General features: G+C 59.7%; 54 protein-coding genes (2 of these 54 cut by a window edge). 40 read left to right on the top strand and 14 right to left on the bottom strand.

The window, feature by feature from the left end:
• The 4 genes from ASD32_RS12150 to hflX all read left to right on the top strand — a co-directional run.
• Nucleotides 1-438: the 3' portion of a sigma-54 dependent transcriptional regulator gene (locus ASD32_RS12150; protein WP_060638306.1), read on the top strand. It extends 927 nt beyond the left edge of the window; only the last 438 of its 1,365 coding nucleotides appear in the window; the start codon falls outside the window, past its left edge; it ends in the stop codon at nt 436-438.
• Nucleotides 439-473: 35 nt separating this feature from the next.
• Nucleotides 474-1,337, top strand: coding sequence for a D-amino-acid transaminase (locus tag ASD32_RS12145; RefSeq protein ID WP_060638305.1), 864 nt, complete (start codon nt 474-476; stop codon nt 1,335-1,337).
• A gap of 112 nt (nt 1,338-1,449) precedes the next feature.
• A complete protein-coding gene (gene hfq, locus ASD32_RS12140) occupies nt 1,450-1,692 on the top strand; it encodes an RNA chaperone Hfq (protein WP_018325164.1) in 243 nt (80 codons plus the stop codon).
• Nucleotides 1,693-1,698: 6 nt separating this feature from the next.
• On the top strand, nt 1,699-3,096 hold the full coding sequence (gene hflX / locus ASD32_RS12135) for a GTPase HflX (RefSeq protein ID WP_082546753.1): 1,398 nt from the start codon (nt 1,699-1,701) through the stop codon (nt 3,094-3,096).
• A 234-nt stretch (nt 3,097-3,330) separates the two neighbouring features.
• Here the strand turns inward: hflX and mazG are convergent, their stop codons facing one another.
• Together mazG and ASD32_RS12125 are read right to left on the bottom strand one after the other, a co-directional pair.
• The gene (gene mazG / locus ASD32_RS12130; protein WP_060638303.1) at nt 3,331-4,164 is read right to left on the bottom strand and encodes a nucleoside triphosphate pyrophosphohydrolase; all 834 of its coding nucleotides are present in this window, start codon (nt 4,162-4,164) and stop codon (nt 3,331-3,333) included.
• Nucleotides 4,165-4,169: 5 nt separating this feature from the next.
• A complete protein-coding gene (locus tag ASD32_RS12125) occupies nt 4,170-4,793 on the bottom strand; it encodes a nucleoside deaminase (RefSeq protein ID WP_060638302.1) in 624 nt (207 codons plus the stop codon).
• A gap of 209 nt (nt 4,794-5,002) precedes the next feature.
• Between ASD32_RS12125 and cysG the strand changes: the two genes are divergently transcribed.
• From cysG to ASD32_RS12100, 5 genes are all read left to right on the top strand, one after another.
• Nucleotides 5,003-6,457, top strand: a complete 1,455-nt coding sequence (gene cysG, locus ASD32_RS12120; RefSeq protein ID WP_060638301.1) for a siroheme synthase CysG — start codon at nt 5,003-5,005, stop codon at nt 6,455-6,457.
• Nucleotide 6,458: 1 nt separating this feature from the next.
• The gene (locus ASD32_RS12115) at nt 6,459-6,773 is read left to right on the top strand and encodes a DUF2849 domain-containing protein (RefSeq protein ID WP_060638300.1); all 315 of its coding nucleotides are present in this window, start codon (nt 6,459-6,461) and stop codon (nt 6,771-6,773) included.
• Between the two features lie 14 nt (nt 6,774-6,787).
• On the top strand, nt 6,788-8,461 hold the full coding sequence (locus tag ASD32_RS12110) for a nitrite/sulfite reductase (RefSeq protein WP_060638299.1): 1,674 nt from the start codon (nt 6,788-6,790) through the stop codon (nt 8,459-8,461).
• Nucleotides 8,462-8,471: 10 nt separating this feature from the next.
• Nucleotides 8,472-8,969, top strand: a complete 498-nt coding sequence (locus tag ASD32_RS12105; RefSeq protein WP_060638404.1) for a DUF934 domain-containing protein — start codon at nt 8,472-8,474, stop codon at nt 8,967-8,969.
• A 138-nt stretch (nt 8,970-9,107) separates the two neighbouring features.
• Nucleotides 9,108-9,920 carry a ferredoxin--NADP reductase gene (locus ASD32_RS12100; RefSeq protein ID WP_060638298.1) on the top strand — a complete coding sequence of 271 codons (813 nt, stop codon included), beginning with the start codon at nt 9,108-9,110 and terminating at the stop codon, nt 9,918-9,920.
• Nucleotides 9,921-10,350: 430 nt separating this feature from the next.
• Here ASD32_RS12100 and ASD32_RS12090 read toward each other — a convergent pair whose 3' ends face one another.
• A complete protein-coding gene (locus tag ASD32_RS12090) occupies nt 10,351-11,847 on the bottom strand; it encodes a M10 family metallopeptidase (protein WP_060638296.1) in 1,497 nt (498 codons plus the stop codon).
• Nucleotides 11,848-12,098: 251 nt separating this feature from the next.
• Between ASD32_RS12090 and ASD32_RS30250 the strand changes: the two genes are divergently transcribed.
• From ASD32_RS30250 to ASD32_RS12065, 6 genes are all read left to right on the top strand, one after another.
• A complete protein-coding gene (locus ASD32_RS30250; RefSeq protein WP_200953594.1) occupies nt 12,099-12,260 on the top strand; it encodes a hypothetical protein in 162 nt (53 codons plus the stop codon).
• Nucleotides 12,261-12,379: 119 nt separating this feature from the next.
• A complete protein-coding gene (locus ASD32_RS12085; RefSeq protein WP_060638295.1) occupies nt 12,380-13,639 on the top strand; it encodes a ferric reductase-like transmembrane domain-containing protein in 1,260 nt (419 codons plus the stop codon).
• A gap of 42 nt (nt 13,640-13,681) precedes the next feature.
• The gene (locus tag ASD32_RS12080) at nt 13,682-16,936 is read left to right on the top strand and encodes a c-type cytochrome (protein ID WP_060638294.1); all 3,255 of its coding nucleotides are present in this window, start codon (nt 13,682-13,684) and stop codon (nt 16,934-16,936) included.
• An 84-nt stretch (nt 16,937-17,020) separates the two neighbouring features.
• Complete coding sequence (locus ASD32_RS12075) at nt 17,021-17,920, top strand: OmpA family protein (RefSeq protein WP_162252663.1); 900 nt, start codon at nt 17,021-17,023, stop codon at nt 17,918-17,920.
• Nucleotides 17,921-19,459: a caspase family protein gene (locus ASD32_RS12070; RefSeq protein WP_060638292.1), complete on the top strand. Its 1,539-nt coding sequence runs from the start codon at nt 17,921-17,923 to the stop codon at nt 19,457-19,459.
• Complete coding sequence (locus tag ASD32_RS12065; protein ID WP_060638291.1) at nt 19,459-21,015, top strand: caspase family protein; 1,557 nt, start codon at nt 19,459-19,461, stop codon at nt 21,013-21,015. The genes ASD32_RS12070 and ASD32_RS12065 overlap by 1 nt, the downstream gene beginning before the upstream one ends.
• 280 nt (nt 21,016-21,295) lie before the next feature.
• Here ASD32_RS12065 and ASD32_RS12060 read toward each other — a convergent pair whose 3' ends face one another.
• The 4 genes from ASD32_RS12060 to ASD32_RS12045 all read right to left on the bottom strand — a co-directional run bounded on the left by ASD32_RS12060 (nt 21,296) and on the right by ASD32_RS12045 (nt 25,569).
• Entirely contained in the window at nt 21,296-22,072 is a 777-nt protein-coding gene (locus tag ASD32_RS12060) for an amino acid ABC transporter ATP-binding protein (protein WP_060638290.1), read from the bottom strand.
• An 18-nt stretch (nt 22,073-22,090) separates the two neighbouring features.
• Entirely contained in the window at nt 22,091-23,248 is a 1,158-nt protein-coding gene (locus ASD32_RS12055) for an amino acid ABC transporter permease (RefSeq protein WP_060638289.1), read from the bottom strand.
• 4 nt (nt 23,249-23,252) lie between these two features.
• The gene (locus ASD32_RS12050; RefSeq protein ID WP_060638288.1) at nt 23,253-24,446 is read right to left on the bottom strand and encodes an amino acid ABC transporter permease; all 1,194 of its coding nucleotides are present in this window, start codon (nt 24,444-24,446) and stop codon (nt 23,253-23,255) included.
• 97 nt (nt 24,447-24,543) lie between these two features.
• The gene (locus ASD32_RS12045) at nt 24,544-25,569 is read right to left on the bottom strand and encodes an amino acid ABC transporter substrate-binding protein (protein WP_060638287.1); all 1,026 of its coding nucleotides are present in this window, start codon (nt 25,567-25,569) and stop codon (nt 24,544-24,546) included.
• 344 nt (nt 25,570-25,913) lie between these two features.
• Here ASD32_RS12045 and ASD32_RS12040 point away from each other — a divergent pair, with 344 nt between their 5' ends.
• Nucleotides 25,914-27,104, top strand: coding sequence for a cystathionine beta-lyase (locus ASD32_RS12040; protein ID WP_060638286.1), 1,191 nt, complete (start codon nt 25,914-25,916; stop codon nt 27,102-27,104).
• Between the two features lie 3 nt (nt 27,105-27,107).
• On the opposite strand, the gene ASD32_RS12035 is transcribed toward ASD32_RS12040, so the two are convergent.
• Both ASD32_RS12035 and ASD32_RS12030 read right to left on the bottom strand, forming a co-directional pair.
• A complete protein-coding gene (locus ASD32_RS12035) occupies nt 27,108-28,253 on the bottom strand; it encodes an FAD-dependent monooxygenase (protein ID WP_060638285.1) in 1,146 nt (381 codons plus the stop codon).
• 18 nt (nt 28,254-28,271) lie between these two features.
• Nucleotides 28,272-28,517 carry a zinc-finger domain-containing protein gene (locus ASD32_RS12030; RefSeq protein ID WP_060638403.1) on the bottom strand — a complete coding sequence of 82 codons (246 nt, stop codon included), beginning with the start codon at nt 28,515-28,517 and terminating at the stop codon, nt 28,272-28,274.
• A gap of 165 nt (nt 28,518-28,682) precedes the next feature.
• Here ASD32_RS12030 and ASD32_RS12025 point away from each other — a divergent pair, with 165 nt between their 5' ends.
• The 9 genes from ASD32_RS12025 to ASD32_RS11985 all read left to right on the top strand — a co-directional run bounded on the left by ASD32_RS12025 (nt 28,683) and on the right by ASD32_RS11985 (nt 36,591).
• Nucleotides 28,683-29,468: an alpha/beta hydrolase gene (locus ASD32_RS12025; RefSeq protein ID WP_060638284.1), complete on the top strand. Its 786-nt coding sequence runs from the start codon at nt 28,683-28,685 to the stop codon at nt 29,466-29,468.
• A gap of 102 nt (nt 29,469-29,570) precedes the next feature.
• Nucleotides 29,571-30,398, top strand: a complete 828-nt coding sequence (gene cysE / locus ASD32_RS12020) for a serine O-acetyltransferase (RefSeq protein WP_060638283.1) — start codon at nt 29,571-29,573, stop codon at nt 30,396-30,398.
• A gap of 96 nt (nt 30,399-30,494) precedes the next feature.
• Nucleotides 30,495-30,698: a DUF3126 family protein gene (locus ASD32_RS12015; protein WP_060638282.1), complete on the top strand. Its 204-nt coding sequence runs from the start codon at nt 30,495-30,497 to the stop codon at nt 30,696-30,698.
• A 232-nt stretch (nt 30,699-30,930) separates the two neighbouring features.
• Nucleotides 30,931-31,284: a phasin family protein gene (locus ASD32_RS12010; RefSeq protein WP_060638281.1), complete on the top strand. Its 354-nt coding sequence runs from the start codon at nt 30,931-30,933 to the stop codon at nt 31,282-31,284.
• Between the two features lie 249 nt (nt 31,285-31,533).
• Complete coding sequence (gene clpS / locus ASD32_RS12005) at nt 31,534-31,887, top strand: ATP-dependent Clp protease adapter ClpS (RefSeq protein ID WP_060638280.1); 354 nt, start codon at nt 31,534-31,536, stop codon at nt 31,885-31,887.
• A gap of 9 nt (nt 31,888-31,896) precedes the next feature.
• Nucleotides 31,897-34,419: an ATP-dependent Clp protease ATP-binding subunit ClpA gene (gene clpA, locus ASD32_RS12000; RefSeq protein ID WP_060638279.1), complete on the top strand. Its 2,523-nt coding sequence runs from the start codon at nt 31,897-31,899 to the stop codon at nt 34,417-34,419.
• Nucleotides 34,420-34,499: 80 nt separating this feature from the next.
• A complete protein-coding gene (locus ASD32_RS11995; protein WP_060638278.1) occupies nt 34,500-35,237 on the top strand; it encodes an AzlC family ABC transporter permease in 738 nt (245 codons plus the stop codon).
• Complete coding sequence (locus ASD32_RS11990; protein ID WP_060638277.1) at nt 35,234-35,578, top strand: AzlD domain-containing protein; 345 nt, start codon at nt 35,234-35,236, stop codon at nt 35,576-35,578. Before ASD32_RS11995 ends, ASD32_RS11990 begins: the two co-directional genes overlap by 4 nt.
• Before the next feature lie 83 nt (nt 35,579-35,661).
• Nucleotides 35,662-36,591 (top strand): phosphatase PAP2 family protein, encoded by a 930-nt coding sequence (locus tag ASD32_RS11985; RefSeq protein ID WP_060638276.1) that lies wholly within the window; start codon nt 35,662-35,664, stop codon nt 36,589-36,591.
• Nucleotides 36,592-36,599: 8 nt separating this feature from the next.
• Here ASD32_RS11985 and ASD32_RS11980 read toward each other — a convergent pair whose 3' ends face one another.
• Genes ASD32_RS11980 through ASD32_RS11965 form a run of 4 tightly spaced genes read right to left on the bottom strand, consistent with a single transcriptional unit; the run spans nt 36,600 to nt 39,461 of the window.
• Nucleotides 36,600-37,025, bottom strand: a complete 426-nt coding sequence (locus tag ASD32_RS11980) for an HIT family protein (RefSeq protein ID WP_060638275.1) — start codon at nt 37,023-37,025, stop codon at nt 36,600-36,602.
• Between the two features lie 31 nt (nt 37,026-37,056).
• Nucleotides 37,057-38,250 carry a GNAT family N-acetyltransferase gene (locus ASD32_RS11975; protein WP_060638274.1) on the bottom strand — a complete coding sequence of 398 codons (1,194 nt, stop codon included), beginning with the start codon at nt 38,248-38,250 and terminating at the stop codon, nt 37,057-37,059.
• A 3-nt stretch (nt 38,251-38,253) separates the two neighbouring features.
• On the bottom strand, nt 38,254-38,979 hold the full coding sequence (locus tag ASD32_RS11970) for a glycerophosphodiester phosphodiesterase (protein ID WP_060638273.1): 726 nt from the start codon (nt 38,977-38,979) through the stop codon (nt 38,254-38,256).
• Between the two features lie 14 nt (nt 38,980-38,993).
• A complete protein-coding gene (locus ASD32_RS11965) occupies nt 38,994-39,461 on the bottom strand; it encodes a RidA family protein (RefSeq protein WP_060638272.1) in 468 nt (155 codons plus the stop codon).
• 154 nt (nt 39,462-39,615) lie between these two features.
• Between ASD32_RS11965 and ASD32_RS11960 the strand changes: the two genes are divergently transcribed.
• The 14 genes from ASD32_RS11960 (at nt 39,616) to lpxB (ending at nt 53,920) form a co-directional block, all read left to right on the top strand.
• On the top strand, nt 39,616-40,443 hold the full coding sequence (locus ASD32_RS11960; protein WP_060638271.1) for a cell envelope integrity EipB family protein: 828 nt from the start codon (nt 39,616-39,618) through the stop codon (nt 40,441-40,443).
• Between the two features lie 193 nt (nt 40,444-40,636).
• A complete protein-coding gene (gene rpsB / locus ASD32_RS11955) occupies nt 40,637-41,404 on the top strand; it encodes a 30S ribosomal protein S2 (RefSeq protein WP_037100951.1) in 768 nt (255 codons plus the stop codon).
• Nucleotides 41,405-41,659: 255 nt separating this feature from the next.
• A complete protein-coding gene (gene tsf / locus ASD32_RS11950; protein ID WP_060638402.1) occupies nt 41,660-42,586 on the top strand; it encodes a translation elongation factor Ts in 927 nt (308 codons plus the stop codon).
• 189 nt (nt 42,587-42,775) lie between these two features.
• Nucleotides 42,776-43,498 (top strand): UMP kinase, encoded by a 723-nt coding sequence (gene pyrH, locus ASD32_RS11945; protein WP_060638270.1) that lies wholly within the window; start codon nt 42,776-42,778, stop codon nt 43,496-43,498.
• 50 nt (nt 43,499-43,548) lie between these two features.
• Complete coding sequence (frr, locus tag ASD32_RS11940) at nt 43,549-44,109, top strand: ribosome recycling factor (RefSeq protein ID WP_060638269.1); 561 nt, start codon at nt 43,549-43,551, stop codon at nt 44,107-44,109.
• Nucleotides 44,110-44,146: 37 nt separating this feature from the next.
• Nucleotides 44,147-44,890, top strand: a complete 744-nt coding sequence (locus tag ASD32_RS11935) for an isoprenyl transferase (protein WP_060638268.1) — start codon at nt 44,147-44,149, stop codon at nt 44,888-44,890.
• Nucleotides 44,890-45,723, top strand: coding sequence for a phosphatidate cytidylyltransferase (locus tag ASD32_RS11930; protein ID WP_060638267.1), 834 nt, complete (start codon nt 44,890-44,892; stop codon nt 45,721-45,723). Before ASD32_RS11935 ends, ASD32_RS11930 begins: the two co-directional genes overlap by 1 nt.
• 30 nt (nt 45,724-45,753) lie before the next feature.
• The gene (rseP, locus tag ASD32_RS11925) at nt 45,754-46,887 is read left to right on the top strand and encodes an RIP metalloprotease RseP (protein WP_060638266.1); all 1,134 of its coding nucleotides are present in this window, start codon (nt 45,754-45,756) and stop codon (nt 46,885-46,887) included.
• A 248-nt stretch (nt 46,888-47,135) separates the two neighbouring features.
• Nucleotides 47,136-49,469: an outer membrane protein assembly factor BamA gene (gene bamA / locus ASD32_RS11920; RefSeq protein WP_060638265.1), complete on the top strand. Its 2,334-nt coding sequence runs from the start codon at nt 47,136-47,138 to the stop codon at nt 49,467-49,469.
• A 49-nt stretch (nt 49,470-49,518) separates the two neighbouring features.
• Complete coding sequence (gene lpxD / locus ASD32_RS11915) at nt 49,519-50,586, top strand: UDP-3-O-(3-hydroxymyristoyl)glucosamine N-acyltransferase (protein WP_060638264.1); 1,068 nt, start codon at nt 49,519-49,521, stop codon at nt 50,584-50,586.
• On the top strand, nt 50,579-51,046 hold the full coding sequence (gene fabZ / locus ASD32_RS11910) for a 3-hydroxyacyl-ACP dehydratase FabZ (protein ID WP_060638263.1): 468 nt from the start codon (nt 50,579-50,581) through the stop codon (nt 51,044-51,046). The genes lpxD and fabZ overlap by 8 nt, the downstream gene beginning before the upstream one ends.
• Nucleotides 51,043-51,861, top strand: coding sequence for an acyl-ACP--UDP-N-acetylglucosamine O-acyltransferase (gene lpxA / locus ASD32_RS11905; protein WP_060638262.1), 819 nt, complete (start codon nt 51,043-51,045; stop codon nt 51,859-51,861). Before fabZ ends, lpxA begins: the two co-directional genes overlap by 4 nt.
• Before the next feature lie 5 nt (nt 51,862-51,866).
• The gene (lpxI, locus tag ASD32_RS11900) at nt 51,867-52,748 is read left to right on the top strand and encodes a UDP-2,3-diacylglucosamine diphosphatase LpxI (protein ID WP_060638261.1); all 882 of its coding nucleotides are present in this window, start codon (nt 51,867-51,869) and stop codon (nt 52,746-52,748) included.
• Nucleotides 52,745-53,920, top strand: a complete 1,176-nt coding sequence (gene lpxB, locus ASD32_RS11895; protein WP_060638260.1) for a lipid-A-disaccharide synthase — start codon at nt 52,745-52,747, stop codon at nt 53,918-53,920. Before lpxI ends, lpxB begins: the two co-directional genes overlap by 4 nt.
• 29 nt (nt 53,921-53,949) lie before the next feature.
• Here lpxB and gltA read toward each other — a convergent pair whose 3' ends face one another.
• Nucleotides 53,950-55,239 carry a citrate synthase gene (gene gltA, locus ASD32_RS11890; RefSeq protein ID WP_060638259.1) on the bottom strand — a complete coding sequence of 430 codons (1,290 nt, stop codon included), beginning with the start codon at nt 55,237-55,239 and terminating at the stop codon, nt 53,950-53,952.
• A 312-nt stretch (nt 55,240-55,551) separates the two neighbouring features.
• On the opposite strand from gltA, the gene ASD32_RS11885 reads away from it, so the two are divergent.
• Nucleotides 55,552-57,671, top strand: partial view of a ComEC/Rec2 family competence protein gene (locus tag ASD32_RS11885; protein ID WP_244490157.1) — the 5' portion only. Its footprint extends 388 nt past the window's final position; 2,120 of the gene's 2,508 nt are visible here — the first part of the coding sequence; the start codon lies at nt 55,552-55,554; its stop codon lies off the right edge, out of view.

Genomic DNA, 57,671 nt, shown 5'->3' with positions numbered 1-57,671 from the left:
TTGGCGGAACGGCGCGAGGACATTCCGTTTCTGGTCGATATGTTCATGCGCCAGATCAGCGAGCAGGCCGGTATCCGCACCCGCAAGATCGGTGATGACGCGCTCGCCGTGCTGCAATCGCATGACTGGCCGGGCAATATCCGGCAGTTGCGCAACAATATCGAACGCTTGATGATCCTGGCCCGCAGCGACGGTCCGGATACCGCGATATCAGCCGATATGCTGCCAAGCGAAGTGGGCGACAGCCTGCCGAAGATTTCAGCCCAGGGCGATCACCACATCATGACGCTGCCCTTGCGCGAAGCGCGCGAAATGTTCGAGCGGGATTATCTGATTGCGCAGATCAACCGTTTCGGCGGCAATATTTCGCGCACGGCAGAGTTTGTCGGCATGGAGCGCTCGGCGCTGCACCGAAAACTGAAGTCGCTCGGCGTCTGAAATTCAGGGTTCCATCGTTCCAGGACAGGTCATCCATGTCGCGCATTGCCTATGTCAACGGCGCCTATCAGCGCCACTCCGAAGCCGCCGTTCATATCGAGGATCGCGGCTTCCAGTTCGCCGACGGCGTCTATGAGGTCTGCGAGATCCGCCATGGCTTCATTATCGACCTGACACGGCATCTCGACCGGCTGGACCGCTCGCTGAGCGAGCTGCGCATGGCCTGCCCGATGACGCGGGCAGCACTCATTCACGTCATTCGCGAGGTGGCCCGCCGCAACCGGGTGAAGAACGGCCTGTTCTATCTGCAGGTGACGCGCGGTGCCGCGCGCCGCGATCATGTCTTTCCCGCTGCCGATACGCCTTCGACCATTGTGGTGACAGCCAAGCGGACCGATGCTTCGGTAATTGCCAAGAAGAACGCGGCCGGCATCAGCACGATTACTGTTCCTGAAAACCGCTGGGACCGCGTCGATATCAAGTCGGTGGGATTGCTGCCGAATGTGCTGGCAAGGCAGGCCGCCAAGGAGGAGGGCGCCCAGGAGGCGATCTTTGTCGATGCTGATGGAACGGTGAAAGAGGGCGCGGCAACCAATGTCTGGATCGTCGACAAGGCCGGCCGGCTGCGGACCCGCCACGCCGATCACGGCATCCTGCGCGGTATCACCCGCACGACCCTGAAGGACGTTACCGGGACGCTCGGCCTTGAGATCGTCGAGCAGGCTTTTTCGCTCGAAGAGATGCTGGAAGCGCGCGAGGTTTTCATCACCGCCGCCACGAGTATCTGTTTTCCGGTCGTTGCGGTTAACGGTAAAACCATCGCCAACGGTCATCCCGGCAGCGTGTCACAGAAAATTCGTGAAGCCTTTTTCGACATTGCGGAAAAGACCGCGATTTGATACCAAATCCGGGGGGACGCTTTAAAGACAGGTTTTTTCCAGCGTTCGGGGCTATTCAGATTGTATAATCAACCGGTTAAATCGAACCGGAAAATAAGAAAGAAGCGGCGCTATGGCGGAACGTTCTCAGAACTTGCAGGATCTGTTTCTCAACACAGTCCGCAAGCAGAAGATATCTCTGACAATTTTTCTTATCAATGGTGTGAAACTGACGGGCGTTGTCACGTCTTTTGACAATTTCTGTGTGCTTTTGCGGCGTGACGGGCATTCCCAGCTCGTATACAAGCACGCCATCTCGACAATCATGCCGGGCCAGCCGATGCAGATGTTCGAGAGCGAAGAATCCGCATCCTGACGGGATATAAAACACATTACCAAACGTGATACCAAATCGGCGTCGATCATCCCGGAGCTTGAAAAGCTTCGTGATGACATGCGCGCCGTTGTCATCGTCCCAGTCCTGAAAAAGACGGGCAGACAGAACGCTGAGATCATTGCCGCGACCTCGACACGCAGCGACGAAAGCCGGCTTGAGGAAACGATCGGCCTGGCGCTTGCCATCGATCTGGAGGTCGTGCACGGCGCCATCGTGCCCATTGCCCAGCCCAAGCCCGGAACGTTGCTCGGCAGCGGCAAGATCGAGGAAATCGGCCATCTCTTGAGCGAGCACAATGCCGGTCTCGTCATCATCGATCATCCGCTGACGCCGGTTCAGCAGCGCAATCTCGAAAAAGAATGGAACTGCAAGGTCATCGACCGGACCGGTCTCATCCTGGAAATCTTCGGCCGCCGTGCGTCCACCAAGGAAGGCACGCTGCAGGTCGAGCTTGCGCATCTGAACTACCAGAAGGGCCGCCTGGTTCGCAGCTGGACCCACCTGGAGCGCCAGCGCGGTGGCGCGGGCTTCATGGGTGGTCCGGGTGAAACCCAGATCGAGGCCGACCGCCGGCTTTTGCAGGAAAAGATCGTCAAGCTCGAAAAGGAGCTGGAGCAGGTGCGCCGCACCCGCCAGCTTCATCGCGCCAAGCGCAAGAAGGTGCCGCATCCGATCGTCGCCCTCGTCGGTTATACCAATGCCGGCAAATCGACTTTGTTCAACCGCATCACCGGTGCGGGCGTTCTCGCCGAAGACATGCTGTTTGCAACGCTTGATCCGACGCTGCGCCGGATGAAACTGCCGCATGGCCGCATGGTGATGCTGTCCGACACCGTCGGTTTCATCTCTGACCTGCCGACCCATCTGGTCGCCGCCTTCCGCGCGACGCTGGAAGAGGTGCTGGAAGCCGACCTGATCCTGCACGTGCGCGATCTCGCCGACCCCGACAACCAGGTTCAATCGCAGGACGTGCTGCGCATCCTCACCGATCTCGGCATTGACGAGAAGGCGCGCTCCGAGCGCATCATCGAAGTCTGGAACAAGGTCGATCTGCTGGATGCCGACGCGCATGAAAGCCTCGTCCAGAAAGCCGAACACAGCGAAAACACCGTCGCCGTTTCGGCCGTGACGGGCGAGGGTGTCGATCACCTGCTGGACGAGATCAACAAGCGCCTGTCCGGCGTCTTGATGGAATGCAACGTCGTGCTGCCGGCCAGCAAGCTGCAGCTGCTCTCCTGGGTCTACGAACACACGTTGGTCGATGGCCGCGAGGACCTGGAAGACGGCTCCGTCAGCCTCGATCTGCGCATGACGCCAAGCGAGGCGGAAGAGCTTGAACGGCGGCTCGGCAATGGCCCGAAGGCTGCGGCGCAGGACTGGTAGCGTATTACCGGACTGGTGGCCTATTACCGGAATCGGGGCTAACACCCCCCTCTGTCGGCGACGCCGACATCTCCCCCTCAAGGGGGGAGATTGACCGCATCGACTGTGCCTCTCCAATATTAGGCGGCTAGGAAAAAGAAGAATCTCCCCCCTTGAGGGGGAGATGTCACGCAGTGACAGAGGGGGGTGAAGCCTCCCCGATCTCAGAATCGACGGCTGGCTCACGCGGGCCAGTTACCTCAACTGCCGCTCGATCGCCTTGGCTGCCTGCCACAGTTCCTCCATCCGCTCCAGCGTTGCCGCCTCCAGCGTTTCCCCCTGAGCTTCCAGTTCCGTCTCGATATGCGCGAAACGGCGGCGGAACTTTGTGTTGGTGCCGCGCAGCGCCATTTCGGGATCAGCGCCCACATGGCGGCCGATGTTGACGACGGCGAAGATCAGATCGCCGAGTTCGTCTGCCACCTTTGCCTTGTCGTTCAAAGCGAGCGCCTCGCGCAGTTCGGCAATCTCCTCTTCGATCTTGTCGAGGATCGGCTCAGGCGAGGACCAGTCGAAACCGACCTTGGCCGCCCGTTCCTGCAGTTTCAAAGCCTCGACCAGCGCCGGGAAACTGCGCTGGACGGAGCCGAGATGACCTGTGTTGACATCCTCAGGCAGGCCGCGCTTTGCCCGCCGCTTGCGGCGTTCGGCCTTTTCCGCCTGCTTGATCTCGTCCCATTGCAGTTTCACGGCCTGCGGCGTATCCGCGTCAGACCGCGCAAACACATGCGGGTGGCGCCGGATCATTTTTCGGGTGATCGCTTCGACCACGTCGCCAAAGGCAAAATCGCCGGCTTCCTGCGCCATGCGGGCGTGGAAAACCACCTGCAGAAGCAGGTCGCCGAGCTCGTCGCAGAGATCGTCCATATCGGCGCGCTCGATCGCGTCGGCAACCTCGTAGGCTTCTTCCAGCGTATACGGTTTGATCGTCTCGAAGGTCTGGACGATATCCCATGGGCAGCCGGTGTCGGGCTGACGCAGGGCTTCCATGATTTCCAGCAGGCGGGCGATATCCTTGGAGGGGTGCATCGGGCTCAATTCAATGGAATGGCGTTGGCGTCCTTGCCGGACTGATAATCATCCGACAACGACTGGTACTTGGCGCGAATGCGCCGGTCCTGTTCCCGTAGCGCGGCCTTGCCGGCCTCGTCCGATGTCGCCACGAGATCGGCGATCGAAGAGGAGCGCCAGAAGGCGTTGGTCTTGGCATAGCCGCCAGGATCGAGCCGGAAAACCTCTTTCAGGATTTTCAGGTCGTGCGGGATCGAAAACGCGTCGCGTGAATCCTCGTGGCTGAACAGGTAGTAGAAATTGTCAAAGCCCGCCCAGGTGATCGCCGAGAGGCACATCGAGCAGGGTTCGTGGGTAGAGAGGAAGATGAGGTCCTTGGTGTCAGGCTTTTCGGCGCGCTCGTAAAAGCGTTTCAGCGTATGCACTTCGCCATGCCAGAGCGGGTTTTCCGTCTCGTTGTTGGTTTCCGCGATGATGAGCGACAGGTCCGATTTGCGCAGGATCGCCGCACCGAAAACCTTGTTGCCGGCAGCGACACCCTTTTCCGTCAGGGGCAGGACGTCTGTCTCGATGACGCTCAGCAGGCGTTCTGCAAGTTTGGAATTGTTCGTCAAACCATTGGCTCCATACAATAGGATTACTGGCATTTAGCGGATTTGAAGTGGTATAGGCAATGCTCGGAAACACGATCCTGCCGTTGCCGAAGGCCTTGTCCTCGGAGAGATTTGCTCAAATTATGCTGGAGTCGAGCAAAAGAATATCCGCCTGCAAAGGCATCGGAATTTCTGTTTCTTCAATTTTCAAGGTATAAAGGGGATATTCCCCATAACCTGTAACAGGATCAGATTCCCACACGATGACCGAACAACTGACCGTCTTTCCGGCCTTCTTCCGCGTTGCGCAGAAATGCGTGGCGGTTTTCGGCAATGGTGACGAGGCATTTGCCAAGGTTCGGCTGTTGCTCAACACGCAAGCCCGGATCGTCGCCTATGCGGATGCGCCGGAAGACGACTTCGCCGCGTTCCTGTCCGTGAATTCGATCGACCATGTCGCAACGCCTTTCGAGGCAGGCCAGGTCGACGGCGCAACGCTGGTCTTTGCCGCAACCGGCGACGCGGCACACGACCGCCTGATCGTCGCTGCGGCGCGGGCGCAGAAAATTCCGGCCAATGCGGTGGATCAGCCGGAATTCTGCGATTTCCTGACGCCGGCATTGGTCAATCGCGCGCCCGTCGCCGTCGCAATCGGCACCGAGGGCGCAGGGCCGGTGCTCGCCCAGATGATCCGCGCGCAGATCGATCAGCTGCTTTCCCCCTCCCTTGGCGCGCTCGCTTCGCTGGCGCAGGCCTATCGCGATGCCGCCGACCGTGTTCTGCCGCGCGGCGTTTCCCGCCGTGTGTTCTGGCGCCGGTTCTTTTCCGGCCCGGTCGCAGATCAGGTGTCGCTTGGAAATATCGCCGAAGCGCGCCGGGAAGCATCCCGGCTGCTGCAGTCGGTCGATCGGGTTCCCGGCCATGTCTGGCTGGTGGGTGCGGGTCCGGGGGCGGAAGACCTTTTGACGTTGCGGGCCCAGCGCGTCATGATGGAAGCCGATGTGATCGTCTATGATGCGCTGGTGCCGCAGGCGATCGTCGATATGGGCCGCCGCGACGCTGAGCGCCTGCCGGTTGGCAAGCGCAAGGGCTGCCATTCGAAATCGCAGGATGAGATCAACCAGCTGCTGGTGCGCCTCGGTCAGGACGGCAAGCGTGTCGTGCGGCTGAAGTCGGGCGATCCGCTGGTCTATGGCCGCGCCGGCGAAGAGATGGCGGCTTTGCGCGAAGCCGGGATCACCTACGAGATCGTTCCCGGCATTACCTCGGCTTTTGCGGCCGCTGCCGATTTCGAGTTGCCGCTGACGCTGCGCGGTGTCGCCTCGTCGCTGATCTTTACCACCGGCCATGATCTCACCGGTGACGTCCTGCCCGACTGGGCCCGTCTTGCCATTTCCGGTGCGACCATTGCCGTCTATATGGGCCGCACGGTGGCAGCCTCCGTTGCGGCGCGGCTGATCGAAGCCGGTTTGCCGGCGGAAACCACGGTCGCCGTGATCGAAAACGCCAGCCGCGCCGGGCGCAAGCTTCTGCACGGCACGTTGAAGGATCTGCCGGACCTGCAATATCGCGACGAGCTGGATGGTCCGGTCATGGTGATCATCGGCGATGCGGTGGCCGGCGCGAATTTCGAACGGTCGCAGCCGCTGGTCACGCGCAAGACGAACGGTTCGGCCGCAGACGTGCAGCACAAACAGACTGATGAAGTGAGGAACTGACATGGCCGACAAGGTATTGACCGCAAACCGCCTGTCCGACGGCATTTCCGTCTGGCTCGATGCCTCCGGCAACTGGGTGGAATCGCTGCAGGATGCGTTTATCGCCCGCCATGCTGAGGCGGTCACCGCTCTGGAAGCGACTGGAAAGGCTGCCTTTGCCGATAACAAGGTGGTTGACGTGAATGTCATTGATATTGAAGAAGTAGCAGGCGTGCTCAGGCCTTTGCGGATGCGCGAGCGTGTTCGCGCCGAAGGCCCGACGATCGACTATGCGCCGGGATACAAGGGCCTGACCGGCCCCGTTCAGGTGGCTTAAGGAAAAGAAGACCGATGTACCGTTACGACGAATTCGACCATGCCTTTGTTGCCGACCGTGTTGCCCAGTTTCGCGATCAGGTCACGCGCCGTCTTTCCGGCGCGCTTGCCGAGGATGCCTTCAAGCCTCTCCGGCTGATGAACGGCGTCTATCTGCAGCTGCACGCCTATATGCTGCGGGTCGCCATTCCCTATGGCACGCTGAACAGCGACCAGATGCGCATGCTGGCCCATATCGCCCGCAAATATGATCGCGGTTACGGCCATTTCACCACGCGCCAGAACATCCAGTACAATTGGCCGAAACTCTCTGACACGCCGGATATCCTGGCGGAGCTTGCCTCGGTCGAGATGCACGCGATCCAGACGTCGGGCAACTGTATCCGCAACGTCACCGCCGATCATTTTGCCGGTGCCGCTGCCGACGAAGTCGCCGACCCGCGCCCTTACGCCGAAATCCTGCGCCAGTGGTCGTCGGTTCATCCGGAGTTTTCCTTCCTGCCGCGCAAGTTCAAGATCGCCGTTACCGGCGCCGAGCGCGACCGCGCCGCCATTCAGGTGCACGATATCGGCCTGCACCTGAAGAAGAACGACAAGGGCGAGATCGGCTTTGCCGTCTATGTCGGCGGCGGGCAGGGCCGCACGCCGATGATCGCCAAGAAAATCCGCGATTTCCTGCCGGAAGAGGATCTGTTGTCCTATACGACAGCGATCATGCGGGTGTACAATCTGCACGGCCGCCGCGACAACAAGTACAAGGCGCGCATCAAGATCCTCGTGCACGAAACCGGCGTGGAGAACCTGACAGGCCAGGTCGAGCAGGAGTTCCTGCAGCTGAAGAACACGGAGCTGAAGCTGCCGGATGCAGATATCCAGGCGATCACCAGCTATTTCGCACCTCCGCCGCTGACCGACCGTCCCGAAGGCTGGGCCAATCTGGCCGGCTGGAAGAAGGCCGATCCGGACTTTGCCCGCTGGGTGCAGCAGAATGTACAGCCGCACAAGCACCCTGACTATGGCATGGTGACGGTGTCGCTGAAGCCGATCGGCGGCATTCCAGGCGATGCCAGCGACAGCCAGATGGATGCGATTGCCGATTTGGCGCAGGAATACGCCTTTGATGAAATCCGCATCAGCCATGAGCAGAATATCATCCTGCCGCATGTGGCGCTGGCCGATCTGGAAGCGCTCTACCGTGGTCTCGTTGCGATTGGTCTGGCGACGGCCAATGCCGGTCTGATCACGGATATCATTGCCTGTCCCGGCTTGGACTATTGCGCGCTTGCCAATGCGCGCTCCATCCCGCTGTCGCAGGAAATCTCCACCCGCTTCGGTGACCCGGACCGGCAGGCCGAGATTGGCGAGCTGAAGATCAAGATCTCCGGCTGCATCAATGCCTGCGGCCATCACCATGTCGGCCATATCGGCCTGCTGGGCGTGGAAAAGAAGGGTGCCGAACTCTACCAGATCACGCTTGGCGGTTCCGGCGACGAGAATACCTCGATCGGCGAGATCATCGGCCGCGGCTTTGAGCCTGAAAAGGTCACCGACGCGATCGAGACGATCGTCAATACCTATCTGTCCTTGCGAACGGATCCGTCGGAAATCTTCCTTGCGGCCTATCGCCGGGTCGGGCCGCAGCCGTTCAAGGATGCGCTCTATGGCGGCAATGCGCAGGAAGCGGCCTGAGGACAAGCATATGACACAGATCTGGAAAGAAACCGGTTTCGTCACGGATGACCCCTGGGTCGTCGAAACCGAGGAAACCAAGGCCGGCTCCAACGAGAAGGCCATTTTGGGGATCGACGCCTTTGTTGAAAAGGCACAGGCCGGCGAGAGCGGGCTTGGTGTGTTGGTCAACCCCGCCGACGATGTGACGCGGCTGCAGCCGTTTCTGGAGCAAGTGTCGTTGATTGCGGTGGCTTTTCCCGCGTTCAACGATGGCCGCGCCTTCAGCCACGCGTCGCTGCTGCGCGTGCGTCTCGGTTACGGCAAGGAAATCCGCGCCGTCGGCGACGTGCTGATCGACCAGGTGCCGCTGATGCTGCGCTGTGGCATCGATAGCTTTGCCGTCAGCAACGAAACGGCGCTCAAGCGTCTGTCGGAAGGGCGTTTGCCGGGGATCGACAATCACTACCAGCCGACGGCCAGACCTTCGGCCGATGCGAAATCCTACAGCTGGCGGCGGGTTTCCTGACGGCTGCGACACACTGAAACACGCATCAATCTGAAAAAGGCGCTATAATTGGAACGGATTTGCTTCCAAATCGGCGCCTTTTGGAATATCCGCTGATACCTGAAAGCGTTACTCATCATTACAGGACCTGACCCCGAAATGAATGCTCCTGCCAAGATCGAAGAATTTGCCGCAACCGTGCCCGCCGGCGTGTTCGCTGAAACGGTGACGAAGGTCACGCATTATACGGACCGGCTGTTCAGCTTCCGCATGACGCGTCCGACGGAATTCCGGTTCCGCTCGGGTGAATTCGCCATGATCGGCCTGATGGTCGAGGGCAAGCCGGTCTACCGCGCCTATTCGATCGCGAGCCCCGCCTGGGACGAGGAGCTGGAATTCTTCTCGATCAAGGTGCAGGACGGTCCGCTGACCTCGCATCTGCAGAGCATCAAGCCCGGCGATCAGGTGCTGATGCGCAAGAAGCCGACGGGCACCCTGGTGCTCGACGCGCTGACGTCTGGCAAGCGCCTCTACATGTTTTCGACCGGAACCGGCATCGCGCCGTTTGCGAGCCTGATCCGTGATCCCGAAACCTTCGAGAAGTTCGAGGAAGTCATCCTCACCCACACGACCCGCGACGTGGCCGAACTGAAATACGGCTTCGACCTGCTCGAAGAAATCCGCAACCACGAATTCCTGGCCGAACTGGTCGGCGACAAGCTGCGGCATTATGCGACGGTGACCCGCGAGGATTATCCGTTCAAGGGCCGCATCACCAACCTGATGCGTGACGGCAAGATGTTCTCGGACCTTGGCCTGCCGGCCTTCGACCCATTAACCGATCGCGGCATGATCTGCGGCTCGACGGAGATGCTGAAGGAAACCAAGGAAATTCTGGAGGCCGCCGGCTTGAACGAAGGCTCCAACAACAAGCCGGGCGAATTCGTCATCGAACGCGCATTCGTCGGCTGAGGCCGAATTTCTGGGAATGAGTACGAGGAAGGTGGCCTGCGGGCCGCCTTTTTTGTTTGGCTGCATGCGGGCGGGTAAGGGCGGTGTGGCGCCTTGCCCAGATAATCCGTGAAGGTTTGCCTTTGGGATCGGCGTTCAAAAGACAAGGCAGGATACTTTGATCCCGCCCAGACTGCTGAAAAATCTGGAATAAGATTGTCCGGTAAGAGCCATACCCCACTCTCCGTCATTCTCGCCCTTGTGGCGGGAATCCAGCGACCCGACGTCCGTCGGGTCAAAAGACTCTTTCAGCTCAATGACTTGAGCTGGCTGGATCCCTGTGACAAGCACAGGGATGACGGAGTGTTTGGCACTCGCAGAATTCCTCAAATGGCCTGCCAAATACCAAGAATATGACTTATCCGGCCCTCTCCACTCAGATTCGCGTCTGTCAGAGGAAAAAATAGCCCTTCTGCAGGGTGACGGCGTCGTCGAGATGGATGGAAAAGTCGGCTTTTCGATCGCCGTCCACATCGCCATAGATATAGGTGCCGGACGCATTCTTGACGTAGCGCAACTCGCCTTCATCGCCGCCGAAGCCCTTGGTGCCGATGAACTTGAAACCTTGGTTGCCCTCTTTCGTGATGTCGGCATCTATGCCTGCAAGGTTGATCCGGTCGCCTTCGGAGCCCCGAAAGTCGAAGATCGTGTCGCGGCCGGATGCCGCCGTGGTGCTGTCGGACAGCTCGGAGAAAATGAACATGTCTGCACCGCCGCCGCCGGTGAGCATGTCGCGCCCTTTGCCGCCGTTCAGTTTGTCGCCTCCGGCGCCGCCAAACAAAGAATCGTTGCCGTCTTTCCCGAACAGCGAATCATTTCCGCCATTGCCGAAGAGCGCGTTGGCGGCCTGGTTACCAACGACCCTGTCGTTTCCGGACCCGGCCTTGACGTCCTCGATCAGCGAGGCAAGGTGGCCCTTGTGCAGCAGCGCATTGAAAATATTGCCGCGCGCATAGCCATCGTTCGGCCCGCCGCCCAGCCCCGCCAGCTGGTCCTCGCTGAACATCGAGAAGCCACCGGCGCGAAGGTCGATATTGAGGTTGCTCTTGTAGGCGGTGAGATCGAACGTGTCCTTTCCGCCGCCATCCCAGATCGTGGCGAAGATGCGGTTGCCACCGGGGTCGATCGCCACCTTGCCATCCACATAGGTCTTGCCGCTGTCCGGTGTCCACTTGTAGACCGTGTTGCCGCTGTTGGTGGTGTAATTGGCGCCATACATGTGCTGCAGGGCAGCGATATCGGCCATCATGAAGGTCTGCGGCGCGCCGAACTGCTCATAGGCGTAGCCATTGGCATCGTCGCCGACAAAACCATTATAGGTCATGACCGTATATTCGACCGAGTTGAAGGCATCGGGCGTCGCGCCGAAGACGCTGGTATCATGACCATGCTTCAAGCCGAGTGCATGACCCAGTTCGTGGACCAGCGTGTGCCAGGCATAATTTCCGGCAACCGGCGCGCGGTAGTCGTTGATCGTGCCCTCATAATTCGTGCTGAACCAGGTATCGCCGGCGGAATAGTGTGTGTCGGGAAAATAGGCATAGGCTGTCGGGCTTGCCTGGTCGGATTGCGCAAAGCGCAGCGTCGCGGTGGTTGCGCTGCCGGCGGAGAAGGCCAGCTTGGTAAACCCTTCGACGGAAAAGCCGTCATTGGCGGCAGTTCCGGAAGACTGTTCCATGATGAACAGCGCCGCGTTCTTTTGCGCAGCCGAAACCGCACCGAAATTGTTGTTCAACTCTGCCGGGTTGCCGTAATGATACTGGCTGGCAAGCGTGGGGAAAGCGTAGGTAACGCTATCGCCGCCCCAGGCTGTGCCGGAAATGATGCCATCGACCAGCTGGTTGCCTGTAGCAGTAATGGTTTTTACGGTTTTATTCGTGCCCGTCATTGTTTCACCTTCTCGGTGGAGAATGTACACCGGAAATCATTATATTATCTGTAAGTTGATACTTCCGGAACGCGGCTGAAACCACTCCGTAAGTCTCATCGCACCCGTAACTTTCCCAAACCTGAAGAGGCGTTGATATGCTGGTCGAATTTCGGAGGCAATGGCCGATCCTCGCCCTTTTAGGGGCAATAGCCGGGTTTTTCAGCGGTGTGGTATTGGCGGCACAAGCGCCAAAGGGAACAGGTGGAATCATGACGCCGGCGCCGGATGCGGAAGCTGCCGTGCAGTCCGAATATGGCGGCGCCACCCGCAAAGGGACGCGCGAAGCTTACGAACGCTTCATCCGCCGCCATCCGGACCATCCGCTGGCGCAAAAAGCACGCGAGGTGATTGCCGCCGGCACGCTGAAATGAGGGCAGGCGAATAAAGCCCGGCGTAAAATCGTCTCTGCTACAATAGCAGTTGACGAAGCTTGAGGGCCTTGCCAGTCTCACCTTGGGCTCCGCAACTGCGGAATTATGGGGGATATGGCGTGAGCGCGGGTGCTGTTCTTGTCTGGTCGCTGATCGGATTTGCGGGGCTGCTGGTTGTCCCTGCGGTCAGCCATACCAATGCGGGCACCACGTTTTCGCTGATGGCATCCTCGATGGCCTTTACCGGCATGGCGCTGGCACTGTTCATGGCCACGCGCCCACCTTTCATCGAGCGCCTTTTCGGCGGGCTCGACCGGATCTACCAGACGCATCGCCGGGTAGGGATCACGGTCCTCGTGCTGATCCTCGTACACTATTTCATCACGCCGGATTTCAAGGGCCTGTCGCTGACCGGCGGACTGAACAAGTTGGCGGCTGATGCCGGCAAATATGCCTTTTACGCGCTCGTCGTCCTTTTGCTGCTCAGCATCGTCAAGATCGTGCCGAAGACGAAGGTGGAGATCCCCTACCATTTCTGGCGCCTGACACACCGTTTCATCGGTCTGCTGTTCGTCATGGCCGCCTTCCACCAGACGTTCATCAAGCGGCCCTATGACGGCACGGCGATGCTGGCGACCTATCTCAATATTTTCGCGATGATCGGCACGCTGAGCTATATCTACACACAGCTCTTTCCCTGGCTGCGGACCCGCACCTACGAGGTCTTCGATGTGGCGCGTCATGAGGGCGCAACGATCATTTCCGCCCGGCCAGTGCGGCGTCCGCTGCGTGCCAGGCCCGGCCAGTTCGGATTTTTCCGGGTCAACAAACCGGGTCTGCGCGAGCCGCATCCGTTCACGATCGCCGGCATGGAGGACGACGGCACCGTGCGGTTCGCCATCAAGCCGCTGGGTGATTATACCAAGGCGCTGCGCGACGGCATCGCCATTGGCGACCGCCTGAAACTGGAGGGTGGCTATGGGCATTTCAATCACCGCCGTGGCAGCAAGAAACAGATATGGCTCGCTGGCGGCATTGGTGTTACGCCGTTCCTGGCGATGGCGGGGCGCCTGAAGGGGGACGAAGGCCAGGACATCCACATGGTCTATTGCGTGCGCGACCGGAGCGAGGCCATCGGCCTTGATACGTTTCAAACGCAGGCGGACAAGCTTTCGAATTTCAGTTTCACTTTGCATGATTCCAAAACGGACGGCAGGCTCGACGCGGCAAAGCTTGCCGCATCGAGCGCCGTCGATCCGGCGGGAGCGGACCTCTGGTTCTGCGGGCCGCCATTGCTGCGAAAATCCATTGAAAAGGGCCTGAAGGACCTCGGCAAGACACCCAGACGGGTCGAGTTCGAGCAGTTCGAGTTCCGGTAGCTATAGCGTATTTGTTGTTTGAGAAAGCAAGGAGAACAGGCCATGCGCATGTTCGATCAAGTGTCCGGGACCCTGATCCGTAGGCTCGGCCTGCCGCGCACGATGGTGGCGATGGCGGCACTGGTTCTGGCGCTGACCCAGTGTCCGGGCGCTGCATCGGCGCGTGATGCTTTCGCTGACGATGCCTACGCGACCTATAAGGCCGATACCGGCAATGGCAAATATCTGTTCAATGCGTCCGGTTGCGGTGCCTGCCATGGATCGGCCAGGAGCAGCGACGTCCTGTCCGGCGGACTGGAAATGGATACGGCGATCGGCAAATTCTATGCCCCGAACATTTCGCCCCATGCCAACGGCATCGCCGGGTGGACCAATGCGCAGTTTCTCAATGCGGTGATGCAGGGCATCGATCGCGAAGGCAACAATCTCTATCCCGTCATGCCCTATACCGCCTATGGCGGCATGAAGCCGGAGGATGTGCTGGATATCAAGGCCTATATCGACACGCTGATTGCGTCCGATGCCGTGTCAGAGGAACACGAGATCGCGTTTCCCTATAGCCGCCAGACGACGATCACGCTGTGGAAGCGCAGCCACTTCAATGTGGCGGACTATCAGCCGCGCGAAGAAACGCAGATGGAGCGCGGCCGCTATCTCGTCGAAAATGTCGGCGGCTGCGGCGAGTGTCATACGCCGCGAACCACCACTTACGGTCTCGACATGGAAAACGCCTATACCGGGGAAAAGGGCCTGACCGGCGCGGTGGCGCCCGATATTTCCAAGGCCCGGATGGCAGGCCTTGCCACACCCGACGTGTTCACCACCGGCCTGATCGACGACGGCAAGAAGCTCTCAGGCGCTCCCCTGACCGATCCCGTCATGCGCGAGATCGCCCATGGACTGTCCGTTCTCAACGAGAAGGACCGCACCGCGATCTATGCCTTCCTGTCCGACCGCGAGGTCAAGCCGCCGCAGCCGGTGGCGCAATCGGCAACGGCGGTCTGCACGGAAAGCACGCCGGCCTCCGCTCTTGGCGGCGGCAATGCCGGCCTTGCCAGCCAGGCCGATGCCTTTATCGGCAAATATTGCCGCAATTGCCATGGGCCCGGCGAAAGCTCGCAAGGATCCTATCCGGCCGGTGACCTCAGCACGATCGCAGCCGACGCCGCTTTCGTGGTTCCCGGCGATGCCGCCAAATCCCGTCTGTTTACCTCGGTGACCAGCGGCCGCATGCCGCTTGGCAAGCGCCCGAGCGTGGAGGAGGTGAAGAGCCTGGAGGACTGGATCAATTCGCTGAAGCAATCGGATCTGCCGCAGACTGCTGCGAGCAAACCGGCGCGCACGCGGCCGATGCTGGCCTACCGGGATTTCGTCGAGGCCGGGCTGAAGGATATTTCCAAGGTCAACGATCTCGACCGGCAATATATGCGCTACTTCTCCTATCGCAACCAGTACAATGGCATGATGGGCTGCGAGGACGACAAGACCTTCATGAAGCGCATGGACGTTCTGGCCGGCGGCTTCAAGAAACTGTTGAATTCGCTGTCTTACGGCCCGAAGCTTGTCTTGCCGCAGGAGGTCGAAGGCACCAATGGCCTGATGGTGAGGGTTGATCTGCGCGACCTGCAATGGTCGGCCGACGACTATAATTTCCTGATTTCGCAATATTTCTACGGTGTCGATCCCGCCAGCGATGCCTCGCTTCTGGCGCTCACCAAGGAAACCGGCACTGTCCTGCCGATCATGCGCATCGACTGGTTCATGGCCAATGCCGCCAAACCGAAGATCTACAACCGGTTGATGAAGCTGCCGACCCATATCCGCGAACTCGAGCAGCGGTTCCAGATCAATGTCGATGACAATATCCGCCGCCGCCAGGTGCTGCGCGCGGGTTTTGCCGATGGATCGTCAGGGGTTTCAGATCATAACCGCATGCTGGAACGCCACGACATGCCGTTCGGAGGCTACTATTGGAAATCCTATGATTTCGGCGGCGATGTCGGCCGCCAGGTGCTGAAGCGTTTTCCGCAAGGGCCTAAGGAACTGGAACCGTTCGATGGCGGTCTGACGCCGTTTGAGCATGATGGCGGCGAGATGATCTTCTCGCTGCCGAACGGGCTGCAGGGCTATTACCTGTCAACAGCGGCGGGAAAGCAGCTGGATATCGGGCCGACCTCGATCGTGTCCTTCCGCAAGCGGCCGATCGGCAAGGGGGTCGAGATCATCAATGCCCGCTCCTGTTTCGATTGCCACGCCAACGGCATCCTGTCGAAACGCGACCAGCTGCGCGAGCATATCCAGACATCGACGCTATTCACCCGGGATCAGCAGGCCATTCTCTTGGATATGTACGTGCCGCAGGAAGAGCTTGATGCCGCCTATAACAAGGACCGGCAGCGTTTCGTCGAGGCGCTGGTCAAGCTCGGCGTAACCGAGCCGACGCCGGATGGCAGCGCTCAGAGCATGCAGGCGCCCGGCAATGCCGAGCTCGTCACTTATTTTGGCGACAAATATGAGGATGAACTCGATTTCGATGCGCTCGCCGCCGAGTTCGACATGACGCCGACAGAGCTGTCCTCGGCAATCAAGCGGGTGGAGGATGTCGATACGCTGCGGCTTGGCATCGACTGGGTGACGACGCTTGAGGCGGGCGCGACGGTCCCCCGCGCCGAGGTCGAGCAGCAATTTCCACTGCTTTTGCATCCCCTGATGCAGCTGAAGCCGCTCGACACGGCAACCGTCCATGTGGCCACGGCCGGTGGAGGTGAGGACGTGGCCGGTCAAACGGCGCAGCAGGATTATGTCAAGCCGCAGACGATCGCGGCCGCGACGCCCGCCTATCGCCAGGAGCAGCCTGCCGATCACGGCAAGCTTGAACTGGCGCTGCATGTAGCCACGACCACGGCGAAGGTCGGCGACCAGCTGTCCTTCGAGCTGAGTGCCAACAGGGCCTGCGAATTGCAGATCCTGTATGTGGAAGAGACCGGCAATGTGGAAGTCATTCCCGATGCGATGATCGGCAATACGACGCTGCAGCCGGGTGAAAAACGCCTGATCCCGCAGCCCGGCACCGGCGATCTGACCTTCGACACGCCGGCACCGGCCGAAACCATGATCGCCTATTGCCGCGAGGGTGGGCTGGGCGATCAAAAGCTGACCGTGGAGCGGGCGCGCCAGCTGGTGGCGCAGTCGCATCTGCCGCCGACGCGTGGACTGGCGATCAACCTTGCCAAGAAGGCCGAGGACGACAAGGGCGCCAGCGGCCTGCAGGTGGTGACCTTCGAGATCATAAAATAGGCGGGCGTCGGCCGCGCAATGCCGGTTGGCCTGTTCGGTCAGACTGGACATGGCGGTTTGACTGGAAATGAAATGGAAAGGCGCATGATGCGATTGAGGGTTCTTACCGGGGCAGCGCTGCTTATATTTTTCTGCGCCGGGACGGCAACGGCCGCCTGCGATGCCCTGGCGCAGATTGCCAAGGCCACCAATGCGGGCAACGAGGCATTGGCCAAGCAGATCGCGGCCATGCCGAAGCCCGGTTGTACGGCCGACGACAAGGCGATGATTAACCGCGTGGCGGCGCTGGCGTCCTTCAACCGGATCGTCGGCGCTGTCGGGCAGGGCGCAAATCTCGCAGATTTCGAGGGTGAGCTTGAGGCGGTCCGCACCAGCAATTCGGCACCCTGGCAGGTTTTTGACGCGTTGGGGGACATCAACCGTGACCGGCGGACTTACGAGGCGGCGGCCCGCTACTATCAGCTGGCGCTGGAGGATGCCGGCAACGAGGTGCTGACGCCGCAATGGATGGCGCCGGATCAGGCCTATATCGTCAGGCTCGATCATATGGCAACGGAGATGCGGCTTGCCTCCCCAAACCCTGTAAAGCTCACCGTGCGCGGCGCCTGCAAGATCAGCTATCGCGGCGTCTCCCTGAAGAAGAAATCGACGCCGGTGCGCTACGTCTTCGGCACGGCGGAATTTACCCCGGAAGGGCTGGCTTCCGCCAGGGACCTTTCAGAATGCCTGAAATCGGTCAAGCCCAAGGCGATCACGCTAATCGGGCACACGGACCCCGTCGGCACGCAGGAAGCCAATCGCGTTTTGTCTCTGGCACGCGCTGATGCGCTGGCGGAATATCTCGTTGCCGAAGGGTATGCGGGCGTGTGGAAAACCGTCGGCAAAGGCGAGGACGAGCCGTTCAAGGCGGATGATGCCAGCGCTTATGACGAGGAGACGCTGAACCAGATGAACCGGCGCGTCGAAGTCGATGTGGAGAACTGAATGATGCTGCGCCGCCTGGCCCTTGCTCTCCTCCTGGCTGCAGTGCCGCTCGGTGCCGCATCCTCAGCGACCTTCGCTCTTGTTGTCGGCGTCGATGCCTACCCCTATGAGGTCAGCCTGGACGGTGCCGTCAAGGATGCCAAGGATGTGGAAGCGTCGTTGCGGCGGGCAGGCATCGATCAGATAGCGGCGTTCTTCGATGCCGCCGCCCTCAAGGACGATATCCGTGCGGCCTGGAGCGGGTTTGTCGCCCGTGCGGCCAAGGGCGATACGATCATCTTCACCTATGCCGGGCACGGTGCGCAGATGCCGGAGCTTGTGGCCGGCGACGAGGCCGACGGTCTCGACGAGTTCCTGCAACTGCCGGGCTTCGACCGGAGCCGCTCCGCCGAAACCGACCATGAGATCATCGTCGATAACGAGCTGAATGCCTGGTTTTCCGAAGCGGAAGCCAAAGGCGTGCAGGTCCTGTTCGTCTCCGACAGTTGCCATTCCGGCGGCATGAGCCGGTCCTTTTCCGGCAAGACCCGCCTTGCTCACGCCATCACGGTGAAACTGCCGCCGCCGTCCGAAGAGGCGGTGTCGGGTGCTGCGGTGAAAGAAACTCAATTTCGCACTGTCACGGTGCTCGCCGCATCGCTGGAAAGCCAGCCGTCGCCTGAGGTCATTATCAACGGCGAGCCGCGCGGTGCCCTGAGCTGGAGTTTTGCCCGCGCTGTGGAGGGGGCGGCGGATCGCAATGGTGACGGCCGCCTGTCGCGGGTGGAGCTTGAGGATTATGTCTTTGCCACTGTGAAGACCCAGTCGGAGGCCCTGCAGGTTCCCAATTTCACACCGCAACTGCCACGCTCCGACGATGAGGTGGTCATGCCGTTGACGCGCAGCGCCACTGTGGCAATCGCACCGGAAGCGGAGAAGATGCATAAATCCGTCCGCGAATCCGGCTGGAATGGCAAGCTGGCGCTGTCTGTCGAGGGCTCCGATGCCGTGCCAGACAATGTGGGTGGCACAGGCGTGCCCTATCGCTGGGATGCGGCGAGCGGCATTGTCTACACGCCAAACGGCGACGTTGCCGGCGAGCATATCGATGGCCGCTCGATACAGCCGGTTGTCGACAAGTTCATCCTGCTTGATTTCCTGAAGATCATGGCGAGCCAGAATCCGGGCACAGTCTCCTTGACGCCGCAGAAGGACATCTACGCTGCCGGCGACAAGATTGCCTTCAATGCACCGGCCTCCGGCTATAGAAACATGGTTGTGTTCAATCTGGCCAACACCGGGCAGGTGCAGCTGCTGGATGTGCAGTCGGAGGGAACGGCGAGTGCCGGGTTCAAGCTCAGCAATCTGCAGGTGGTCGAACCCTTCGGCGCCGATCATCTGATCGTAATTTCGACCAATGAACCCATCGATGCGATCGGCGCGGCTTTGGCCAGCAAGAGCGTGGATGCCGCCTCTGTACTGAAGCTTCTGGTCACGCGGCTCGACGGCACCGATACGAGCGTGGCAATCCAGCCGCTCTACACCCGGGAACACTTGTGATGACGGTTTTGCGCACGACTGCCACAGCCGCGCTCTGGTGCCTGGCATCGCTGGGGGCGCAACCGGCAGGGGCGTGGGCGCAGGACCGGGCGCTGGTCATCGGCATCGGCACCTATGAAAACCTGCCGGAAGACATGTTTCTGCATGGACCGAAGAACGATGTGAAGGCAATCCAGTCTCTGTTGACCGGCACGCTGCAGTTCAAGCCTGAGGAAATCCGGGTCCTCACCGATGACAAGGCCACCCGCCAGGCAATCCTGTCATCGATGGACGAATGGCTGATTGCCGGAACGGCGCCGGGCGACCGGGTCTATCTGTATTTTTCCGGGCATGGGCTGCAGGTCAAAGATATCAGCGGCGACGAAGAGGATGGGATGGACGAGGCCATTTCAACCTATGATCTCAAAGCCGGTGACGAGGACTGGACCAATGTCATCCTCGATGATGAACTGGAGGCCGTGCTAGAGAAACTGAAGGGCAGGGCGGTGACGCTGGTGATTGATGCCTGCCATTCCGGGACGATTTCCCGCTCCTTGTCGCGAGAGGCCGTATCAGCCTTGCAGGGCGCCCGTTATCTGCCGCGCCCGTTTGCGCAAAGCACCAAGCAGCCGGCAACCCGGGGCCTGCGCATCGATCTCGGTGTTGTCGATAAACCCGCGCAATTGACGGCCGGTGGGTTGACCGCCTGGAGTGCTGCGGCTGCCTATCAGGTGGCGTGGGACGATGTTCGCCTCCCGGTCGAAGATCGGCATGGTGTTTTCACATCCGCTTACATAGCCGGCTACAAACCGGAAGAATCCGATGCGAACGGCAACGGTCTTGTCAGCAATGCCGAGCTTTTCGAATATGTGACCCGCAAATCGAAGGACTATTGCGCGACGCTGGACGGCTGCGACAATCTCGATCCGCAGCTGGAAAGCGTGCCGGATATGCTCGGCACCAGCATCGCCAAGCCCGAACCAAGCACGGGAGAACAGGCAATTGCACAGCAACCGGCGGTCAAGCCGGAGCCTGCTTATCAGGAGGTGAAGGTCGAGGCTGCCGTAGCCCCCGCCTATGTCGATGCCGATCCTGTCGAAGCGATCGGCGACATTGTCGGGAAGGCGGATACGGGCGATGTCACGGTATCGCTGGATAAAGGCCCGGCTTTGAACAAAGGCCAGATCTTCAAGATTTCCGTCACCAGCCGAAATGCGGGACATCTCGTCCTTCTCGATGTGAACGGCGAAGGCACCGCCACACAGATCTTCCCCAACGACATGGCACAGAAAACCACGCCGCTCTCGGCCGGTTCGACGCTGACGATCCCGGACGACTATTACGGCTTCGATTTCGAGGCTGAGGGCAACGGAGAGAATCTACTGGTCGCCATCGTCGTCAGCGATGCCGTGGACTTGCAGGACGTAGCGCCATCGTCGCAGGGCCTGAATCGAGAGCTCGATGCCCGCCAGTCTCTGAGCGAAATCGTCGCCCGGCTGCAGAAAACCTGGACCGGCGATGCGGAAAACCGTGGCGTGCGCTGGTCGCTGGGAACGCTGAAATACACGGTGGAATAGGCACTGCTGCCTAATCTAAAATATGATTGTCTGGTGGGAGCCACACCCCAACCTCCCTCATTCTCGCCCTTGTGGCGGGAATCCAGCGACCCGACGTCCGTCGGGTCAAAGAGTCTTTCAGCTCAAGGACTTGAGCTGGCTGGATTCCCGCCACAAGGGCGAGAATGAGGAGAATGGGCGTCGCTATCGTCAAACAAGCTAATTCAGAGTTCGTCAGCGGCCTGAAGGCCCGTGGCGAATGTCACGGGCCTTCCAGTTCGATGGTCAGACGATCCTGTCGTTAATGCAGGATCTGGCTGAGGAACAGTTTGGTGCGCTCGTGCTGCGGGTTGTCGAAGAACGCGGCCGGTTCGTTCTGTTCGACGATCTGGCCCTGGTCCATGAAGATCACGCGGTTAGCGACCTGGCGGGCAAAGCCCATTTCATGGGTAACGCAGATCATCGTCATGCCTTCTTCGGCAAGGCCGACCATGGTGTCGAGCACTTCCTTGATCATTTCCGGGTCAAGCGCCGAAGTCGGCTCATCGAACAGCATGACGCGCGGGTTCATGCAGAGCGAACGCGCAATCGCCACGCGCTGCTGCTGACCGCCGGAAAGCTGGCCCGGATATTTGTTGGCCTGTTCGGGGATCTTGACGCGCTTGAGGAAGTGCATAGCGATTTCTTCCGCCTGCTTCTTCGGCATCTTGCGCACCCAGATCGGCGCCAGCGTGCAGTTTTCCAGGATGGTCAGGTGCGGGAAGAGATTGAAATGCTGGAACACCATGCCGACTTCGCGGCGCACTTCATCGATCTTTTTCAGGTCGTTGGTGAGCTCGATGCCATCAACGATGATCGTGCCCTTCTGGTGTTCTTCCAGACGGTTGATGCAGCGGATCATCGTGGATTTGCCGGAACCGGACGGGCCGGCAACGACGATGCGCTCGCCGCGCATGACCTTCAGGTTGATGTCGCGCAGAACGTGGAAATCACCATACCACTTGTTCATGCCGACGATTTCGACCGCGACGTCCGTGGACGACACTTCGATCTTCAGCGGTTTGGCTTCAGCTGCCATTGTATTTCCCCTTATTCGTTATCGTTTGTGGCCCTTGTCGAGCTTTCGTTCCATGAACCCTGAATAGCGCGACATACCGAAGCAGAAAAGCCAGAAAGTAAATCCGGCAAAGACGAGACCGGAGAGTGGCGTGACCGGCGATGCCCAGTTGGCGTCCGAGAAATTCTGCCGGACGATGCCGAGCAAATCGAACATGCCGATGATCGACACCAGCGACGTATCCTTGAACAGGCCGATAAAGGTGTTGACGATGCCCGGAATGACCAGTTTCAGCGCCTGCGGCAGGATGATCAGCCGCATCTTCTGCCAGTAGCTCAAACCGAGCGAATCGGCGCCTTCCGCCTGTCCCTTCGGGATGGCCTGCAGGCCGCCGCGCACCACTTCGGCCATATAGGCGGAAGCAAAGAGCGACACCCCGATCACGGCTCTGAGGAACTTGTCGACCGTCATGCCCTGGGGCAGGAACAAGGGCAGCATGACGCTGGCCATGAACAGCACCGTGATCAGCGGAATACCGCGCACAATCTCGATGAAGACCGTGCAGAGCAGGCGGATGACCGGCATGGTCGACCGGCGCCCGAGCGCCAGCACGATGCCGAGCGGCAAGGATACGGCGATGCCCACAAAGGACAGGATCAGCGTCACCATCAGGCCGCCCCAGAGCGGCGTTTCCACATAGGAAAGGCCAAGCACGCCGCCGATGAGGATGAAGAAAGACAGGATCGGCAGCACGCCAAACAAAAGGATAGCATTCAGGCTCTTATAGGGCACTTTCGGGATCAGGATCGGGACGAGGAGCGCCACGAACAGGAAGCCGACCAGCATGGGACGCCAGCGTTCATCGACCGGATACCGGCCGAACATGAACACGTCGAATTTGGCGCCGACAAACGCCCAGCAGGCGCCGCTCCAGCCTTCCGGCTGCGAGCCCCCTTGAGCGGCCGTTGCGCAAACGCCGCGTCCGCCGCCTGTCCAGGAGGCGTCGATGAACAGCCATTTGATGGCCGGCGGCAGGAACCAGGCAAGCGCCAGGATGGCGATGATCGTCAGCACCGCATCCAGCGGCGTGGCGAGAAGGTTCTTCCTTATCCAGGCGATATAACCCTTATCGAGCACCGGCGGTGTCGATTGGTCGATCATGCTGGTGCGGACGAAGTTTGTCTGATGCGTGTTCATGATCTTATCTCTCCACCAGTGCCATCTTGGCGTTGAACCAGTTCATGATCGCCGATGTCGAGAGGCTCAGCGTCAGATAGACGACGATCCAGATGCTGACGATTTCAATGGCTTGGCCGGTCTGGTTCAGGATGGTGCCGCCGGTGGAAACGAGGTCCGAATAGCCGATGGCGATGGCGAGAGACGAGTTTTTCGTCAGGTTCAGATATTGGCTGGTCAAGGGCGGGATGATGATCCGCATGGCCTGCGGCACGACGACGAGGCGCGTGGTGAGACCGGGCCGCACCCCCAGCGCATGGGCCGCTTCCGACTGGCCATGGCTGACACCGCGAATACCGGCGCGGACGATTTCGGCGATGAAGGATGCCGTATAGAAGGAGAGCGCCAGAAACAGCGACAGGAATTCCGGGCCAACCACCGAGCCGCCGGTCAGGTTGAACTTGCCGGCAACCGGAACGTCGAATGAGATCGGGCCGCCGGTGACGAAATAGGTGAGGAGCGGCAGGCCGATCAACAGGCCAAGTACGGTCCAGAGCACCGGCAGGCGCTTGCCTGTCTCCATCTGCTTCTTGTTTGCATAGCGGGCAAACAGAAAGCTGCCGATCGCCGCGATGACGAGGGCAAGCAAAATGAATTGCGAGCCGCTTTCAAACACCGGGCGGGGGAAGGCGAGGCCGCGATTGTTGATATACATATCCAGCGGCAGCGCCACGGAATCCCTTGGTTGCGGCAGGACGGCCAGAACGCCGGAATACCAGAAGAAGATGACCAGCAGCGGCGGAATATTGCGGAAGACTTCGACATAGACCATCGACAGCTTGGCGATCAGCCAGTTCTTCGACAGCCGGCCGATGCCGACCAGAAAACCGATGATCGTTGCCGTGACGATGCCGGCGACGGCCACCAGGATCGTATTGAAGAAACCCACCACCAGGGCGCGGCCGTAGGTCGAATCGCTGGAATAGGCGATCAGCGATTGACCGACATCAAAGCCGGCGCGTCCGTTGAGAAAGCCATAACCGGAAGCGATATTGGCGCGCTTCAGGTTTTCGCTGGTGTTCATCGCGATCCAGTAGATGAAAACAATCAGCAGTAGCAAGGTCACGGCCTGGTAGATAAAGCCGCGAACTTTGGGATCGTTGAGTATTGAGCCGGTCGGCTTGTCCTTGCCGGGCGGAATCGTGGCGTCGATCGTCATGCAGAGCCTCTTAATCCCCTGATCGCCCTGTTTCGAGCGATTCTTATTTTTGGGAGGGGAAAGCGGCCAGAGCCGCTTTCCCGATTGTCATATGGTCTTAGCGTACTGGCGGTGCATACTGGATGCCGCCCTTGCTCCACAGAGCGTTCAGGCCACGTTCGATCTTCAGCGGGCTGCCTGCACCGATGTTGCGGTCAAATACTTCGCCATAGTTGCCCACAGCCTTGATGACCTTGACGGCCCAATCGTTTTCCAGGCCAAGGTCGGTACCGATCTTGGTGTCTGCCTCAACGCCGAGGAAGCGCTGGATGTCCGGGTTGGTCGACTTCTTCATTTCTTCGACATTGGCCGAAGTGATGCCGAAGTCTTCGGCGCCGACGAGCGCGTAATGAACCCAGCTGACAATGTCAAACCACTGGTCGTCGCCCTGGCGGACGGCCGGTCCGAGCGGCTCCTTGGAGATGATTTCCGGCAGGATCATGTGATCGTCCGGAGCAGCCAGCGTCAGACGCAGCGAATAGAGGCCCGACTGGTCCGTCGTGTAGACGTCGCAACGGCCGGCATCATAGGCAGCGTTCACTTCTTCGAGCTTTTCGAAGACGACCGGGTTGTACTGCAGATTGTTGGCCTTGAAATAGTCGGCAAGGTTCAGTTCGGTCGTGGTGCCGGTCTGGACGCAGACGGCAGCGCCGGACAGCTCAAGCGCCGACTTCACGTTCAAAGACTTGCGGACCATGAAGCCCTGGCCGTCATAATAGTTGACTGCGCGGAAGTTGAAGCCGAGTGCGGTATCGCGGTTGATTGTCCAGGTCGTGTTACGGGCCAGAACGTCCACTTCGCCCGACTGCAGCGCCGGGAAACGGTCCTTGGCGGATGTCGGGGTGTATTTTACCTTGGTCGCGTCGCCAAAGATCGCAGCAGCAATCGCCTTGCAATAATCGACGTCGAAGCCGCTCCAGTTACCCGAGGCGTCCGGGGAGGCAAAGCCTGTCAGGCCGGTGTTGACGCCGCATTGAAGGAAACCCTTCGCCTTGACGTCGCCGAGCGTCGTTGCCGATGCTGCCTGAGTGCCAATCCCCATGACGGCAGCGCCGATGAGCGCTGTCAGAATTCTTTTTGCCATTTTTTAGAACCTTTTTCTGTTGTCTTTGTTCTTGTCCCGCAGGCTGCGCTTGGATGCAGCAACGGCCCCCGCCACCCTCCTGGCGCGAGTATTGTCTATCTCATGCTCAAAACAGCGCAGGGTCAAGACACGTTGCCGATTTTCCGGGCTGCGCCACCAGAAACGTTGATTGCGCCGCATGTTTAGGCAGTTTTTGACGGTTTGGTGCAGTTTTATGTTCAAAAAACTTTCATATCCGCAGTTTTCCGCATTTACGCCCGCTAACTGCAGGCGAAGTCTCTTGACCCTCCGGCCCGCTGGGCTGAGAAGGGACGGGACATGAAATTTCACAAGCGGACCTTTCCATGAATGACAAGAATGATTTCCTCGCCGGCGCCGGCGTGAACACGAAGCTGTCGCATATCGGCAATTCGCCCTTCGAATTTCATGGGTTCGTCAATCCGCCTGTCGTACACGCGTCCACTGTGTTGTTTCCCAATGCAAAAGCCATGGAAACCAAGGCGCAGAAATACACCTACGGAACACGGGGAACGCCGACCACCGATGCTTTGTGTGAGGCGATCGATGCGCTTGAGGGTTCGGCCGGCACTGTTCTTGTCCCGTCCGGGCTCGCCGCCGTCACCGTGCCGTTCTTGGCTTTCCTGTCGGCGGGCGATCATGCGCTGATCGTCGATTCGGTCTATTTCCCGACCCGGCATTTCTGCGACACCATGCTGACGCGGCTCGGCGTCACCGTCGAATATTACGACCCGATGATTGGGGCCGGTATCGAAAGCCTGATTAAGTCGAATACCAAGCTTGTCCATACCGAAGCGCCGGGGTCCAACACATTCGAAATGCAGGATATTCGCGCGATATCGGCTGTCGCGCATCGCCATGGCTGCGTGGTAACGATGGACAATACCTGGGCAACGCCGCTTTATTTCAAGCCGCTGGATCACGGTGTCGATATATCGATCCATGCGGCGACCAAATACCCGTCGGGTCATTCCGATATTCTCATGGGCACGATCTCTGCCAATGCGGCCCATTGGGAGCAGTTGCTCGAAACCCATGGCGCACTCGGCCTCTGCGGCTCGCCCGATGACAGCTACCAGATTTTGCGCGGCTTGCGCACGATGGGCATCCGGCTGGAGCGCCATCAGGAAAGCGCGCTCAATATTGCCCGCTGGCTGGAAGAGCGCGACGATGTCGCCCGCGTGTTGCACCCGGCCTTGCCGGGCTTTCCCGGTCATGACCTGTGGAAACGGGATTTTACCGGATCAAGCGGTATCTTCTCCGTCGTACTCAAGGCTGAAAGTGCTGATCAGTTCAAGCCGAAGGCGCATGCCTTCCTCGACGCGCTGTCGATCTTCGGCCTCGGCTGGTCCTGGGGTGGGTATGAGAGCTTGGCCGTGCATGTCGGTCTGTCCGATCGCAAAGTCTGCAAGGCGCCAGCCGAAGGTCCGGTCATCCGGCTGCAGATCGGCCTTGAGGATGTTGCGGATTTGCGCAAGGACATCGAAGCCGGGTTTGCGGCCGCAAAGGCCGTCTGACGTTCAGTCCTTCGGCTCGTACCCATAAAGCCAGTCGAAATCGGCGGCCAGGCTTTCCGGCCGCCGCAGCGAGAGGACGATATCGCGCCCGAGCCGCACCGGGCCGCGGGCGTGATAGGCAAAACGGTTGAAGGCGCCACGCGAGCGGACGCGCGCCACCCGGCCTTTGCGGTGATCGGCAAAGGCGCTCAGCGGCTTTCCAGCTGCCACGAACGATGCGAGCTCAAACCCGTCCTCGATCGCCATCGCCGCACCTTGCGCAGCAAAGGGCATCATCGCATGGGCGGCGTCGCCGATCACGACACTGTTTTCGCCTTGGTGCCAGGCGCCGTCAGTCACGTCATGCAGCGGCCAGATCGTCGGCTCGACGGCCTGCCGCAGCAAATCGGTGATCTGACGATGCCAGCCGGAAAATGCTTTCAGCAAGCGTTCGCGGCTGTGGTCCAAGGGCAGGGTGCTGTCCCATGATTGTCCGGGATCAGCGCCGTTGGTAATGGCAACCACATTGAAACGGCTGGAGCGCTGCAAGGGGTAGACGACCAGATGCGAGCCGCTGCCGAGAAAGGCCGTGATCTTGGTTCTGTCAAAGAACGCCGGGGCCTCCTCCTCACTGAGCGTGAAGCGCCAGGCGACATTGCCGGAAAAGATCGATTTTCCACCGCCTTCTATCTGCTTTCTCACCTGTGACCAGACACCATCGGCGCCCACCACAAGACATGGTTCGCTGCCAATTATCCGACCGTGATCGGCATCCCCGATCTGCGTGCCGAGATGAAGATGGCAAAGCGGATTGGCATTGACGGCATCCAGCAGGGTCTTTTGCAGATCGGCCCTGTGAAGGACGCCATAGGGTGATTGCCAGCGGCTGCGTGCGAATGGGCCGGAGGGAACGGACGCGATCGTGCGCAGTGATACGCCGCTCGCCAGCGTGATCGCCTGCGGTTCGCTCCAGAGGCTTTCCAACGCCGGGAGCAGCCCGAGCCTGGCAAGAATCCGTGTTGCATTCGGCGAGAGCTGCAGCCCGGCACCGGCCTCGCTGAGAACGCTGGTACGTTCAAAAATGTCGGTTTCCATGCCTTTGCGGGCAAAACTGAGGGCCGCCGTCAGCCCGGCTATGCCGGCGCCAACGATCGCAACGGGCCGCGTCATGCCGGGAGCGTTTGCAGCTTACGCCGCCTTGGCATTGAACGTGCAGCCGTCCGGGACCGTCTGGTCCGCATGGAGCTTGGCGTTGTAGCGGTAGAGCGTCGAGCAGTAGGAACAGACTTTTTCGTTGTCGTCGCCCATGTCGATATAGATATGCGGATGATCGAACGGCACAGAGGCACCCGTGCACATGAATTCCTTGACGCCGACCTCGATCACCGCGTGGCCGCCATCGTTTTGAAAGTGGGAAATACCGTGCCCGGCCATGTCATGCTCCGTCATGTAGAAGAATAGTCGAATTCGGCCGCACCATAGAAAGCTTTGCGTCAAAAGTGTAGCGGCAAAGATGCCGCGCCTGCGGGTTTTTTGGCGTTGCGGGGTTTTCGCGGTGCCGCCGCTGTCATAGGGTCGCAGAAAAACAGGACGCATGCCATGGATCTGAACCCGCCCGCTTTTTCCACCTTTACCCATGACGGCCTGCCGATCGCCTATTTCGACGAGGGCGATCCGTCCGGTGATCCCATCCTGCTGATCCATGGATTTGCCTCCAGCGCCAATGTGAACTGGGTCTTTCCGGGCTGGCTGAAGACGCTGGGCGATGCGGGATACCGGGTGATTGCACTCGACAATCGCGGCCATGGCGCCAGCGGAAAGCCGCATGACCCGTCCGTCTATCATCCGCAGTCGATGGCAGGAGACGCCGTGGCGCTGCTCGATCACCTCGGTATCGCCGAGGCGCATGTGATGGGTTATTCGATGGGAGCCCGCATTTCGGCATTCCTGACGCTTGCGCATCCCAATCGCGTGCGCTCGCTCGTCCTCGGCGGGCTTGGTATCGGCATGGTCACCGGGGTTGGAGACTGGGATCCGATAGCCGATGCTTTGAACGCGCCGTCGCTCGATGTGGTGACCCATGAGCGGGGGCGGATGTTTCGCGCCTTTGCCGACCAGACGAAGAGCGACCGCAAGGCGCTCGCTGCCTGCATCTCGACCTCGCGCGACCTCTTGTCCGTCGAGGATATGGGCCGTATCGCTGTTCCCGTCCTGGTCGCCGTTGGCACCAAGGACGATATTGCCGGTTCCGCGCAGGAACTGGCAGCCCTTATCCCCGATGCCGTGGCTCTCGATATTCCCGGCCGCGATCACATGCTGGCCGTCGGCGACAGGGTCTTCAAAAAGGCGGCGCTTGAGTTTTGGGCCAAGGTCGGGCAAGCGTAGCGCTGGATCAGCGTTTTAAGCGTCTATTTCCGGGCGGCCATTTATATCCCGTGCGATTTGGCCTATACCTGATGGACAGACGGACGACGAAGGAGAGTGGCGATGGTCGCCAGGACTGACATACGCCAGAGCGAAACCGTGAAGATCATGGATCCGATCTGGGATAGTCTGCAGGAAGAGGCGCGGATCGCTGCCCAGCAGGATCCCTTGCTGGCTGCATTCCTGTATTCCGTCATCATCAATCAGCGCTCGCTTGAAGACAGCGTCATCTACCGCATCTGCGAGCGTCTCGATCATCCCGATCTTCAGGCCAATCTCCTGCGCCAGACTTTTTCCGAAATGCTCGAGGACTGGCCGGAATGGGGCAGCATCCTGCGTGTCGATATTCAGGCCGTCTATGATCGCGATCCGGCCTGCACGCGTTTTCTGGAGGCAATCCTGTATTTCAAGGGTTTCCACGCCATCCAGACCCATCGTCTCGCGCATTGGCTGATGAACCGCGGCCGCCGCGATTTTGCGCTCTATCTGCAAAGCCGCTCTTCGTCGGTTTTCCAGACCGACATCAACCCTGCGGCGCGCATCGGCAAGGGTATTTTCCTGGATCATGCGACTGGGCTCGTCGTTGGCGAAACCGCCGTGATCGGCGACAATGTCTCCATTCTCCACGGTGTGACGCTCGGCGGCACCGGCAAGGAGGGCAGCGACCGTCATCCGAAGATCGGCAATGGCGTGTTGATTGGTGCCGGCGCAAAAATTCTCGGCAATATCCATATCGGAAATTGCTCGCGGGTGGCCGCAGGCTCCGTCGTGCTCAAGGAAGTCCCGTCCAAGACCACGGTCGCTGGCGTTCCTGCCCGCGTGGTGGGCGAGGCCGGCTGTTCGGAACCATCCCGTTCCATGGACCAGCTGCTGGTTTCCTTCGAAATCTGAACGTGTGATTTGCCGCATGGCCGCCAGCCAGGGGTTTACACCCATTGAAGCTCTGTGCGAAAAGCGGCGCAAATCAAACTGCCATGGAGAAAAGACGTGAAGCCGGAAGAAATCAAAAAGCTCGAAGCCTATTTCAAGCGCACGTTCAATCAGGGAATGGTCATCAAGGCACGGCCGAAAAAGGATGAATCCGCTGAGGTTTACCTCGGCGACGAGTTCTTGGGCGTCATCTTCCGCGATGAGGAAGACGGCGAATTGTCCTACAGCTTCTCGATGGCAATTCTCGACATCGACCTTTAATTCACGCGTTCTGATTGTGTTGACGACTTGAACCCGGCGCTGATTTCAGGCCGGGTTTTTTGTCGAATTCACGATTTCGTTTATTTTCGCGGCAAAAACGCTCCGGTTTGCTCTGATTTTCATCAAGATGTTGCAATCACAGCGTTTTATTGCGCTGCACGTCCATATTTGACTTTATTGTGCAGTGCACATAAAATATTGCCATTGCGAGCGTCACAAAAGGAGCAGTCTGATGTTCAATTTCGAAGATGCAAATAAACAGAGCAAGGAATCGCTGGACACGATCCTGAAAAGCTATGCGTCCGTGACCAAGGCTTTCCAGGCTATCGCCACCGAAGCTGCCGACTACTCCAAGAAGGCCTTTGAAAACAACGTTGCCCATATCGAGAAGATCAGCTCGGTCAAGAGCATCGAAGCTGCTTTCGAGCTGCAGACGAGCTACGTGAAGAGCGCATACGAAAGCTATATCGCCGAAGCCACCAAGATCGGCGAATTGTATGCCGATCTGGCCAAGGGCGCTTACAAGCCCTACGAAGCGCCGGTTGCCAAGGCAACGGCTGCTGCCAAGGCTGCCGTCGCCGCCTAAGGCAAACTGCACAGTTTGAGCATTGAAAAGCCGGCCCCACTTTCTGCGGCCGGTTTTTTGTTGTCTAAACGGCTGTATTGGCGATAGGCGGCTGCAAGAAAGTGATCAATCTTGTGCTTGACGACGCAAATGTGATTGCAGTGCAGACGAACAGCCTTAAAATCTGAAAAAGAACCACTAGATTAAGTGTCACGAACAGGTCGCAAATATCTCCCAAGCGTTTGCGGCTGGACAAGGGAATGAAGTAGAATGATCGCCATGCCGGTCCGGATGCAAAAAGACAGCGACGGGGATGGGGGCAACGCCAATCGCGGCACGTCCGTCATCACGCGGACGCAGCCGAAGACCAAGAAGCCGAGCCTTTATCGCGTCCTGCTTCTCAACGACGACTATACGCCGATGGAATTCGTGATCCATATTCTGGAGCGTTTCTTCCAGAAGGATCGCGAAGCGGCAACTTTGATCATGCTGCATGTTCACAATCACGGCGTGGGTGAGTGCGGTGTTTTCACCTACGAAGTTGCCGAAACCAAAGTGACGCAGGTGATGGATTTCGCCCGCGAGCATCAGCACCCGCTGCAATGCGTCATGGAAAAGAAATGAGGAACTGACGTGCCAACATTTTCAACAAGCCTTGAAAAAGCCCTGCACCAGGCTCTGACGCTGGCCAATGAGCGCCATCACGAATATGCGACCCTGGAGCACCTCCTGTTGGCATTGATCGACGATGCCGATGCGGCAGCTGTCATGGGCGCGTGCAACGTCAATCTCGACGCATTGCGCAAGACAGTCTCCGATTATGTCGATAACGAACTCGGCAACCTGGTGACGGGTTACGATGAGGATTCCAAGCCGACGGCGGGTTTCCAGCGCGTCATCCAGCGCGCCGTCATCCATGTCCAATCTTCCGGACGCGAGGAAGTGACCGGTGCCAACGTGCTGGTCGCGATCTTTGCCGAACGCGAGAGCCATGCGGCCTATTTCCTGCAGGAACAGGAGATGACCCGCTACGACGCGGTCAATTTCATTTCGCACGGTATCGGCAAGCGGCCCGGCGCGTCCGAAGCCCGTCCGCCACGCGGCGCCGACGAGCCGGAATCCGAACAGAAGGCATCGCGCGAGCAGGATGAAAGCGGACCGAAGAAGCAGCAGGATGCGCTGACGGCCTATTGCGTCAATCTCAACGAGAAGGCCAAGGTCGGCAAGATCGACCCGCTGATCGGCCGCCATGCGGAGGTGAACCGGACCATCCAGATCCTGTGCCGCCGTTCCAAGAACAACCCGCTTTATGTGGGCGACCCCGGCGTCGGCAAGACGGCGATTGCCGAAGGTCTGGCCAAGCGCATCGTCGAAAAGAAGGTTCCCGAAGCGTTGCAGGACGCGACGATCTTCTCGCTCGACATGGGCACGCTGCTCGCCGGCACCCGTTACCGCGGTGACTTCGAAGAGCGTTTGAAGCAGGTGGTCAAGGAGCTTGAGGAATATCCGGGCGCCGTGCTGTTCATCGACGAGATCCACACCGTCATCGGTGCCGGTGCGACGTCTGGCGGCGCCATGGATGCGTCCAACCTGTTGAAGCCGGCTCTGTCGTCGGGCGCGATCCGCTGCATCGGCTCGACCACCTATAAGGAATATCGCCAGTTCTTCGAAAAGGACCGTGCCCTCGTGCGCCGGTTCCAGAAGATCGACGTCAGCGAACCGACTATCGATGACGCCATCGAGATCATGAAGGGCCTGAAGCCGTATTTCGAGGATTACCATAAGCTGAAATACTCGAACGAGGCCATCAAGTCCGCCGTCGAGCTGTCGGCCCGGTATATCAACGACCGCAAGCTGCCGGACAAGGCGATCGACGTGATCGACGAAACCGGTGCAGCTCAGATGCTCTTGCCCGTGAGCAAGCGCCGCAAGCTGATCACCGAGAAGGAAATCGAAGCGACGATCGCGACGATGGCCCGTATTCCGCCGAAATCCGTCTCCAAGGATGACGAGGCCGTTCTCGCCAATCTGGAAAAGGAACTGCGCTCCGTCGTCTACGGCCAGGATCTCGCCATCGAGGCGCTTGCCTCGGCGATCAAGCTGGCGCGTGCTGGCCTGCGTGAACCCAACAAGCCGATCGGCTCCTATGTCTTCTCCGGCCCGACCGGTGTCGGCAAGACGGAAGTCGCCAAGCAGCTGGCTGCGTCGCTCGGCGTCGAGCTGATCCGGTTCGACATGTCGGAATATATGGAGCGGCATACGGTCTCGCGGCTGCTCGGTGCACCTCCCGGCTATGTCGGCTTCGACCAGGGCGGCCTTTTGACCGATGGTATCGATCAGCATCCGCACTCCGTGCTGCTGCTCGACGAAATCGAGAAGGCGCATCCGGACCTGTTCAACATCCTGTTGCAGGTCATGGATCACGGCTCGCTGACCGACCATAACGGCAAGAAGATCGACTTCCGCAACGTCATCCTGATCATGACGACCAATGCGGGCGCGTCGGAAATGGCAAAGGCTGCCTTCGGCTTCGGCTCTGCCAAGCGGGAAGGCGACGATGTGGAGGCGCTGAACCGCCTGTTCACGCCGGAATTCCGCAACCGTCTCGATGCGGTCATTCCGTTCGCCTCGCTGCCGACGCCGGTCATCCACCAGGTGGTGCAGAAGTTCGTCATGCAGCTGGAAACCCAGCTGGCCGAACGCAACGTCACCTTCGACCTGCAGCCGGAAGCCATCGCTTGGCTGTCCGACAAGGGCTATGATGAAAAGATGGGTGCGCGGCCGCTGGCGCGTGTCATCCAGGAGCACATCAAGAAGCCGTTGGCCGACGAGATCCTCTTCGGCAAGCTGAAAAAGGGTGGCGTTGTCAAGGTGACGGTCGGCACCAAGTCCGATGGCGCCAAGGGCCTGCTGCTCGATTACGTGCCGGAAACTGCGCGGATCAAGCCGAAGGCGGAGGTTGTCACTCCGGTCAAGAAGGCCTCGAAGGCTGCAAAGCTGAAGGAACTGGAAAGCGTCGGCGCTGAGACCGATGCGCCTGCCAAGCCGAAGAAGGCAGCCAAGGCAACAACCAAGGCTGACGAACCGGTGAGCGCCAAGGCGGCCGAGCCGCCCCGCAAGGGCAGCACGGTGCCGAAGGTGCCGCGCAAGAAATAACCCAGCCGAAATAGACACACGGTGCCGGACTTGATTGTCCGGCACCGTTTTTTTGTGGCAATGAACAGACGGATAGTGTGATGGACGATGGCCAGACGACCGGCTCGGGGCGGACATGGTTCGTGGCGGGCATGAAAGGGATTTTCAGCCTGCCGGCAATGATCCTGATGCTGTCCTTCGTCGGCTTTTGTGCCTTTACCGCCCAGGCCGGCATTCCCGTCGAGCAGGTGGTGTTCATGGTCGGCGCCGTCTGGGCGCTGCCGGCCAAGGTCATCCTCGTTAGTTCCATCCTTGGTGGTGCCAATCTGCTGACCGCCTTCATCGCCGTCACTTTGTCCTCCATCCGGCTGATGCCGATGGTCGCAGCGCTCGTCCCGGAAATCCGCACCGAAAAAACGCCGACCTGGCTGTTGCTGTTTCTCTCGCATTTCGTGGCGATCACCGCTTGGGTATTTGCCATGGAGCGGGTGCAGGCGGTGCCGCGCGAGCATCGCGTCGCGTTTTTTGCCGGCTTCGGCATCACGCTTGTTGTCGCCAACATGGTTCTGGTGGCCGCCGTCTATCAATTCGTGGCGGAATTTCCGCCCATCGTCGCCGGTTGCCTGTTCTTCCTGACGCCGGTCTATTTCCTGGCGTCGATCTGGAGTTCGGCCCGTCATCCGGTGATCTACGTGGCATTGATCATGGGTCTGGTGGCTGGACCGTTCTTCTACTGGCTCGCGCCGGAGTTCGATATTCTGCTGGCGGGCGTTGGCGGCGGCACGCTGGCCTGGATGGCAGAGCGCCAGTGGCGCACACGCCGGGAGGGCCGCGCATGACCGTGCTGGAAGGCTGGTGGGCCTATGTCTTCATCGCTATTGCCGGATGGCTGGCAACCGATCTCTGGCGCTGGCTCGGCGTTCTCGCGGGCAACCGGCTGCGCGAGGATTCCGAAGTCCTCAATTGGGTGAGGGCGGTCGCAACCGCCCTGGTGGCAGCCGTCATCGCCAAGCTGATTCTTTATCCTACCGGCATTCTCGAACAGTCACCGCTCTGGCTCCGGCTCGGATCGATCGCTGCGGGTGCCGCCGCCTTCTTCATCGGCCGGCAGAAACCGGCGGTTGGCATTGGCACGGCAATTGCGGTGCTGGCGATGGGATTATGGGCATTGGGATTTTAAGAAACGCCCGCAAAGTGCAGCTGCGCTTAGCCGAATCTTAAATGCCATGGCGTATGTGTTGCCTGTTTTCAAAGGAGCAGCAGATGCGTTTTTTGCCGGGAGAATGGTTCGTCGTCCGAATTCTTTTGGTGCTGGCCGCATTGGATGCCTTGTTGCTCTTTGTGAAGAACATACCGGTCGATGTCATGGGCTATGCCAGCGTGATTGGGATTGGATTGTTTCTGGTGGCAATCGGGCAATATTATCGCGTCATCCGGAATGAAGGCCGTCTCGCACTGGCTGTTACGGCGGCAGGATTGTTCATCCTGTTCACCATTATCGGCTCGATATTCAATTATATGTTTCTGCCCAACGCCTTTGCACCCATCGATGATTTTCTGATGCAGGTCGATGCGGCGATGGGATATCATTGGCCCACTTTGTTGATCTGGGTATCGAATTACCCTTGGTTCGGCACATTCCTGTATCAGGTCTATTTTACTTCGCTTCCACAGCTCTTGGTCATTATTCTCGTTTTGGGCTTCATGGGACAGGCCAGAGAGTTGCACCGCTTTCTGCTGACGGGCGTTATTGGCGCGCTCACGGCGATTGTAATCTGGGCGCTTTTCCCCAATTTCGGGGCAAAGAGCTTCCATGAGCTGCCGCAATCTGTCCTGGATGCATTTCCGATCGCTGTCACCCCGGCCTATGGCGACGCGCTGCTGGCCCTCAGCCGCGATGGAGTGGATTATCTGTCTCCGAAAAATGTCCTGGGTTTGATCGGCTTTCCCTCATTCCATACCGTCATGGCATGCATGTCGGTCTGTTTCGTGCCGCGTCACATTATTTTGATGCCAGTAATCTTTTGCCTCAATGCCGTCATGGCATTGGCCATTCTCGTGCAGGGCGGACATCACCTCATCGACATGTTCGGTGGCATTGGCGTGTTCGCGATCGCCTATGCGCTGTCAGGCCTGACAATGCGCAGGATGAGCAATGCCTATCACACGATCGGTGAGCCAAAGATCGCCTGATCCCGCGATCAGAGCGCATCCCTAATCTTCTCCGCATTCGCCGCAAGCACGGCCCCATCCTCCATCTTGCCCGAATGCGGCCGCAGCGGCGTGCCCTCGTGGCGCGGAATGACATGAAAGTGCAGGTGGAAGACCGATTGTCCCGCCGGTGCTTCGTTGAACTGCATGATCGTCATGCCGTCGGCGTCAAACGCGTCTTGCGCGGCAATCGCGACTTTCTGGACGGTGAGGATGAGGGCGGACAGCGCGGCCGGATCGGCATCGAGAATGTTGCGGGAAGCGGCCTTCGGAACCACCAGGACATGACCTTGCGCCTGCGGCATGACGTCCATGAAGGCGAGCACGTTGTCGTCCTCATAAACCTTATGAGCGGGAATTTCGCCGCGCAGGATCTTGGCGAAGATATTGTTGCTGTCATAGGCGGCGCTGGTCATCTGCGTCTCTCCTCAAATGCTGGTCTGTCTTTCAGTCGTCGGTCTCTTGCCGCTCGCCTTTGCGAAACGGGCTGTGCTCGGCCAGGATATCGCTCATTTGCTCGACCTCCTGCCGTTCGCGGTCGAGATAATCGGCAACGGCGCGTTTCAAGCCGGGATGGGCGATGAAATGCGCCGAATGGGTGGTCGCGGGTAGATAGCCGCGCGCCAGCTTGTGTTCGCCCTGCGCCCCGGCCTCGACGCGCTTCAGACCCTTGTGGATCGCAAAATCGATCGCCTGATGATAGCAGACCTCGAAATGCAGGAAGGGATGATCCTCGATCGCGCCCCAGTGACGGCCATAGAGGGCATCGCTGCCGATGAAATTGATGGCGCCGGCAATATATTTGCCGTTGCGTTTGGCCATGACGAGCAGGATGTCATCGGCCATGCGTTCGCCGATCAGCGAATAGAATTTGCGCGTCAGGTAAGGACGGCCCCATTTGCGGCTGCCGGTATCCATATAGAACGCGAAAAACTGATCCCAGATGCTTTCGGTCAGGTCCTTGCCGGTCAGCCAGTCGATGGTGATGCCACCTTCGAGCGCGGCGCGGCGTTCCTTTTTCAGAGCCTTGCGCTTGCGCGATGCCAGCGTTTCGAGGAAATCGTTGTGGGAGGCATAGCCGTCATTGATAAAATGGAACTGCTGGTCGGTCCGGTGCAGGAAGCCTGCCTGTTCGAACGTGGCGATTTCGTCTTCCGGCAGGAACGTCACATGCGCAGACGAGGCCTGATGACGGCGGGTGAGTTCCTGCAAACCGGCGGCAAGCGAATTGCCCACGGCGGTTTCATCGGCCGTGGTGGCGCTCAGCAGCCTTGGCCCGGTTGCCGGTGTGAAGGGAACCGAACATTGCAGCTTTGGATAATAGCGCCCGCCCGCCCGCTCCAGAGCGTCGGCCCAGCCGTGGTCAAAGACATATTCGCCCTGGCTGTGGTTCTTGAGGTAGCAGATCAGCCCGCCTGCAAATCCGCCCTTGCCATCTTCCATCAGGAGATGCTGGCCGAGCCAGCCGGTATCAGCGGTCGCCGAGCCAGACTCCTCCAGCGATGACAGATAGGCGTGCGAAATGAACGGATTGTAAAGACCGCCAGGTTGTCCCTTGGTGGTCCCAGACAATTCGTCCCAGCATTCCTTCGAAATATCCTGAAAGGACGTCTCGACGCGGATTTTGACGTCGCCGGTCATTCTTTAAGCGATAAGCCTTTCCTTGGGTTCGAAACCCTCGAACGTCATCTGATCGGCGTGAGCATAGGTATAATCGACGCCGGCCTGATCCCGCACGGTCCAGGTCAGGATCGGCCGCCCGAGGGAGCGTTCCTTGCTGATGAACGAGTTTGGCAAATCCGCATAGAAATAGGAAATGAAATCAAGCCCGAGCTGCATCGCATCTTCGTGAACGCTAAATTGCTCCGGCTGGTTGCCGCCAGCGGTCAATCCGACCGGGTAGGGCGGGTCCTGGGCTTTCAGGTCTTTCAGCAGCCAATGGTCGAAACTCATCAGCGCAACCGGGCCGTCATAGCTTTCCAGCGCTTCCAGCACTGCGTCGGCAAAGCCTTCGTCGTCGCCCTTGCGGCCTTTCAGTTCGAGCACGATCGGCACCCGGCCCTTGACCAGCCTTAAAAGCTGTCCGAGCGTCGGGATCTTGTCGGCGGTACCGCCGATGGTGATGAGGCCAAGCTCGCCCGCCGTTTTTGCGCGAATATCGCCCTTGATGCCGCAGAGCCTCTGCATATCGTCATCGTGGAACACCACCGGTACGCTGTCGGCGGTGTATTGCAGGTCGCATTCGATGGCAAAGCCGTTTTCAACAGCGCGGGAAAAGGCAGAAAGCGTATTTTCCCAGATGGCATGGTTCATGTCGTGGTAGCCGCGATGAGCGACCGGTTGCGCCGTCAGCCAGGACAGGTCTTTCATGAATATCGTTCCGCTCAGGCGATTTCGATCACGGCGTCGATTTCGACGGCGGCGTTGAAGGGCAGGGCGGCCATGCCGACGGCGGCGCGCGCATGAATGCCGGCGTCGCCGAGAACGTTGGCGATCAGGTTGGAGGCGCCGTTCATCACCAGATGCTGCTCGATGAAGGTTGGCTTGGAGGCGATAAAGCCATTGAGCTTGACGATGCGGCGAATGCGCGAGAGGTCTCCGCCGAGCGCTGCCTTGGCCTGGGCGAGAATATTGATGGCGCAGAGTTCTGCGGCGCGCTGGCCGGTGGCAATATCGATGCCGTCGCCGAGATGTCCGGTGACCGCGACCTTGCCATTTTCCATGGGCAACTGGCCAGAGATATAAAGATGCGATCCGCTGATGACAAAGGGAACATAATTGGCAGCAGGCGCCGCCGCCTGCGGCAGGGTGATTCCCAGTTCCTTGATGCGTGCTTCAATATCTGCAGACATGGATAACTCCGGTCATTGTTGTGTTTTGCCGTCAAATGCTGCATGCACAGCATGTTTCATGAAGTGGTAAAATATCGCATCGCGAACATTGATGCCTCGCTTTTGCCCGATGTGTTCTTATAGCATCATCAGCGAATCCAACAGGAGGAAACGGATGTTTCGTTCAGGCTTTGCCTCTGCCGTTCTGGCATGGGCGTGTTTATCAGGTGTGACGGTCGGCGGTGCTTCCGCTGCGTCTGCCAACATCCTTGTGCCTCACCGCGCGGTCTATGATCTGGAACTGAAGGACGCCTCCGAGCGCTCCGGAATTTCCGGCATGTACGGGCGGATGGTCTATGAGTTCAACGGCTCGGCCTGCGAGGGCTATACCGTCAGCTTCCGTTTCGTCACCAAGGTCGATACAGGCGACGAGGTCAAGCTGACCGACCAGCAGACGACCACCTATGAGGACCTGAAGAACGGCAATTTCCGCTTCCTGACGCGCTCTTTCACCGACGAAAAGCTCGACAAGGAAGTCCGCGGTTCGGCCCATGAGGCCAAGCAGGGACTGACGGTGGATCTGACGTCGCCGGACAAGCGCCAGGTCGATCTGGCGCAGGGCCTGTTTCCGACCGAGCATATGCTCGATGTCATCGACCGGGCCAAAAAGGGCGAAACGCTGTTTGAATCGCGGATCTTCGACGGGTCCGACGCTGGCGATAAGACGCTGATCACCACCACCATGATCGGCAAGCCGCAAAAGGCTGCGGCCGGTGATGCCGACGGCGAAAAGGCGGCCGCCATGGCGGCAAAACCCTATTGGCCGGTGACCATTTCCTATTTCAACGACAATGCGACCGGGGATGCCGTGCCGATCTACCGCATGGAGTTCAAGCTCTATGAAAACGGCATCACCCGCGACCTCACCATGGACTATGGTGATTTCGTCCTGACGGGCAAACTTGCCGATCTGGAAGTCTTCAAGCAGGAAAAGTGCAAATAGGCACCGAGACCCCGCCCGCTGCTATTTTCTGCCTTTGCGCTTGATTTATCGGGCGCCACGGGGTAAGGGCACCGCATTCCACACGTAAGGTTTGGGACCGTCCGGGAGAAATCCGGGCAGTTCCACCCGGTGGTACTCTCAACGAGAGTGCTGTTTGCCTTGCGGAGGTTCAACCGGAAAAGGAGAAAAAGGCATGGCATTGCCCGATTTTAGCATGCGTCAGCTTCTGGAAGCTGGCGTTCACTTCGGTCACCAGACTCACCGCTGGAACCCGAAAATGAAGCCGTACATCTTCGGTGATCGTTCGAACGTTCACATCATCGACCTCGCACAGACCGTTCCGTTGCTGTCGCGCGCGCTGCAGGTTGTCAGCGACACGGTTGCCAAGGGCGGCCGCGTTCTGTTCGTCGGCACCAAGCGCCAGGCATCCGAAATCATCGCTGACGCTGCCAAGCGTTCGGCCCAGTACTATGTCAACGCCCGCTGGCTCGGCGGCATGATGACCAACTGGAAGACGATTTCGAACTCGATCCAGCGCCTGCGCAAGCTCGACGAAATCCTCGCTTCGGAAGGCTCCGGCTATTCCAAGAAGGAACGCCTCAACCTCGAGCGCGAACGCGAAAAGCTGAACCGCGCACTTGGCGGTATCCGTGACATGGGCGGCGTTCCCGACCTGATGTTCATCATCGACACCAACAAGGAATCGATTGCCATCGACGAAGCAAAGCGTCTCGGCATCCCGGTTGTTGCGATCATCGATTCGAACTGCGACCCGGACCGTATCGACTTCCCGATCCCCGGCAACGACGACGCTTCTCGTGCGATCTCGCTTTATTGCGATCTGATCTCGCGTGCAGCGCTTGATGGCATTGCCCGTCAGCAGAGCTCGTCGGGCCGCGACCTCGGCGCTTCCTCCGATCTGCCGCTTGAGCCGGCTCTCGAAGAAGCTGCTGAAGCCTGATAAGGCGGGGCGGCGGCTCATCCCGCCGTTCCTTTAGACACGATCAGGACAAGGCCGTTTACGACTGAAAAAGTGAACGGCCTTGTTCTTTTGCATCGGACCAGCCCATCGGGTGCCGGTCTCAACGATGCCCATCACCGCGATGAACCCTTTCATCACGATGTCACATTCAGGGGTCATGCCCTGCCACATCCTCCTGGTATCGCGCCGGCTTTCTGGCAGCGCGCCAGCCGAACAAACGAAGAGGCAACAAAGATGAGCACTATTACTGCAGCAATGGTGAAGGAACTGCGCGAAAAGACCGGCGCAGGCATGATGGATTGCAAGAAGGCACTCGGCGAAACCAATGGCGACATGGAAGCCGCGATCGACTGGCTGCGTGCCAAGGGCATCGCCAAGGCCGACAAGAAGTCCGGCCGTGCGGCTGCCGAAGGCTTGATCGGTATCGCCAGCAGCGGCACCAAGGCCGTTGTCATCGAGCTGAACTCGGAAACCGACTTCGTTGCCCGCAACGATGCCTTCCAGGACCTCGTCCGTGGCGTTGCAGCCGTGGCCGTCGGCACCGACGGTTCCGTTGAAACCATCAGCGCTGCCAACTATCCGGCAACCGGCAAGTCGGTCGCTGAAAGCATCACCGATGCGATTGCCACCATCGGCGAGAACATGGCTCTGCGCCGTTCGGCTCTGCTGTCGGTCGAAGACGGCGTTGTCGCCACCTACATCCACAATTCCGTTGCTGACGGCCTCGGCAAGCTCGGCGTTCTCGTCGCGCTGAAGTCGACCGGCGACAAGGATGCCCTGAACGCCATCGGCCGCCAGGTTGCCATGCATATTGCTGCAACCAACCCGCTGGCCATCCGTTCGACGGAAGTCGATGCTTCTGTCGCCGAGCGCGAACGCAACATCTTCATCGAACAGGCCCGCGAATCCGGCAAGCCGGAAGCCATCATCGAAAAGATGGTCGAAGGCCGCATGCGCAAATTTTTCGAAGAAGTTGCGCTTCTGTCGCAGGCTTTCGTCATGAACCCGGACCTAACCGTCGAAGCTGCCGTCAAGGAAGCTGAAAAGACCGTCGGCGCTCCGATCGAAGTTGTCGGCATGGCCCGCCTGCTTCTCGGCGAAGGCGTCGAAAAGGAAGAAACCGACTTCGCAGCCGAAGTCGCAGCTGTCGCCAAGGGTTGATTTCTTCATCCTGATTGGGAAAACAAAAGGGCATCGCGTGACAACGCGGTGCCCTTCGTGTATCCGGCATCATCATCACATTGGCGCAGGCTCCTTCGGGGATCATCCGGATGATATCGGCCGCGCAGGCGTGAAAAGATCAGTTTATGCACCATCTCCGCATGTGTGCCTTCTTGGACAGGAGTGACGATGTCGGCCGAACCTCTCTACAAACGCGTACTGTTGAAGGCCTCGGGCGAAGCATTGATGGGAAACCAGGGGTTCGGGATCGACGTCGCCGTCGCCGACCGGATCGCCTCCGACATTGCGCAGGCGCGCGCCATGGGCGTTGAAGTCGGCGTCGTCGTCGGCGGCGGAAACATCTTTCGCGGTGTCGCGGTAGCCTCCAAGGGCGGCGACCGGGTGACGGGCGACCATATGGGCATGCTCGCCACCATCATCAACGCACTGGCGCTGGCGACCTCGCTGCGCAAGCTCGACGTCGATACCGTCGTTCTCTCGGCCATTGCCATGCCGGAAATCTGCGAGAGCTTCTCGCAGCGCGCCACGCTTTTCCATCTGTCCCAGGGCCGCGTCGTGATCTTTGCCGGCGGCACGGGCAATCCCTTCTTCACCACCGATTCGGCTGCCGCCCTGCGCGCCGCCGAAATGGGTGCGGAGGCGATCTTCAAGGGCACGCAGGTTGACGGTATCTATACCGCCGACCCGAAGAAGGACCCGACCGCCACCCGCTTCGATCGCCTGACCCATAGCGAAGTCCTGCAGAAGGGCCTTGCCGTCATGGATGTTGCAGCCGTGGCCCTGGCGCGGGAAAACAGCATTCCGATCATCGTCTTCTCGATCCACGAGAAGGGCGGTTTTGCGGAAATCTTGACCGGCGGCGGCCGGGCGACCATCGTAACAGACAATTGAGCAGCTAAAGGGCGGTCGCAAGGCCGCCGCGATAAACGGGAGTTTGATCCATGAGTGAAGGTATTGACCTGAATGACCTGAAGCGCCGCATGGATGGTGCCATCAACGCATTCAAAAGCGATATCGCATCGCTGCGCACGGGACGCGCATCCGCCAATGTTCTCGATCCGGTCATGGTGGAAGCCTATGGTTCGCGCGTGCCGCTGAACCAGGTGGCCAATATTACGGTTCCGGAATCGCGCATGCTGGGCGTGTCGATCTGGGACAAGTCCATGGTCAACGCCGTGGACCGCGCCATCCGCGAATCCAATCTCGGCCTCAATCCGATCGTCGATGGCCAGAATCTGCGCATTCCGCTGCCGGAACTCAACGAAGAGCGCCGCAAGTCGCTGGTGAAGGTCGCGCACGACTATAGCGAAAAAGCCAAGGTCGCCGTGCGCAACGTACGTCGCGACGGCATGGATAGTCTGAAAAAAGCCGAAAAGGATGGGGATATCGGTCAGGATATCAGCCGAAGCCAGTCCGAAAAGGTCCAGAAAATGACAGATGAGATGATTTCCGACATCGACCGCTTGCTCGGCGATAAGGAAAAGGAAATCATGCAGGTCTAGTCTGCCTGTTTCCGAGTCTCTGTTTTTCGGACCATCGATGTCAAACCCATTGCCTAGAAATGTTCCCACGCATGTTGCCATCATCATGGATGGCAACGGCCGTTGGGCCAATTCGCGCGGATTGCCGCGGACGATGGGACATCGCAAGGGCGTCGAATCCGTGCGCGAGGCCGTTCGCACGGCCGGCGAAGTTGGTATCCGTTACCTGACGCTGTTTGCCTTCTCGTCGGAAAACTGGAGCCGGCCGGAGGCGGAAGTTTCCGATCTGATGGGGCTTCTCAAAGCCTTCATCCGGCGGGATCTGGCCGACCTGCACCAGCAGAATGTGCGCATCCGGGTAATCGGCGACAAGAACAATCTTCGCGGCGATATTCTGCCTCTGCTTCTGGAGGCGGAGGATACGACGCGCAACAATACGGGTATCACACTGGTTATCGCCTTCAACTATGGTTCCCGCGATGAGATGACCCGCGCCATGCGGGCGCTGGCGGTAGACGTTGCGCAAGGGCGGTTGACCGCCGAACAGATCACGCCGGAGCGCATTGCCAGCAAACTCGACACGGCCGGTATTCCAGATCCCGATCTGGTTTTGCGCACCAGCGGCGAGGAGCGGTTGTCGAATTTCCTGCTCTGGCAGGCCGCCTATTCCGAACTTCTGTTCGTGCCCGAGCTTTGGCCCGACTTCAACCGTGAAGTCTTCCTCAATGCCTTGAAGACCTATGCCGGGCGGGAACGCCGGTTCGGTGGCCTGTCGCAGCCGACGCTTGCGGTTGGTTCCTGATGCAGAGCGAATTGCGGCTACGCATCATCTCCGGCATCGTCATGGCTGCAGTGACCTTGGGCGCGACCTGGGTTGGCGGGACCGTGTTCGAGCTTCTGTCCGTCGCCATTGCCGTTCTCGTCTATTACGAGTGGTCGACGATCACCAAGCTGGCCGAGCGTGATTTCCAGGGCAATGCTTTCGGCTGGCTCTCCCAGGCGGTGATCTCCGCGCTCATCCTGTTCGATGGCGCCCATGCCACGCTGCTTGTCCTGGCGGGCTTTGCCGCGATTGCCACCATCTGGGTGTTTGTCCGCGGCGGAACATGGTGGCTTCCCGGCGGCATCGTCTATGCCGGCCTGACGGGTATTTCGCTGTCGGCCATACGCGGTGAGGCCGATATCGGCCTGATCGCCATGATCTTCATCTTCGCCGTGGTCTGGGCGACCGATATTCTTGCCTATTTCACCGGCCGGGCGATCGGCGGCCCGAAGCTGGCACCGCGCATCTCGCCCGGAAAAACCTGGTCCGGCGCTATCGGCGGAACGGTGTGCGGCGTCATTGCCGGCGTTGCTGTCTTCATGAGCTATTTTTCGCTGAACGATGTGCGCATTCCGCTTTTAGCCCTTGCGCTCTCGATCTCCAGCCAGATCGGCGATCTCTTTGAATCCTATATCAAGCGCCGGTTCGGCGTGAAGGATTCCAGCAAGCTCATTCCGGGTCATGGCGGCGTCATGGACCGGGTCGATGGACTTGTTTTTGCCTGCTTTGCCGCGCTTTTGATTGCTTTGGTTGAAGTCGTGTCCAGCGGCGGACAGAATCTGCCCCTGGGGGCAATCCTTTTGGCGCCATAAAAAGCGCCCGCATACCTGATCGAGGACCTCATGGCTTACCTGGCCGATACGCTTCAACTGATTGCCGGCTATATCGTGCCGTTCCTGCTGGTGCTGACGCTGCTCGTGTTCGTGCATGAAATGGGACACTATCTGGTCGGCCGCTGGTCAGGCATCCGTATTCTCGCTTTTTCCGTCGGTTTCGGCCCGGAATTGTTCGGCTATACCGACAAGCAGGGAACGCGCTGGAAGTTCTGTGCCATCCCGCTCGGCGGATATGTGAAATTCTTCGGCGACGAGGATGCCGCCAGCGTCCCCGACTATAGCAAGCTGGAGCAATATTCGCCTGAGGACCGGGACCGCACGTTCCTGGGTGCCAAGCTCTGGAAGCGGGCGGCAACGGTCGCTGCCGGGCCGATCGCCAATTTCATCCTCGCTATCGCCATTTTTGCCGTGCTGTTTACGGTCTACGGCAAGCCCATTGCCGATCCGGTCGTGGCCGAGGTCAAGGAAAACAGCGCGGCTGCCAAGGCAGGCGTGCTGCCGGGCGATCTGCTGGTGGCGATCGACGGGACGCATGTCACCACTTTCGACGATGTGCGCCGCTATGTCAGCATCCGCCCGGAAACGCCAATCACTATCCAGATCAAGCGCCAGGGCGAGCTGCTCGATCTGCCGATGGTGCCTCAGCGTACCGAAATCACCGACCAGTTCGGCAACAAGATGGAACTCGGCATTATCGGCATCCTGACGAATCAGGAAACCGGCAATTTCCGCCTGGAGACCTTCGGTCCGATAGAGGCTGTAGGGCAGGGTGCGGTCGAAAGCTGGCATATCGTCACCGGCACGTTCAACTATCTCGGCAACCTTGTCACCGGCCGCATGAAGGCCGATCAGCTCGGCGGCCCCATCCGCGTCGCGCAGGCCTCCGGCCAGATGGCGACGATCGGGGTTGCCGCCGTGCTGCAGCTGGCGGCGGTCCTGTCGGTTTCCATTGGACTTCTCAACCTAATGCCGGTTCCCGTACTTGATGGCGGCCATCTGATGTTTTATGCGGTGGAAGCCATTCGTGGAAAACCGGTTGGACCACGCACACAGGATGTCGCGTTCCGGATCGGTTTCGCCATGGTGCTGATGCTGATGGTGTTTGCCACATGGAACGACATCAGTTCGCTTTTGGGCTAGCACGTAAGGCCTGCGGCGGTCATAAGGCTGCGGGAGAGGCGATCGGCTTCTTTGAGATTTCAAAGGGTTGATCGAAAGGAATTGTTTACGATAATTGAATTCCGTAGTGGCCGTTAGGACACGGTTTCAATTGAAGTAAACAGAAATTAACGAGCTGGCTTGCTTGTATATGAAAAGCGGTTAAAACGGCAGCCGTGACCGGAGTCGGTACGAGTTCGCTGCGGGGCATTGGGAAGAAGGTAAGATTTATGAAAGCTGGTTCAAAATTTTTGAACGCGGTGTCGGCGGTTGCGCTGTCTGCAAGTATGGTCGCAACGGGGTCTGGCATCGTTACGCTTGCCAGTGCGAGCGTCGCTGAAGCTGCAACGATCAGCCGCGTCGAAGTCCGTGGCGCCACCCGCGTCAGCCCCGAAACGGTCCGTGCAAACATCACGATCGTTCCCGGCAAGGCCTTCAGCAACAGCGATATCGATTCTTCCGTCAAGCGCCTTTATTCCACAGGCTATTTCTCCGATGTCAGCATCAATATCTCGGGCGGTACGCTTGTCGTCACCGTGAGCGAGAACCAGCTGGTCAACCAGGTCGTTTTCAACGGCAACCGCAAGATCAAGGACGAAAAGCTGGCGACCATCGTGCGCACGCGTTCGCTGGGTCCGTACAGCGAGGCGACCGCCGAATCTGATATTCGGGCCATCAAGGAAGCCTATGCCGGCATCGGCCGCGAAGATGTGACTGTGACCACGCAGGTCGTTCCGATCGCCGAAGGCCGCGTCAATCTCGCTTTCGTCATCAATGAAGGCGACCGCACCAAGATCACCGCGATCAACTTTGTCGGCAACAACGCCTATAGCAACGGCCGTCTCGAGGCTGTGATCGCGACCAAGGAATCGGGGATCTTCTCCTTCCTGACCCGCAAGGACGTTTACAATCCCGACAAGCTGCGCGCCGACGAAGAGTTGCTGCGCCAGTTCTACTACAATCGCGGCTATGCGGATTTCCGCATCGTGTCTTCGGACGCCGTGCTGGATGAATCCACCAATGAATACACGGTGACGATCACCGTCGAGGAAGGCGAGCGCTACGATTTCGGCACCGTCAACGTCGAATCGACCGTTGAAGGCGTCAATGCCGATGAACTGAAGGGTCTCGTGCAGTCGTCGCCGGGTTCGATCTACAAGGCGAAGGACGTTCAGGACAGCATCTCCGCGATCTCCAAGCGCGTCGCCGCCCAGGGCTATCCGTTCGCCCGTGTCACGCCGCGCGGCAACCGCGATTTCGGCAGCCGCACGATCGCCGTCGATTATTTGGTCGATCAGGGCGAGCGCGCCTATATCGAGCGTATCGAAATCCGCGGCAACACCCGTACCCGTGACTACGTCATCCGCCGCGAATTCGACATGAGCGAAGGCGATGCGTTCAACCAGGAACTGATCACGACGGCAAAGCGCCGCCTGGATGCTCTGGGTTACTTCTCCGCCGTCAACATCACGACCCAGCCCGGCAGCGCGTCTGACCGCGTCGTCGTCATCGTCGATGTGCAGGATCAGTCGACCGGTTCGTTCGGCATCGGCGCCGGCTATTCGGCCGGTAGCGGCGGCGGCTTCCTGGTGGAAGCCTCGATCGAAGAAAAGAACTTCCTCGGCCGTGGCCAGTATATCCGCCTTGCCGCAGGCCGTGGTGACCAGAGCCGCACCTATAACGTTTCGTTCACCGAGCCCTACTTCCTCGGCTATCGCCTGGCCGCCGGTTTCGACGTGTTCCAGAACGAAAACGACTATGACGAAGACAATTACAGCTACGAAGACAAGGGCTTCAGCCTGCGTGTGACCGCGCCGATCACCGAGCGTCTGTCCACCACCTTCCGTTACAACCTGACGCAGCTGGATTACAGCGGCGACCGGTCCGACCTGTCCAGCCCATACCGCCGCGCGATCGACGGCAGCACGTGGACGCGTTCGTCGGTCTCGCAGACGCTGACCTACAATTCGCTTGACGATGCGACCTTGCCGCATGAAGGCATTCTGGCGTCGGCAACGCAGGAATTTGCCGGTCTCGGCGGTACGTCCGATTTCTACAAGCTGACCGCCAAGGCCAAGTGGTATTACACCGTCAACGACGATGCCGATATCATCGCGTCTGTCGGCGGTAGCGCGGGTCACATGTTCAACACGGGCGGTCAGATGGAAGTCTTCGACCAGTTCCAGTTGGGCCAGAACGACATCCGTGGTTTCGAGCGTAACGGCATTGGTCCGCGCAGCAGAGAATATGGCGACGCCATCGGCGGCACGACCTACTTCACCGCCTCTGCCGAAGCAACGTTCCCGCTGCCGTTCGTTTCGCGCGATGCCGGTTTCCGCGGTGCAATCTTTGCAGATGCAGGGACGCTGTATGGCAACGAGGTCAGAACAACGGCTGACGACGAGCTTGAGGGCACCAACAGCTCGCTGCGCGCCTCCGTTGGTCTGGGCATCATCTGGGCATCGCCTTTCGGTCCGCTGCGTGTCGATTATGCGATCCCGATTGCCAAGGAAGATTTCGACCGCGTACAGAACCTGAAGTTCGGTATCTCGTCGTCCTTCTGATCCTTGCAGTCCAGAACTGCCTGCCAAAAACTGTTCTGGAGTGTTGGCTATGGAAAACAATTGGTTCTTCCCACCGCATGATGGGATCCGCCTGAGCGATCTGGCGGATCAGATTGGTGCGGTCCTGCAGGCTCCGGAGCTCAGCGACCGGATCGTCCGTTCCGTGGCTCCAACCTATCGAGCTGGCGAGTTCGACGTCTGCTATATGCTGCAGCGCCGCTTTCGCGACGAGTTCGAAACATCCAAGGCCGGCGCGATCATTTGCGACGAGACGATCGCTGCGATCGTCCCGCCGCACATCCCCGTTCTTCTGACACGCTATCCCCATACGGCTTTTGCGCTTGCCGGCGCGATCTTGCATCCGCAGGCCATGCGTCCTGAACAGAACCTGTCGGGACCGCGCGGCATCTCTCCTTCTGCCTTCGTCGATCCATCCGCGCAGATCGAGGACAATGTCGATATCGAAGCGACGGCCGTGATTGGCGCCGGCGCCCATATCGGCACGGGCACGCGGATTGCAGCCGGGGCCGTGATCGGTCCGGGTGTGCGGATCGGGCGCGATTGCACGATTGCCGCCGGTACCAGCATCATGTGTGCGCTCATTGGCAACGAAGTCATTATCCACCCCGGTGCCCGGATCGGCCAGGATGGTTTCGGCAATGCGCCGGGACCAAAAGGCGGCATGATCAAGCTTGTCCAGATCGGCCGCGTCATCCTGCAGGACAGGGTCGAGATCGGTGCCAATACCACGATCGACCGCGGCGCCATGGACGATACGGTGGTCGGCGAGGGCACCAAGATCGATAATCTCGTCCAGCTCGGACACAATGTCCGCGTTGGCCGCCATTGCGGTATCGCAGCCCAGGTGGGCATTGCCGGCAGCACGCGGATCGGCGACGGCGTGCTGATCGGCGGCGCTGCCGCGATCAACGGACATATTACCATCGGCGACAGGGCGCAGATCGGCGCCATGAGCGGTGTTGCGTCCGACGTTCCCGCCGGCGAACGCTACGGCGGCATTCCGGCGCGCCCCATGCGCGATTTCCTGCGCGAAATTGCAGAGATCACGGCGCGCGCGCACAACAGGCAGAAGAAATCAGGAGGCAAAGATGAGTGAAGCAGCAACCACCGTTCTCGGTACGGCTGATATCAGGGAAATCTTGAAGCTGCTTCCCCATCGGTATCCATTCCTGCTGGTCGACAAGATCATCGAGATCGATGGCGACAATTCGGCGATCGGCATCAAGAACGTCACGGCCAACGAGCCGCATTTTACCGGGCATTTTCCCGAGCAGCCGATCATGCCAGGCGTTCTTCTGATCGAAGGCATGGCACAGACTGCAGGCGCGATCTGTGCCCGCAAGACCGGCGACGGCAACAACCTCGTCTACTTCATGACCATCGACAACGCCCGCTTCCGCAAGCCGGTCGTACCCGGCGACAGGGTGGAATTTCACGTCGTCAAGCAGAAGCAGCGTGGCCATATCTGGAAATTTCACTGTGATGCAAAAGTTGACGGGCAACTTGTCGCGGAAGCTGATATCGGCGCCATGATTATCAGCAAGGAAGACGCCTGAACATGATTGCCTCTACCGCGAAGATCCATCCGCTCTCGGTTGTCGAAGACGGGGCGGTGATCGGTGACAACGTCGTTGTCGGGCCGTTCTGTCATGTCGGGCCGAAGGTGACGCTCGCAGACAATGTCGAACTGATCAGTCATGTCGTGGTGCTTGGACGCACGACGGTCGGCAAAGGCTCGAAGATTTTCCCCTCAGCGGTGATTGGTGGCGATTCGCAGAGCGTTCATCACAGCGCCGTCGATACGACGCTGCTGATCGGTGAAAACTGCACCATCCGCGAAGGCGTGACGATGAATACCGGCACTGTCGAACATGGCGGCGCCACCATTGTCGGCGACAACAATCTGTTCCTTGCCTATGCGCATGTGGCGCATGACTGCCGCCTCGGCAACAATATCATCCTCTCCAACAATGTCATGCTTGCAGGCCATGTCACGGTTGGAGACCGCGCCATTCTCGGTGGCGGCTCGGCTGTTCACCAGTTTACCCGTATCGGCCGCCATGCCTTTGTCGGCGGGCTCTCGGCAGTCTCCTACGATCTCATTCCCTATGGCATGCTCAACGGCAACCCGGGTCTGCTGGGCGGGCTGAACGTCGTCGGTATGAGCCGTTCCGGCATCGAAAAACCGGTTATCCACGCCGTTCGCCGTGCCTACAAGCAGATTTTCGAAGGTCCGGAATCGATCCGCGCCAATGCGGCAGCCATCCGCGGCGATTACCTGGATTGCCCGCCGGCGCTCGAAATTCTCGATTTCATCGCGGCCGAAAGCGATCGTGCGCTGTCGTCGCCGACGCGGGGCAGCAAAGGCTGAGGCAGATGAGCTTGGACAGCCGGCCCGACATCAAAGACCGGCTGGCCATTATCGCCGGCGGCGGCCTGCTGCCGCTGCATGTCGCCGAGGCTGCGCGGACCCACGGCGAAAATCCGTTCATCATCGCGCTAGCCAACGAGTCTGAGCGGGACTGGTCGTCCTTCGATCACACGACGCTGGGCATCGGCAATTTCAAGGCGATCAGCGGCGTTTTCCGCGATGCCGGCATTGGCCGGGTGGTCATGTCGGGCGCGGTGCGCCGCCGGCCGGACTGGCGCGATATCAAGCCGACACTGAAAAGCCTGGTGAAGATACCGAGCGTTCTGCGCACCTTGTTGTCCGGTGGCGACGATGCCGTGTTGAAAATGGCGATCGAACTGATCGAGACCAACGGCGCACGCGTCATCGGTGTACAGGATATCGTGCCTGAACTGCTGGCCGAGATCGGTACGCTTGGCGCGCGCGCGCCGGGTTCGGAAGACCAGGTGGATATCGAGGCTGCCGAAGCGGCTGCCATCGCCCTTGGTCATCTCGATGTCGGGCAGGGCGCCGTTGCCGTTGGCGGACGCGTCGTGGCGCTGGAGGGCCCCGAGGGGACCGATGCAATGCTGGAGCGGGTGGCGCGCCTGAAAGCCGACGGACGCATCTCCAGCCGCCGCCGCGGCGTGCTGGTCAAGCTCTGCAAGCCGCAACAGGACCTGCGCGCCGATCTTCCCTCGATCGGTCCTTCGACGATCAAGGGTGCGCAGGCGGCAGGACTGGCCGGGATTGCCGTTGAATCCGGCCGGGCCCTGGTCCTGGACCGCGAAGAGATGATCGCGCTTGCCAATGAGGCCGGCCTGTTCGTCACCGGCGTGGACCGCGCGCTTTTGCGAGGTGGACAATGAGTGCGCAGGATCTGAAGCTTGCCGTGATCGCCGGTGAAGTCTCGGGCGACCTGCTGGGTGCTGATCTCGTCAAGGCGTTGCGCCCGCTGGTCAAGGGTGAGCTTTCACTGGTTGGCGTCGGCGGTGAGGGGTTGGAGGCCGAGGGCCTGAAGTCGCTGTTTGACTATTCCGAGCTGTCGATCATGGGTATCGCTCAGGTTCTCGCCCGCCTGCCGAAGCTGATCTGGCGCATCCGCCAGACCGCCAGGGCGATCATTGCCGCCAGACCCGATATCCTCGTCATCATCGACAGCCCGGATTTCACCCACCGCGTTGCACGCCTCGTGCGCAAAGCGTTGCCGGATCTGCCCGTCGTCAACTATGTCTGCCCGAGTGTCTGGGCCTGGAAGCCGGAACGCGCGGTCAACATGCGGCCCTATGTCGATCATGTTCTGGCGGTGCTCCCGTTTGAGCCCGAGGTCATGCAGCGCCTCGGCGGGCCACCAACCACCTATGTCGGGCACCGGCTGGCAAGCGACGCCAATGTGCTGGCGGTGCGGGCGCGCCAGATCAACAAACGCGTCGATCCGGAGGCGGCGACCTGCCTGCTGCTGCCAGGGTCGCGCGGCAGCGAGATCAGCCGGCTTCTGCCGGAATTCGGAGCGACCGCACTGGAACTGCGCAGTCGGCATCCGGATATGCGCTTCCTGCTGCCAACGGTTCCACGGCAGGAAGCGTTGGTGCGGCAGATAACGGCGTCCTGGTCCGTCAAACCGGAAATCTCCGTCGGAGCTGCGGCCAAATGGGCGGCGTTCTCACAAGCCGATGCAGCGGTTGCCGCATCCGGCACGGTGATCCTGGAGCTTGCGCTCGCCGGTATTCCGGTCGTGTCGTCCTACAAGGCCGACTGGCTCATTCGCCTGATGCACAAACGCATCAAAATCTGGACGGCAGCCATTCCCAATCTGGTGGCGGATTATCCGATCGTGCCGGAATATCTGAACGAGGCCATTCGCGCCGGTGCGCTGTCGCGCTGGATGGAGCGTCTGTCCGGCGATACGCCGGAGCGCGAAGCCATGCTTGCGGGTTACAGAACCGTCTGGCAGCGCATGGCGACGCAACAGCCACCGGGCGAGATCGCCGCCCGCATCGTTCTCGACGTTTACACTGCAAAAAAGCCCGATCATCGCTGACCGGGCTTTTTCTTTTGTATTTCCTTAGCTTAGCGCTTGGAAACCGGGACGTAATCGCGTTCCGGCTCGCCGATATAGAGCTGGCGCGGACGGCCGATGCGCTGTTCCGGATCTTCGATCATTTCGTTCCACTGGGCAATCCAGCCGACCGTGCGGGCGAGTGCGAACAGCACCGTGAACATGGTCGTGGGGAAGCCGAGAGCCTTCAGCGTGATGCCGGAGTAGAAGTCGATGTTCGGATAGAGCTTCTTCTCGATGAAGTAGCTGTCGGTCAGCGCGATACGCTCGAGTTCCATGGCCACTTCAAGCAGCGGATCGTCCTTGTGGCCGAGTTCCGCCAGCACTTCATGGGTTGTCTTCTGCATGATCTTGGCGCGCGGGTCGTAATTCTTGTAGACGCGGTGGCCAAAACCCATCAGGCGGAACGGATCGTTCTTGTCCTTGGCACGGGCAACGAATTCCGGAATGCGATCGACCGAGCCGATTTCAGCCAGCATGTTCAGCGCGGCTTCGTTGGCGCCGCCATGCGCCGGACCCCAGAGGCAGGCAATGCCGGCAGCGATACAGGCAAACGGATTGGCACCCGACGAGCCGGCAAGGCGAACGGTCGATGTCGAGGCGTTCTGCTCGTGGTCGGCATGCAGGATGAAGATGCGGTCCATGGCGCGCGACAGCACCGGATTGACCGTATATTCCTCGCAAGGGACGGCAAAGCACATGCGCAGGAAGTTCGACGCATAGTCCAGATCGTTCTTCGGATAAACGAAGGGCTGGCCAATATGGTACTTATAGGCCATGGCGGCGAGCGTCGGCATTTTGGCGATCATGCGCAGGCTTGCAACCATGCGCTGGTGCGGATCGGTGATGTCGGTCGAGTCGTGATAGAAGGCGGACAGTGCGCCGACACAGCCGCACATGACGGCCATCGGATGCGCATCGCGGCGGAAGCCGGTGAAGAAACGCGACATCTGCTCGTGCACCATGGTGTGATGCGTGACGCGGTAGTCGAAGTCCTTCTTCTGGGCTGCCGTCGGCAGTTCGCCGTAAAGCAGCAGGTAGCAGACTTCGAGGAAATCGCCGTGTTCAGCGAGCTGTTCGATCGGATAACCGCGATGCAGGAGGATGCCCTGGTCGCCATCGATATAGGTGATCTTGGATTCGCATGATGCGGTCGATGTGAAGCCGGGATCGTAGGTGAACTGGCCGGTCTGCTTGTAGAGCGTGCCGATATCGACCACATCCGGACCGATCGACCCCGATCGTACCGGCAATTCCACCGTCTTGTCGTCCACGGTTACGACTGCGCTTTTTCCTGTCATGGGGGATCCTCCGTTTGCAGCAAATTGGCACACAATTATGCCGCAGATATTAACGCCGACCATGTGCTATCCGATTTACTCACGGCTGCCAAGTTCAACGAAAGGCAAATTGTGCGATGCAAAAATAGGCATATGGCGACGCAATAATTGCACGTTCGGGCCATATGTCCAATGACATAATCGTTCGGCCAAAGACCCGGTTCCATCACCCCGGAAACTTCTGCAAGTTTTTTATGCAATAATATTCAAGGTTGCATTTCATTTTTTCCGGTTGTACAATGTGGCGAGATGGCGGCGGCTGGAGCAGCATCCATGGCGCAGGGGCAGGAGCAGGATCTGGCGCCACGCGCGCCGTTTGACAGCATGCTCACCCATGCCCGCACGCGCAGTTCGCAGCGTGCCGATGTCGTCCCGCAACAGCCGGAGAACCGGGCGTGGTATGGGTCTCTTGCCCATCTGATAGCGGCGAGAGGAGGCATTCGACCTCTTGACCGGCATGTGCAATTTAAACGTGCGATCTCTGAAGAACTGGCCTTCGGACATGCCTTTCTGTTCGTTCCCGTCTTTGTCGGTTCCGGCGCACTTGTGTGGTTTTGGCTGCCGCAGACGCCGGGCCCTCTTAAACTTGCACTGCTGATGTGCGTTTTCGGCATGGCATTTTTCGCACTCCGGCACCGCCCGGGCTTTTGGCGCACGGGCATCCTGATTGCCGCCTTGGTGACCGCGGGCATGGCGCTTGCCGCATGGGAGACGGCGCGGCTGGGGACAGTGGTGCTCGACACGCCGGTGACCACATGGGTGCGCGGAACGGTGACTGCGCGCGAAACCACCGATCGCGGATACTGGCGATATACAGTGGCACTTGCGAAGACGTCGGACCCGGAATTGCGACGTCCGCCCATGAGGATCACGCTCTTATCCCGCAGCCGGGAAACACCGGTCAACATTGGCGGCGGTATCGAAGGCAGGGCGCGTTTGTCGCCGCCTTCAGGTGCGGCCCTTCCAGGTCTCAACGATTTCGCCTTTGACAGCTATTTCCGGGGTATTGGCGCCGTCGGATATTTCTATGGGAAACCGCGCTCTGTACCGGGCAGTGAAGGCACCGGCACAAGCGGGATTGCCACCTGGCGTGCCGGCATCGGGGAAACGATTGCCCGATGGCGCGAAGCGGTTGGTGCGCGCATTCGCGGCACGATCGGCGGCGATGCCGGCGCGATCGCGGCGGCACTTGTCACAGCGGAAGAGCGCGCCATCGGGCGGCCGACGATCGAGGCGCTGCGCGAGGCGGGACTTGCACATGTGCTGGCGATCTCCGGCTTGAACATGGTGCTGGCCGCCGGAACATTCCTGATCGGCGCGCGCACCCTGCTGAGCCTCGTTCCGGGGCTGGCGCACCGGTTTGCGATCAAGAAACTCGCCGCTGGCGGGGCGCTGATCATGGTGTTTGCCTATATCCTCATTTCGGGCGGTGCGGTTTCGGCGGTGCGCTCCTGGATCATGATTTCCATCATGCTGATTGCCGTCTTCTTCGACAGGCCGTCGATCAGCCTGCGCAATGTGGCCCTGTCGGCATTGATCATCCTGGCCGTCACACCCTCCGCCATCACGGGGCCGGGTTTCCAGATGTCCTTTGCCGCGACCGTGGCGCTGGTTGCGGGCTATGCCTTTTGGCGCGAGCGCCCGGGCCGCGAAAGTCTTCCCGCAACCCGTGCCGCAAACCGCTGGACCGGTCCCTTGAAGGCCGCCGGCGGCTTCTTTGCCGGCCTGTTGCTCAGTTCGCTGATCGGCGGCCTGTCGACGATGATCTACTCCGCCGGCCATTTCCACCGGCTGGCCGCCTATGGCCTAATCGGCAATCTGCTGGCCATGCCGATCATCAGTATTTTCGTCATGCCCTTCGGCTTGCTGGCCATGCTGTTGATGCCGTTTGGACTCGATCGCTATCCATTGCTGGTCATGGGGCAGGGTCTGGATTGGATGATCTCCATTGCGCAGATGGTGGCGTCATGGGGCGGTGAGGTGACGACGGGCCGCATTCCGCAACAGGCCTTCCTGCTGATTGCCGCGGGTGGCGCTCTCGCCTGCCTGTTTCGCACATGGCTGGCCATATCCGGCCTGATGATCGTGGCAGCCGGTCTTGTGGTGGTCTCTTTGAGCGGAATGGAGCAACCGGATATGGTGATCGCTGAAGACGGCCGTCTGGTCGCGATGATCCGGCAGGCGCAGGCTTCCAGCAACCGGACAAAGCCACCGGATTTCGTGTTTTCACAGTGGCAGCGCGCTTTGCGGCTGGAGGATCATCGAGGGCCGCAGCAGAAGCCTGAACTGGCAATCGTCGATGCAGCCGAAGCGGCAAGCGGTGAAGAACCCACAGAAACACGCGCAACCAAGCCGCCGATCGACAGGGATGCGGCGCGAAACGTCATCCGCAC

This window comes from Rhizobium sp. Root483D2 (assembly GCF_001426685.1).
Classification (GTDB): domain Bacteria; phylum Pseudomonadota; class Alphaproteobacteria; order Rhizobiales; family Rhizobiaceae; genus Pararhizobium; species Pararhizobium qamdonense.
Note: the sequence above shows the minus strand (reverse complement) of the source record. Positions and strands in the feature narration are given on the sequence as shown.

Coding starts and splice junctions, on each gene's coding strand:
- bamA (WP_060638265.1), top strand. CDS start 47,136: ATGAAAGCTGGTTCAAAATTTTTGAACGCGGTGTCGGCGGTTGCGCTG.
- ASD32_RS12115 (WP_060638300.1), top strand. CDS start 6,459: ATGGCCGACAAGGTATTGACCGCAAACCGCCTGTCCGACGGCATTTCC.
- ASD32_RS12045 (WP_060638287.1), bottom strand. CDS start 25,569: ATGGCAAAAAGAATTCTGACAGCGCTCATCGGCGCTGCCGTCATGGGG.
- ASD32_RS11975 (WP_060638274.1), bottom strand. CDS start 38,250: ATGACCGGCGACGTCAAAATCCGCGTCGAGACGTCCTTTCAGGATATT.
- ASD32_RS12090 (WP_060638296.1), bottom strand. CDS start 11,847: ATGACGGGCACGAATAAAACCGTAAAAACCATTACTGCTACAGGCAAC.
- ASD32_RS11965 (WP_060638272.1), bottom strand. CDS start 39,461: ATGTCTGCAGATATTGAAGCACGCATCAAGGAACTGGGAATCACCCTG.
- gltA (WP_060638259.1), bottom strand. CDS start 55,239: ATGACAGGAAAAAGCGCAGTCGTAACCGTGGACGACAAGACGGTGGAA.
- ASD32_RS12035 (WP_060638285.1), bottom strand. CDS start 28,253: ATGACGCGGCCCGTTGCGATCGTTGGCGCCGGCATAGCCGGGCTGACG.
- ASD32_RS12040 (WP_060638286.1), top strand. CDS start 25,914: ATGAATGACAAGAATGATTTCCTCGCCGGCGCCGGCGTGAACACGAAG.
- ASD32_RS12055 (WP_060638289.1), bottom strand. CDS start 23,248: ATGAACACGCATCAGACAAACTTCGTCCGCACCAGCATGATCGACCAA.
- ASD32_RS12010 (WP_060638281.1), top strand. CDS start 30,931: ATGTTCAATTTCGAAGATGCAAATAAACAGAGCAAGGAATCGCTGGAC.
- lpxI (WP_060638261.1), top strand. CDS start 51,867: ATGAGCTTGGACAGCCGGCCCGACATCAAAGACCGGCTGGCCATTATC.
- ASD32_RS11985 (WP_060638276.1), top strand. CDS start 35,662: ATGCGTTTTTTGCCGGGAGAATGGTTCGTCGTCCGAATTCTTTTGGTG.
- mazG (WP_060638303.1), bottom strand. CDS start 4,164: ATGCACCCCTCCAAGGATATCGCCCGCCTGCTGGAAATCATGGAAGCC.
- lpxB (WP_060638260.1), top strand. CDS start 52,745: ATGAGTGCGCAGGATCTGAAGCTTGCCGTGATCGCCGGTGAAGTCTCG.
- ASD32_RS12110 (WP_060638299.1), top strand. CDS start 6,788: ATGTACCGTTACGACGAATTCGACCATGCCTTTGTTGCCGACCGTGTT.
- ASD32_RS12065 (WP_060638291.1), top strand. CDS start 19,459: ATGACGGTTTTGCGCACGACTGCCACAGCCGCGCTCTGGTGCCTGGCA.
- ASD32_RS12050 (WP_060638288.1), bottom strand. CDS start 24,446: ATGACGATCGACGCCACGATTCCGCCCGGCAAGGACAAGCCGACCGGC.
- fabZ (WP_060638263.1), top strand. CDS start 50,579: ATGAGTGAAGCAGCAACCACCGTTCTCGGTACGGCTGATATCAGGGAA.
- ASD32_RS12080 (WP_060638294.1), top strand. CDS start 13,682: ATGCGCATGTTCGATCAAGTGTCCGGGACCCTGATCCGTAGGCTCGGC.
- lpxD (WP_060638264.1), top strand. CDS start 49,519: ATGGAAAACAATTGGTTCTTCCCACCGCATGATGGGATCCGCCTGAGC.
- rpsB (WP_037100951.1), top strand. CDS start 40,637: ATGGCATTGCCCGATTTTAGCATGCGTCAGCTTCTGGAAGCTGGCGTT.
- ASD32_RS11935 (WP_060638268.1), top strand. CDS start 44,147: ATGTCAAACCCATTGCCTAGAAATGTTCCCACGCATGTTGCCATCATC.
- rseP (WP_060638266.1), top strand. CDS start 45,754: ATGGCTTACCTGGCCGATACGCTTCAACTGATTGCCGGCTATATCGTG.
- ASD32_RS11995 (WP_060638278.1), top strand. CDS start 34,500: ATGGACGATGGCCAGACGACCGGCTCGGGGCGGACATGGTTCGTGGCG.
- pyrH (WP_060638270.1), top strand. CDS start 42,776: ATGTCGGCCGAACCTCTCTACAAACGCGTACTGTTGAAGGCCTCGGGC.
- ASD32_RS12125 (WP_060638302.1), bottom strand. CDS start 4,793: ATGCCAGTAATCCTATTGTATGGAGCCAATGGTTTGACGAACAATTCC.
- ASD32_RS30250 (WP_200953594.1), top strand. CDS start 12,099: ATGACGCCGGCGCCGGATGCGGAAGCTGCCGTGCAGTCCGAATATGGC.
- ASD32_RS11960 (WP_060638271.1), top strand. CDS start 39,616: ATGTTTCGTTCAGGCTTTGCCTCTGCCGTTCTGGCATGGGCGTGTTTA.
- ASD32_RS12025 (WP_060638284.1), top strand. CDS start 28,683: ATGGATCTGAACCCGCCCGCTTTTTCCACCTTTACCCATGACGGCCTG.
- frr (WP_060638269.1), top strand. CDS start 43,549: ATGAGTGAAGGTATTGACCTGAATGACCTGAAGCGCCGCATGGATGGT.
- ASD32_RS11930 (WP_060638267.1), top strand. CDS start 44,890: ATGCAGAGCGAATTGCGGCTACGCATCATCTCCGGCATCGTCATGGCT.
- ASD32_RS11990 (WP_060638277.1), top strand. CDS start 35,234: ATGACCGTGCTGGAAGGCTGGTGGGCCTATGTCTTCATCGCTATTGCC.
- tsf (WP_060638402.1), top strand. CDS start 41,660: ATGAGCACTATTACTGCAGCAATGGTGAAGGAACTGCGCGAAAAGACC.
- ASD32_RS12075 (WP_162252663.1), top strand. CDS start 17,021: ATGATGCGATTGAGGGTTCTTACCGGGGCAGCGCTGCTTATATTTTTC.
- clpS (WP_060638280.1), top strand. CDS start 31,534: ATGATCGCCATGCCGGTCCGGATGCAAAAAGACAGCGACGGGGATGGG.
- ASD32_RS11970 (WP_060638273.1), bottom strand. CDS start 38,979: ATGAAAGACCTGTCCTGGCTGACGGCGCAACCGGTCGCTCATCGCGGC.
- ASD32_RS12100 (WP_060638298.1), top strand. CDS start 9,108: ATGAATGCTCCTGCCAAGATCGAAGAATTTGCCGCAACCGTGCCCGCC.
- cysG (WP_060638301.1), top strand. CDS start 5,003: ATGACCGAACAACTGACCGTCTTTCCGGCCTTCTTCCGCGTTGCGCAG.
- ASD32_RS12070 (WP_060638292.1), top strand. CDS start 17,921: ATGATGCTGCGCCGCCTGGCCCTTGCTCTCCTCCTGGCTGCAGTGCCG.
- ASD32_RS12145 (WP_060638305.1), top strand. CDS start 474: ATGTCGCGCATTGCCTATGTCAACGGCGCCTATCAGCGCCACTCCGAA.
- ASD32_RS12060 (WP_060638290.1), bottom strand. CDS start 22,072: ATGGCAGCTGAAGCCAAACCGCTGAAGATCGAAGTGTCGTCCACGGAC.
- hfq (WP_018325164.1), top strand. CDS start 1,450: ATGGCGGAACGTTCTCAGAACTTGCAGGATCTGTTTCTCAACACAGTC.
- ASD32_RS12105 (WP_060638404.1), top strand. CDS start 8,472: ATGACACAGATCTGGAAAGAAACCGGTTTCGTCACGGATGACCCCTGG.
- ASD32_RS11980 (WP_060638275.1), bottom strand. CDS start 37,025: ATGACCAGCGCCGCCTATGACAGCAACAATATCTTCGCCAAGATCCTG.
- cysE (WP_060638283.1), top strand. CDS start 29,571: ATGGTCGCCAGGACTGACATACGCCAGAGCGAAACCGTGAAGATCATG.
- ASD32_RS12030 (WP_060638403.1), bottom strand. CDS start 28,517: ATGGCCGGGCACGGTATTTCCCACTTTCAAAACGATGGCGGCCACGCG.